The 52,768-nt window shown below is 69.2% G+C and carries 44 protein-coding genes; 30 read left to right on the top strand and 14 right to left on the bottom strand.

The genetic code is table 11. The features are described from left to right. Positions 1-283 precede the first annotated feature (283 nt). Genes P6166_RS15650 through P6166_RS15635 form a run of 4 tightly spaced genes read right to left on the bottom strand, consistent with a single transcriptional unit; the run spans position 284 to position 4,995 of the window. Positions 284-1,870 carry a DHA2 family efflux MFS transporter permease subunit gene (locus P6166_RS15650; protein ID WP_277765369.1) on the bottom strand — a complete coding sequence of 529 codons (1,587 nt, stop codon included), beginning with the start codon at positions 1,868-1,870 and terminating at the stop codon, positions 284-286. A 6-nt stretch (positions 1,871-1,876) separates the two neighbouring features. Then, a complete protein-coding gene (locus tag P6166_RS15645; protein WP_277765368.1) occupies positions 1,877-3,049 on the bottom strand; it encodes an efflux RND transporter periplasmic adaptor subunit in 1,173 nt (390 codons plus the stop codon). A gap of 12 nt (positions 3,050-3,061) precedes the next feature. Next, positions 3,062-4,573: an AdeC/AdeK/OprM family multidrug efflux complex outer membrane factor gene (locus P6166_RS15640; RefSeq protein WP_277765367.1), complete on the bottom strand. Its 1,512-nt coding sequence runs from the start codon at positions 4,571-4,573 to the stop codon at positions 3,062-3,064. After that, positions 4,570-4,995: a MarR family transcriptional regulator gene (locus P6166_RS15635; RefSeq protein ID WP_277765372.1), complete on the bottom strand. Its 426-nt coding sequence runs from the start codon at positions 4,993-4,995 to the stop codon at positions 4,570-4,572. The genes P6166_RS15640 and P6166_RS15635 overlap by 4 nt, the downstream gene beginning before the upstream one ends. Before the next feature lie 296 nt (positions 4,996-5,291). On the opposite strand from P6166_RS15635, the gene parC reads away from it, so the two are divergent. Further along, entirely contained in the window at positions 5,292-7,535 is a 2,244-nt protein-coding gene (parC, locus tag P6166_RS15630) for a DNA topoisomerase IV subunit A (protein WP_277765366.1), read from the top strand. Positions 7,536-7,613: 78 nt separating this feature from the next. On the opposite strand, the gene bfr is transcribed toward parC, so the two are convergent. Further along, complete coding sequence (gene bfr / locus P6166_RS15625) at positions 7,614-8,102, bottom strand: bacterioferritin (protein WP_130318014.1); 489 nt, start codon at positions 8,100-8,102, stop codon at positions 7,614-7,616. Between the two features lie 154 nt (positions 8,103-8,256). Between bfr and P6166_RS15620 the strand changes: the two genes are divergently transcribed. Next, entirely contained in the window at positions 8,257-10,629 is a 2,373-nt protein-coding gene (locus tag P6166_RS15620; protein ID WP_277765365.1) for a penicillin acylase family protein, read from the top strand. A 195-nt stretch (positions 10,630-10,824) separates the two neighbouring features. Here the strand turns inward: P6166_RS15620 and asnB are convergent, their stop codons facing one another. The 6 genes from asnB to map all read right to left on the bottom strand — a co-directional run bounded on the left by asnB (position 10,825) and on the right by map (position 18,733). Next, positions 10,825-12,519 carry an asparagine synthase B gene (gene asnB / locus P6166_RS15615; protein WP_277765364.1) on the bottom strand — a complete coding sequence of 565 codons (1,695 nt, stop codon included), beginning with the start codon at positions 12,517-12,519 and terminating at the stop codon, positions 10,825-10,827. 312 nt (positions 12,520-12,831) lie between these two features. Continuing rightward, positions 12,832-13,956: a succinyl-diaminopimelate desuccinylase gene (gene dapE / locus P6166_RS15610; RefSeq protein ID WP_277765363.1), complete on the bottom strand. Its 1,125-nt coding sequence runs from the start codon at positions 13,954-13,956 to the stop codon at positions 12,832-12,834. Between the two features lies 1 nt (position 13,957). Beyond that, positions 13,958-14,317 carry an arsenate reductase gene (locus P6166_RS15605; RefSeq protein ID WP_277765362.1) on the bottom strand — a complete coding sequence of 120 codons (360 nt, stop codon included), beginning with the start codon at positions 14,315-14,317 and terminating at the stop codon, positions 13,958-13,960. A 5-nt stretch (positions 14,318-14,322) separates the two neighbouring features. After that, entirely contained in the window at positions 14,323-15,327 is a 1,005-nt protein-coding gene (gene dapD, locus P6166_RS15600) for a 2,3,4,5-tetrahydropyridine-2,6-dicarboxylate N-succinyltransferase (RefSeq protein WP_130318009.1), read from the bottom strand. A 20-nt stretch (positions 15,328-15,347) separates the two neighbouring features. Further along, complete coding sequence (locus P6166_RS15595) at positions 15,348-17,960, bottom strand: [protein-PII] uridylyltransferase (RefSeq protein WP_277765361.1); 2,613 nt, start codon at positions 17,958-17,960, stop codon at positions 15,348-15,350. Next, positions 17,957-18,733, bottom strand: coding sequence for a type I methionyl aminopeptidase (gene map / locus P6166_RS15590; RefSeq protein WP_277765360.1), 777 nt, complete (start codon positions 18,731-18,733; stop codon positions 17,957-17,959). The genes P6166_RS15595 and map overlap by 4 nt, the downstream gene beginning before the upstream one ends. Before the next feature lie 244 nt (positions 18,734-18,977). Between map and P6166_RS15585 the strand changes: the two genes are divergently transcribed. The 24 genes from P6166_RS15585 to P6166_RS15470 all read left to right on the top strand — a co-directional run bounded on the left by P6166_RS15585 (position 18,978) and on the right by P6166_RS15470 (position 46,896). Further along, positions 18,978-19,502 carry a spore coat U domain-containing protein gene (locus tag P6166_RS15585; RefSeq protein WP_277765359.1) on the top strand — a complete coding sequence of 175 codons (525 nt, stop codon included), beginning with the start codon at positions 18,978-18,980 and terminating at the stop codon, positions 19,500-19,502. A gap of 47 nt (positions 19,503-19,549) precedes the next feature. Then, positions 19,550-20,248, top strand: a complete 699-nt coding sequence (locus tag P6166_RS15580) for a molecular chaperone (RefSeq protein ID WP_277765371.1) — start codon at positions 19,550-19,552, stop codon at positions 20,246-20,248. A gap of 13 nt (positions 20,249-20,261) precedes the next feature. Further along, a complete protein-coding gene (locus tag P6166_RS15575) occupies positions 20,262-22,637 on the top strand; it encodes a fimbria/pilus outer membrane usher protein (protein WP_277765358.1) in 2,376 nt (791 codons plus the stop codon). Beyond that, positions 22,634-23,650: a spore coat U domain-containing protein gene (locus tag P6166_RS15570; protein WP_277765357.1), complete on the top strand. Its 1,017-nt coding sequence runs from the start codon at positions 22,634-22,636 to the stop codon at positions 23,648-23,650. The genes P6166_RS15575 and P6166_RS15570 overlap by 4 nt, the downstream gene beginning before the upstream one ends. A gap of 103 nt (positions 23,651-23,753) precedes the next feature. Beyond that, complete coding sequence (locus P6166_RS15565) at positions 23,754-24,032, top strand: hypothetical protein (protein WP_277765356.1); 279 nt, start codon at positions 23,754-23,756, stop codon at positions 24,030-24,032. Positions 24,033-24,035: 3 nt separating this feature from the next. Beyond that, a complete protein-coding gene (locus P6166_RS15560; RefSeq protein ID WP_277765355.1) occupies positions 24,036-24,737 on the top strand; it encodes a fimbria/pilus periplasmic chaperone in 702 nt (233 codons plus the stop codon). A gap of 239 nt (positions 24,738-24,976) precedes the next feature. Further along, the gene (gene rpsB, locus P6166_RS15555) at positions 24,977-25,786 is read left to right on the top strand and encodes a 30S ribosomal protein S2 (protein WP_130318002.1); all 810 of its coding nucleotides are present in this window, start codon (positions 24,977-24,979) and stop codon (positions 25,784-25,786) included. A gap of 136 nt (positions 25,787-25,922) precedes the next feature. Continuing rightward, on the top strand, positions 25,923-26,801 hold the full coding sequence (gene tsf / locus P6166_RS15550) for a translation elongation factor Ts (protein ID WP_277765354.1): 879 nt from the start codon (positions 25,923-25,925) through the stop codon (positions 26,799-26,801). A 536-nt stretch (positions 26,802-27,337) separates the two neighbouring features. Next, positions 27,338-28,837 (top strand): GGDEF domain-containing protein, encoded by a 1,500-nt coding sequence (locus P6166_RS15545; RefSeq protein WP_277765353.1) that lies wholly within the window; start codon positions 27,338-27,340, stop codon positions 28,835-28,837. Between the two features lie 108 nt (positions 28,838-28,945). Further along, complete coding sequence (gene pyrH, locus P6166_RS15540; protein ID WP_277765352.1) at positions 28,946-29,668, top strand: UMP kinase; 723 nt, start codon at positions 28,946-28,948, stop codon at positions 29,666-29,668. 105 nt (positions 29,669-29,773) lie between these two features. After that, positions 29,774-30,331 carry a ribosome recycling factor gene (frr, locus tag P6166_RS15535; protein ID WP_277765351.1) on the top strand — a complete coding sequence of 186 codons (558 nt, stop codon included), beginning with the start codon at positions 29,774-29,776 and terminating at the stop codon, positions 30,329-30,331. A 33-nt stretch (positions 30,332-30,364) separates the two neighbouring features. Next, a complete protein-coding gene (uppS, locus tag P6166_RS15530; RefSeq protein WP_277765350.1) occupies positions 30,365-31,102 on the top strand; it encodes a polyprenyl diphosphate synthase in 738 nt (245 codons plus the stop codon). Beyond that, positions 31,099-31,923 carry a phosphatidate cytidylyltransferase gene (locus tag P6166_RS15525; protein WP_277765349.1) on the top strand — a complete coding sequence of 275 codons (825 nt, stop codon included), beginning with the start codon at positions 31,099-31,101 and terminating at the stop codon, positions 31,921-31,923. The genes uppS and P6166_RS15525 overlap by 4 nt, the downstream gene beginning before the upstream one ends. A 23-nt stretch (positions 31,924-31,946) precedes the next feature. Next, on the top strand, positions 31,947-33,140 hold the full coding sequence (locus P6166_RS15520) for a 1-deoxy-D-xylulose-5-phosphate reductoisomerase (protein ID WP_277765348.1): 1,194 nt from the start codon (positions 31,947-31,949) through the stop codon (positions 33,138-33,140). A gap of 26 nt (positions 33,141-33,166) precedes the next feature. Further along, on the top strand, positions 33,167-34,519 hold the full coding sequence (rseP, locus tag P6166_RS15515; RefSeq protein WP_277765347.1) for an RIP metalloprotease RseP: 1,353 nt from the start codon (positions 33,167-33,169) through the stop codon (positions 34,517-34,519). 96 nt (positions 34,520-34,615) lie between these two features. Further along, on the top strand, positions 34,616-37,036 hold the full coding sequence (gene bamA, locus P6166_RS15510) for an outer membrane protein assembly factor BamA (protein ID WP_277765346.1): 2,421 nt from the start codon (positions 34,616-34,618) through the stop codon (positions 37,034-37,036). A gap of 555 nt (positions 37,037-37,591) precedes the next feature. Beyond that, complete coding sequence (gene lpxD / locus P6166_RS15505; RefSeq protein WP_277765370.1) at positions 37,592-38,608, top strand: UDP-3-O-(3-hydroxymyristoyl)glucosamine N-acyltransferase; 1,017 nt, start codon at positions 37,592-37,594, stop codon at positions 38,606-38,608. After that, complete coding sequence (gene fabZ, locus P6166_RS15500; protein WP_277765345.1) at positions 38,605-39,066, top strand: 3-hydroxyacyl-ACP dehydratase FabZ; 462 nt, start codon at positions 38,605-38,607, stop codon at positions 39,064-39,066. Before lpxD ends, fabZ begins: the two co-directional genes overlap by 4 nt. 16 nt (positions 39,067-39,082) lie before the next feature. Then, positions 39,083-39,874, top strand: a complete 792-nt coding sequence (gene lpxA / locus P6166_RS15495; RefSeq protein ID WP_277765344.1) for an acyl-ACP--UDP-N-acetylglucosamine O-acyltransferase — start codon at positions 39,083-39,085, stop codon at positions 39,872-39,874. Next, entirely contained in the window at positions 39,871-41,118 is a 1,248-nt protein-coding gene (gene lpxB / locus P6166_RS15490; RefSeq protein WP_277765343.1) for a lipid-A-disaccharide synthase, read from the top strand. The genes lpxA and lpxB overlap by 4 nt, the downstream gene beginning before the upstream one ends. Beyond that, positions 41,115-41,792 (top strand): ribonuclease HII, encoded by a 678-nt coding sequence (locus tag P6166_RS15485; RefSeq protein WP_277765342.1) that lies wholly within the window; start codon positions 41,115-41,117, stop codon positions 41,790-41,792. Before lpxB ends, P6166_RS15485 begins: the two co-directional genes overlap by 4 nt. Positions 41,793-41,983: 191 nt before the next feature. Further along, positions 41,984-45,571, top strand: a complete 3,588-nt coding sequence (gene dnaE / locus P6166_RS15480) for a DNA polymerase III subunit alpha (RefSeq protein WP_277765341.1) — start codon at positions 41,984-41,986, stop codon at positions 45,569-45,571. Positions 45,572-45,656: 85 nt separating this feature from the next. Beyond that, complete coding sequence (locus tag P6166_RS15475) at positions 45,657-46,616, top strand: acetyl-CoA carboxylase carboxyltransferase subunit alpha (RefSeq protein WP_277765340.1); 960 nt, start codon at positions 45,657-45,659, stop codon at positions 46,614-46,616. A gap of 100 nt (positions 46,617-46,716) precedes the next feature. Continuing rightward, positions 46,717-46,896, top strand: coding sequence for a hypothetical protein (locus tag P6166_RS15470; protein WP_277765339.1), 180 nt, complete (start codon positions 46,717-46,719; stop codon positions 46,894-46,896). A gap of 3 nt (positions 46,897-46,899) precedes the next feature. Here P6166_RS15470 and P6166_RS15465 read toward each other — a convergent pair whose 3' ends face one another. Continuing rightward, a complete protein-coding gene (locus P6166_RS15465) occupies positions 46,900-47,349 on the bottom strand; it encodes a CopD family protein (RefSeq protein WP_277765338.1) in 450 nt (149 codons plus the stop codon). 87 nt (positions 47,350-47,436) lie between these two features. Here P6166_RS15465 and P6166_RS15460 point away from each other — a divergent pair, with 87 nt between their 5' ends. Together P6166_RS15460 and phaZ are read left to right on the top strand one after the other, a co-directional pair. Continuing rightward, positions 47,437-48,027, top strand: a complete 591-nt coding sequence (locus P6166_RS15460; RefSeq protein WP_277765337.1) for a class I SAM-dependent methyltransferase — start codon at positions 47,437-47,439, stop codon at positions 48,025-48,027. Positions 48,028-48,316: 289 nt separating this feature from the next. Then, positions 48,317-49,615: a polyhydroxyalkanoate depolymerase gene (gene phaZ / locus P6166_RS15455; RefSeq protein WP_277765336.1), complete on the top strand. Its 1,299-nt coding sequence runs from the start codon at positions 48,317-48,319 to the stop codon at positions 49,613-49,615. A 118-nt stretch (positions 49,616-49,733) separates the two neighbouring features. On the opposite strand, the gene P6166_RS15450 is transcribed toward phaZ, so the two are convergent. Together P6166_RS15450 and P6166_RS15445 are read right to left on the bottom strand one after the other, a co-directional pair. Further along, positions 49,734-50,645, bottom strand: coding sequence for a sensor domain-containing protein (locus P6166_RS15450; protein ID WP_277765335.1), 912 nt, complete (start codon positions 50,643-50,645; stop codon positions 49,734-49,736). Next, positions 50,642-51,007, bottom strand: a complete 366-nt coding sequence (locus P6166_RS15445) for a PadR family transcriptional regulator (RefSeq protein WP_277765334.1) — start codon at positions 51,005-51,007, stop codon at positions 50,642-50,644. The genes P6166_RS15450 and P6166_RS15445 overlap by 4 nt, the downstream gene beginning before the upstream one ends. A gap of 133 nt (positions 51,008-51,140) precedes the next feature. Between P6166_RS15445 and P6166_RS15440 the strand changes: the two genes are divergently transcribed. Both P6166_RS15440 and P6166_RS15435 read left to right on the top strand, forming a co-directional pair. Then, entirely contained in the window at positions 51,141-51,824 is a 684-nt protein-coding gene (locus tag P6166_RS15440; protein WP_277765333.1) for a DUF502 domain-containing protein, read from the top strand. Between the two features lie 2 nt (positions 51,825-51,826). Next, the gene (locus P6166_RS15435; protein WP_277765332.1) at positions 51,827-52,594 is read left to right on the top strand and encodes a queuosine precursor transporter; all 768 of its coding nucleotides are present in this window, start codon (positions 51,827-51,829) and stop codon (positions 52,592-52,594) included. Positions 52,595-52,768 lie beyond the last annotated feature (174 nt).

Genomic DNA, 52,768 nt, shown 5'->3' with positions numbered 1-52,768 from the left:
TTTCGGGACCGTAGGCGACATGGATGTCGCCTACGAGCCTCCATGGATGGATTCACGGCGTGTCCCGAAAGGGCCCCACCCCCGCTGGCCCCGCGCAGACCCGTGAGCGCCAACCGACATCAAAGCCCACGAATAAACCACGCGCAAAAAACCCACAGACCACGGAAAAAGAAAACCCCGCCTTTCGGCGGGGCTCCGGACAGGGCAGATGGGGAGGGAGATACCACCCGGTCCGGTAGAGGTGCGCCGCGGGCATCCAAACCCGCGACGCGATGTGGAGGGCTCAGTGACCGCCAGCGGCGGCAGCGCCACCCGCGCCGGCGCCGAACGGCGGCTTGGCCACCCACAACAACGCGATGATGCCCAGGAACGTCCAACCCAGCAGGTAGAAAATGTCGTTGAAGCCCATCTGCGAGGCCTGGTGGTTGATCATGTTGTTCAACACCGCCGCGCCCGACTGCAGGTCGCCATGCCCCGCCGCCAGTACCTGGTCGCGGATGCCGGGCTCGTAGATCGAAATGTGCTCGCTGATGTGCGCGTGGTGCTCGATCGTGCGCCGCGACCACAGGTAGGTCGTCAACGACGCGGCGAAACTGCCGCCCAGCGTGCGCAGGAACGTCGCCAGGCCCGAACCGGCCGCGATCTCGCGCCCGTCCAGGTCCGACAGCAATATCTGCAGCACCGGCATGAAGAACAACGCCACGCCGATGCCCATCACCAGCTGGATCATCGCCACATGGTAGAAATCCACCTGCAGGTTGAAGTTCGACCGGTAGAAACTGGTGAACGACATGAAGATGAAGGCGATGCTCGCCAGCACGCGCAAGTCGAAACGCAGCGCGTACTTGCCCACGAACGGCGTCAGGATCACCGGCAACACGCCGATCGGCGCCGTCGCCAGGCCTGCCCAGATCGCCGTGTAGCCCATGTCGCGTTGCAGCCACTGCGGAATCAGCAGGCTTACGCTGAAGAACGCCGCATACGCCACCACCAGCACCAGCGTGCCGGCGCGGAAGTTGCGGTGGCGGAACAGCCGCAGATCGACGATGGGATCCTTGTCGGTCAGCTCCCAGATCACGAACACCACCAGCGCCACCGCCGAGATGCAGGCCAGGGCGATGATCAGGTGCGAACTGAACCAGTCCTCGTCATTGCCCAGGTCCAGCACCAGCTGCAGGGCACCCACGCCGATCACCAGCAGGATCAGGCCCATGTAGTCCATCTTCGGCCGCTCGATCTGCTCGGGCCGATGCCTCAGCTGCGAACCAACGATGGAGCTGGCGATGATGCCCAGCGGCACGTTGATCAGGAAGATCCATTCCCAGCTGTAGTTGTCGGTGATCCAGCCACCGAGGATGGGGCCGGCGATCGGCGCCACCACCGTGATCATCGCCAGCAGCGCCAACGCCTGCCCGCGTTTCTCGCGTGGATAGATCGACACCAGCAGCGACTGGGTGATCGGGTACATCGGGCCGCACACGAAACCCTGCAGCGCGCGCGAGACTACCAGCATGCCCATGCTCTGCGCCAAACCGCACAGCAGCGAGGCGATGGTGAAGGCCAGCGTGGACCACACGAACAGCTTGGTCTCGCCGAAACGGCGCGACAACCAGCCGGTCAGCGGCAGTGCGATGGCCGTGCTCACCGCGAAGGACGTAATGACCCAGGTGGCCTGCTGCGAACTGGCACCGAGATTGCCGGCGATGGTCGGCAACGACACGTTGGCGATCGTGGTGTCGAGCACCTGCATGAACGAGGCCATCGCCAGGCCCACGGTGGTCAGCGCCACGCTCGGCGGGCGGAAGCCGGCCGCCGCGGGGGCGGCCGGTGCACCCGGTGCGCCGGGTGCGGCGGGAGCTTGCGCGGACATCGTCGTTTAGCCCTTGGCCGGCAGGTTGGCCTGGATGATGCGATGGATGTCGTCGTCGGCCTGCTGCAGCTGCTGGGCGTAGACGTTGGTGTCGTACACCGCACCCTTGGCGGTCTGCGTCGGCAGCACATTGCCCTTCTGGTCGTGCAGGTTGACCTCGACCTTCATCGACAGGCCGATGCGCAGCGGGTTCTCTTTCAGCTGCTGCGGGTCCACCGCGATGCGCACCGGCACGCGCTGCACGATCTTGATCCAGTTGCCGCTGGCGTTCTGCGCCGGCAGCAGCGAGAACGCGCTGCCGGTGCCCAGGCCCAGGCTCTCGATCTTGCCCTTGTACTTCACGCCACCGCCGTACAGGTCCGAACGCAGTTCCACTTCCTGGCCCAGGCGCATGTGCTTGAGCTGGGTTTCCTTGAAGTTGGCCTCCACCCAGGTCTGCTCCAGCGGCACCACCGCCATCAGCGCGGTGCCCGGCTGCACGCGCTGGCCGACCTGCACCGAGCGCCGCGCCACGTAGCCGGAGACCGGCGCCACGATCGCCGCGCGGGCATTGTTGAGGTAGGCCTGGCGCAGCTGCGCGGCGGCGGCCTGCACGTCCGGCTGGGTCGCCACGACGGTGTCGTCCACCAGCGCGCGGCTGGTCTCGAACTGCTCGCGCGAACCGCTCAACGCGGCCTCGGCGGTGGCCAGCTCGTCACGGGCGTGCGCCAGCTCTTCGCTGGAGATCGCGCCACTGGCGGCCAGGTCCTTGCGGCGGGCGAAGTCGGCGCGCACGCGGTCCAGGGCCACCTGGCGCGCATTGAGATCGGCCTGCGAGGCCTCCACGCTGCGGTACAGGCCGCGCACCTGGCGCACGGTGCGCGCGAGGTTGGCTTCGGCCTGCTGCAGGGCCACCTGCGTATCGGCCGGGTCCAGCTGCACCAGCAGCTGGCCGCGCTCCACGCGCATGCCGTCCTCGGCGCCGATGCTGACCACCGTGCCGCCGACCAGCGGGGTGATCTGCACCTGGTTGCCCTGCACGTACGCATCGTCGGTGTCTTCGAACCAGCGGCCGTAGAGGAAGTACCAGACCGTCACCGCGACGAGCAGCACGATCACGATCACCGCGAGGATGCGCAGCAGCTTGCCGCGCTTGCTACCCGCGGCGGGAGTGGGAGAAGTGGGGGTGGGCTGGCTCATGACGGGACTCGATCAGGAATTCGGATTGACGGAGGTGGGTTCGGCATTGGCGCTGTCGGCCGGCACGGCGGCCGGCTGCGGTGCGAAGCCGCCGCCGAGCGCCTGGCGCAGCTTCACCGAGGCCGTGATCTGTTCGGACTGCAGCGCGGTCAGGCGCTGCTGGGCGATCAGCAGCTGCTCCTCGACGCTGAGCACTTCCAGGAAACTGCCGATGCCGGCGCGGTAACGCTGCTGGGCCAGGTCATAGGCCGCACGCGCGGTCTTCAGCGCCTCGGCCTGCGACTGCGCACGCTGGTCGAGCGAGCGCACGGCGTTCACCTGGTCGGCGACTTCATGCAGCGCGCCGATGATCTTCTGGTTGTAGTCGGCCACCGCCAAATCGTAGGCGGCGTCCTTGTTGGAGAGGTTCGCGCGCAGCCGGCCGCCATCGAAGATCGGCAGGCTCAGTGCCGGCGCCAGCACGCCGAAAACCGATTCGCTCTTCAGCAGGTCGCCCACGTCGCTGGCCACCACGCCACCCAGCGCGGTGATGTTGAAGCTCGGGTAGAACTTCGTCTTGGCCGAACGCACGTCCTTGTCGGCCGCCTCCACGCGCCAGCGCGCGGCAACCACGTCGGGCCGATGGCCCAGCAGTTCGCTCGGCACCACGCTCGGCAGCTGCGCGAGCAAGGGGTCAGGCAGGTTCGGGCGCTGGATCTGCAGGCCGCGGTCCGGGCCCTGCCCGACCAGCGCGGCCAGCGCGTTTCGCGCTTCGTCGATCTGTTGCTGCGCCGACTGCGCCTGCTGCCGCGAGGTCGGTACGCGCGCTTCGGCCTGGCGCAACTGCAGGTCGCTGTCGATGCCGGCATTGCGGCGCTGGCGCGTCAGGTCGAGCGTCTTCTGCGCGCGGGCCAGCTCGTCGTTGGCCACGTCGAGCAGGCGCCAGGCATAGGCCAACTGGGTGTAGGTCTCGGCGATGGCCGCCGACAGGTTCAGGCGCGCGGCCTGGGCGTCGATCTCGGCGGCGTGCACGTTGTCCACCGCCGCTTCCCAGGCAGCGCGCTTGCCGCCCCACAGGTCCACGCCATAGCTGAAATCTAGAACGGCCTGGGCGCTGCCGGCGTAATGGCCGCCTATTTCGTCACCCACCATCGATTCGGGCAGCTGCAGGCCGGTGTAGCCACCGGACACCGACAGGCTCGGCTTGCGCTCGGCATCCACGCTGCCGGCCTGGGCCTGCGCCTGGCGCAGGCGCGCATCGGCCGCGGCCAGGCTGGGGCTGTTGCGCAGGCCCTCGTCGATGAGTGCGTCGAGCTGGGCGTCGCCGAAGGCCTTCCACCAATCGGCGGCGGGCCAGTCGGCCGGGCTCAGGCCGGCCTGGCCCAGGGCCTGCTCGGCATGCAGGCTGGCCGGATCGCGCGGGTGGTCCTGCGGCGCCAGGCCCCGGCTGCTGGCACAAGCGGCCAGCGCCAGCGTCAGCAGGCCGATCGCCAGCGGGCGCAGGGCGCGGCCGGAATTCGCAATGTCAGGGGAGATGGAGGTCATGGGGAATTGAGGGAGTCGCGTACACGGGTCATCAGGGAAATGAGCTGCTCGCGCTCATCGGGCGTCAGGTCGCGCAGGGCGTAGTCCATCGCGGCATCGCCGCGTTGCTTGAGCTGCACCCACATCTGCCGGCCTTCGTCGGTCATTACGATCTGCAACGCGCGGCGGTCCAGCGCATGCGGCTCGCGGCGCACGTAGCCGAGCGCTTCCAGCTTGTCGAGCAGGCGGGTCACCGCGCTGGGGGTCTGGTCCAGCGCCTGCGCCAGCTCGTTGGCGGTGCACGGCGAGTGGCTGGCGAGGATCTTCAGGCCCACGTAGTGGCTGAAACCAAAATCCGGCAGCGCACCTTTCATTTCGGCATCCAGCTGGCGCACCAGTCCGTCGCGGACCTGGCGCAGCAACAGGCCGAAGCTGGGCGGCATGGCGGGGTTGTCGGTGAGCGGCGGACACTTCATGGGGGCGTATTCTCTTCCAACTGGAATATTTGTCAACGCAAATATCTCGAATGGAATTAAATGCTGCGTTGCACTGGCGGGATGCCCGGAGCGGAAAGGCCCGAACCTGAATGGGCACCCCGCCCGGCCAGCCGTTCTGCCTGGCCAGACGCTGTCCCCCCCCGCGAGCCGCGTCCGGCTTGGCATCCCCGGCCGCATCCGGATAATCGACCGCCTCGCCAGCGGCCTCACGCCGCGGCGCCTTCCACAGGTACCACCCGCGAATGACCGACCTCACCCGCCCCACGTTCCATGGCTTCGAGCAGCTGCCGCTGCGTGAATACGCCGAGCGCGCCTACCTGGACTACTCCATGTACGTCGTGCTCGACCGCGCCCTGCCCTTCATCGGCGACGGCCTGAAGCCGGTGCAGCGCCGCATCGTCTATTCGATGAGCGAGCTGGGCCTGAACGCGGCCGCCAAGCCGAAGAAGTCCGCGCGCACCGTGGGCGACGTGATCGGCAAGTACCACCCGCACGGCGACAGCGCCTGCTACGAAGCGCTGGTGCTGATGGCCCAGCCGTTCTCCTACCGCTACCCGCTGATCGAGGGCCAGGGCAACTTCGGCTCGCCGGACGATCCCAAGTCGTTCGCGGCCATGCGCTACACCGAGTCCAAGCTCACCCCGATCGCCGAGGTGCTGCTGGGCGAACTGGGCCAAGGCACCGTGGACTGGGCCCCGAACTTCGACGGCACGCTGGAAGAGCCCTCGTGGATGCCGGCGCGGCTGCCGCACCTGCTGCTCAACGGCACCACCGGCATCGCGGTGGGCATGGCCACCGACGTGCCGCCGCACAACCTCAACGAGATCGTCAGCGCGCTGATCCGCCTGCTGGACGATCCGGATTGCACCGTCGCCGACCTGTGCGAACACGTGCGCGGCCCGGACTACCCGAGTACCGCCGAGATCATCACCCCGGCCGCCGACCTGCGCGCGATGTACGAGAGCGGCAACGGCAGCGTGCGCGCGCGCGCCACCTTCCAGAAGGAAGGCGCCAACATCGTCGTCACCGCGCTGCCGTACCAGGTCTCGCCTTCCAAGGTGATCGAGCAGATCGCCCAGCAGATGCGCGCCAAGAAGCTGCCGTGGCTGGAGGACATCCGCGACGAGTCCGACCACCAGAACCCGGTGCGCGTGGTGCTGGTGCCGCGCTCCAGCCGCGTGGACGCCGAGCAGCTGATGGGCCACCTGTTCGCCACCACGGACATGGAGCGCAGCTACCGCGTCAACCTCAACGTGATCGGGCTGGACGGCCGCCCGCAGGTCAAGAACCTCAAGCAGGTGCTGACCGAGTGGCTGACCTTCCGCAGCGATACGGTCACCCGCCGCCTCAACCACCGCCTGCAGAAGGTCGAGCGCCGCATGCACCTGCTGGAAGGCCTGCTGGTGGCCTTCCTCAACCTCGACGAGGTGATCCGCATCATCCGCACCGAGGACGAGCCCAAGCCGGTGCTGATGGCGCGCTTCGGGCTGTCGGAGGAGCAGACCGAGTACATCCTGGAAACCCGCCTGCGCCAGTTGGCGCGGCTGGAAGAGATGAAGATCCGCGGCGAGCAGGATGCGCTGGCCAAGGAGCGCGAGCAGATCCTGGCCGTGCTGGCCAGCAAAACCAAGCTGCGCAAGATGATCAAGGACGAGCTGACCGCCGATGCCAAGAAGTTCGGCGACGCGCGACGCGCGCCGCTGGTGGCGCGCCAGGCCGCGCAGGCGATCGACGAGACCGAACTGGTCGCCAGCGAGCCGATGACCGTCGTGCTGTCGGAGAAGGGCTGGATCCGCGCGGCCAAGGGCCACGAGGTCGATCCGGCCGGCATGTCCTACCGCGAAGGCGATGGCCTGCTGCAGGCGGTGCGCAGCCGCAGCACGCAGCAGGTCGCGTTCCTGGATACCGAAGGCCGCAGCTACTCGACCCTGGTGCATACGCTTCCCTCTGCGCGCGGCAACGGCGAACCGCTGACCGGCCGCTTCTCGCCGGCCGCCGGGGCCTCGTTCCAGGCGATGGCCACCGGCGAGAACGACAGCCGCTTCGTGCTGGCGTCCTCGCATGGCTATGGATTCGTCACCCGCTTCGAGAACCTCACCGGCCGCAACAAGGCCGGCAAGGCGATGCTCAACCTCACCCCGGGTTCGCAGGTGCTGCGCCCGGCGGCGGTGGCCAAGGTGGACACCGACCGCATCGTGGCGGTGACCAGCGCGGGCAACCTGCTGGCGATCCCGGCGGCGGACCTGCCCGAGCTGGACAAGGGCAAGGGCAACAAGATCATCGATATCCCCAAGGCCAAGCTCGCCACCGAGCGCGTGGTCGCGGTGGCGGCGGTGTCGCCGGGCCACACGCTGCTGGTACGCAGCGGGGCGCGCACGATGAACCTCTCGTTCAAGGACCTCGATGCCTACGTCGGCGCGCGCGCCACGCGCGGGCACCTGCTGCCGCGCGGCTGGCAAAAGGTCGACGGGCTGGACGTGGAGTAAGGCAAAAAGAAGGGCGCGCCGATGGCGCGCCCTTCTTCTTTCGGCCCCGCGGTAGGGGCCCTGCGCCTCGACCGAGCGTTATTCGGACACCGAACCGCTGCCGTCGATCTTGGAGGTCTGGTAAAGCTCAAGACCGATGCGCTTGATCAGGCCCAGCTGCTGCTCCAGCCACCACGCATGGTCTTCCTCGGTGTCGCGCAGCTGCTTGAGCAGCATGTCGCGGCTCACGTAGTCCTGGTGCTGCTCGCACAGCTTCATCGCCGCGGCGAGGTTGGCGCGCACTTCGTACTCCACCGCCAGGTCGCGTTCGAGCATTTCCACCACGGTCTTGCCCGGCTCGAACGGCAGCGGGCGCATGTCCGGGTCGCCCTCCAGGAAGAGAATGCGGCGCAGGATCGCGTCGGCGTGCTCGGTCTCCTCCTCCATCTCGTGGCCGATGCGCTCGTACAGCGCCTTCAGCCCCTGGTCCTCGTAGCGGCGGGAGTGCAGGAAATACTGGTCGCGTGCGGCCAGCTCGCCACGCAGCAGCTGCTTGAGGCATTCGACGACTTCGGGGTGGCCCTTCATGGCGGACTCCTGGGGGATTGCGATGCCGCGCATGGTGCCCGATCCGGCCGCGCCGCGTTCTAATCGGAATCAGTTTCATTGGGCACGGCGCCCGGCCGCCATACATCGCGCATCGCGCCGACATACAATCGGGCGGATCCAGGGGGAAACTCACATGCGCAAAACCGTCGGGCGCTGGCTGCTGCGTGCGGCCCTCCTTCTTCTCGTGCTGGTGCTGCTCGCCGCCCTGGCCGCGTGGTGGACGCTGCGCGGCAGCTTGGCCACGCTGGAAGGCGAACAATCCCTGCCCGGCCTGTCGGCCCCGGTGAAGATCGAACGCGATGCCGCCGGCGTGGTCACCATCGACGCCGCCAACGAAGCCGATGCCCTGCGCGCGCTCGGCTACGTGCACGCGCAGGAACGCTACTTCGAGATGGACCTGATGCGCCGCGTTTCGGCCGGCGAACTGTCCGCCTTGTTCGGCCCCGCCGCGCTGGACACCGACAAGCAGAACCGCGTGCATCGCCTGCGGGCGCGCGTGGATGCGCAGCTCGATGCATCGCTGGGCGCGCAGCGGGCCCTCCTGGAGGCCTATCGCGAGGGCGCCAATGCCGGCCTGGGCGCCCTGCGCGCGCGTCCCTGGCCTTACCTGCTGCTGCGCCAAACCCCACGCGAATGGGCGCTGGACGATTCGATCCTCGTCGGCCTGGCGATGTATGGCGACCTGCAGGACAACCGCAACCGCCGTGAGCTATCGCTCTCGCGCCTGCGCGAGGTGGTGCCGCCGGCGCTATATGCATTGATCGCACACGATGGCAGCAACTGGGACGCCCCGCTGCTGGGCGCACCGCACGGCGATGCCTCGCTGCCCGATGCCACCCAGCTGGACCTACGCACCGCCGCCGCGCCCGCCACCGCGACCGCCACCGCATGGGCTTCCGAACCCCAGGCCGACGTGGTCGGCAGCAACAACTTCGCCGTGGGCGGCGCGCTGACCGCCGACGGCCGCGCCATCGTCGCCGACGACATGCACCTGGGCCTGCGCGCGCCCAACATCTGGTTCCGCGCGCGACTGCGCTATCCCGATCCGCGCGCGCCGGGCGGCCGCGTGGATGTCTCCGGCTTCACCCTGCCCGGCATCCCCGCGGTGATCGTCGGCAGCAACGGGCATGTCGCCTGGGGCTTCACCAACAGCTACATCGACACGGCCGACTACGCGCGCCTGCCGGCCGCCGATGCCGCGCGCCTGCGCACGTTCGACGAGAAGATCGAAGTGGCCGGCGGCGCGCCGGTGGATTTCCCGGTGCGCGAAAGCGACTGGGGCCCGGTGCTGGAACAGCAGGCCGATGGCAGCCTGCTCACCCTGCGTTGGGCGGCCCAGCTGCCCGGCGCGGTGCGCCTGGACTTCATCGACATGGCGCGTGCCGGCGACCTCGACCAGGCGCTCGCCGTCGCCGACCGTTCCGGCATTCCCGCGCAGAACCTGATGCTGGCCGACCGCCACGGACGCATCGCCTGGCGCGTCATCGGCGCGCGCCCCGACCGTGGACCCGGCTGCCAGCCCGGCCGCATCGAAATCGACCCGATGGCCTCGGGCACACCTGCCCCATGCGCCCCGTGGCCGCTGCGCACGAACCAGGCGCCTGCGCTGATCGACCCCACCGACCACCGCCTGTGGACCGCCAACAACCGCATCGTGGACGACACCACCCTGGCGGTGGTCGGCAACGGCGGCTATGACCTGGGCGCCCGCGCGCGGCAGATCCGCGACGACCTCTATGCGCGCGAGCGTTTCAACGAACGCGACCTGCTCGCCATCCAGCTCGACGACCGCGCCCTGTTCCTGCAGCGCTGGTGGCCGCTGCTGCGGCAGGTGGTGGAGAACAGCGAAGATCCCTCGCTGCGCCGGCTGGAAGTGGCCTCGCGCCAATGGGATGGCCGCGCCTCGACCAGTTCGGTGAGCTATCGCGTCGTGCGTGCCTTCCGCGACCAGGTGCTGGACCGCATCCTCGCAGGCCTCACCGCCACCGCGCAGGCGAAACTCGGCGACGCCTACCTGCCGCCCCCGCGTGCGCAGCTGGAAGGCGTCGCATGGCCGATGTTGCGCCAGCGCCCGGCGAACCTGCTGCCGCCGCCGTTCGCCAGCTGGGACGCCCTGCTGGTGGACGCCGCGCGCCAGACCGAGCACGACCTGACCGCTGAATCCCCGAATCCGGCCGACTGGACCTGGGGCCAACGCAATACCACGGCGATCTGCCACCCCATCTCGCGCGCGCTTCCGGCGTTCGTGCGCCGCGCGCTGTGCATGCCGGCCGAGCCGCTGCCGGGCGACCGCGACATGCCCCGCGTGCAGGGCCCGGCGTTCGGTGCTTCGGAACGCATGGTGGTTTCACCGGGCCACGAAGACCAGGGCTACATCCACATGCCCGGCGGCCAGAGCGGTCATCCGCTCTCTCCGTTCTGGGGCTCGGCGCACGAGGACTGGGCGGAAGGAAAGCCGACGCCGTTCCTGCCGGGACCGGCCGCTTACGTGCTGACTTTGAAATAGCCCTCGCCGGCGGCCCCGCCTTCCCCTCCCCCCGCGACGCACGATCAAGCGTCCGGGCGGCAGGCCCTTTCGGGACCGTAGGCGACATGGATGTCGCCTACGAGCCTCCAGGGATGGATTCACGGCGTGTCCCGAAAGGGCCTGCCGCCCGGGCGCTGCGCGCTGGCGATGGAGAGGCCAGCGCACCGAAGCGATTCACCCCGCCAGCGCCTGCTCGTGCACGCCGGCCACCGCACGCCCGGAAGGGTCCGCCATCTTCGCGAAGCTCGCATCCCACGCGATCGCCGCTGGCGAGGAACACGCGATCGACTTGCCACCCGGCACCGTCTCCGCCGCCGCATGGCTGGGGAAAAACTGCTCGAAGATGTGGCGGTAGTAATACGCCTCCTTCGTCTGCGGCGGGTTGTGCGGGAACCGACGCTCGGCCGCCGCCAGCACCCGGTCGCTGATCTGCGCCTCGGCGTGCGCCTTCAGCCCGTCGATCCACCCATAGCCCACGCCATCGGAGAACTGCTCCTTCTGCCGCCACAGGATCGAATCCGGCAGATAGCCCGCGAACGCCTCGCGCAACACCGCCTTCTCGATGCGCCGCGAACCATCGGACCGCGTGCCCACCATCTTGTGCGCAGCATCCATCCGCATCGCCACTTCCAGGAACTCCACGTCCAGGAACGGCACGCGCGGCTCCACGCCCCACGCCATCATCGACTTGTTCGCGCGCAGGCAATCGTAGTTGTAGAGCGCATCCAGCTTGCGCACCAGTTCTTCGTGGAATTCGCGCGCGTTCGGCGCCTTGTGGAAGTAAAGATAGCCACCGAAGATCTCGTCGCTGCCCTCGCCCGACAGCACCATCTTCACTCCCATCGCCTTGATGCGCCGCGCCAGCAGGAACATCGGCGTCGAGGCACGGATGGTCGTCACGTCGTAGGTCTCGACATGGCGGATCACCTCCGGCAATGCATCCAATCCTTCCTCGAAGGTGTACTCGAAGCCGTGATGCACCGTGCCCAGCGATTCGGCCGCGATGGCCGCCGCGGCGAGGTCCGGCGAACCCTTAAGCCCGATCGCGAACGAGTGCAGCCGCGGCCACCAGGCCTCGACCTGGTCGTTCTCCTCCACGCGATGACGCGCATAGCGCGCAGCCACCGCCGCCACCAGCGAGGAATCCAGCCCACCGGAGAGCAGTACGCCGTAGGGCACGTCGGTCATCAGCTGCCGGTGCACCGCGCGCTCGAACGCCTCGCGCAGCGCCTGCGGCGACACCGATACGCCCTCCACCGCCGCATACTCGCGCCACGGGCGCTCGTAGTAACGCACCAGCTCGCCGTTCGCCGTGTCGAAGTAGTGCCCCGGCGGGAACTGCGCCACGTCGGCGCAATCCTCCACCAGCGCCTTCATCTCCGAGGCCACGCGCAGGCGCCCTTCGGCATCGTGCCCCCAATAGAGCGGGCACACGCCGATCGGGTCACGCGCGATCAGCGCCGCGCCGCGCGCCTTGTCCCACAGCGCGAAGGCGAAGATGCCGTTGAGGCGGTTGAGGAACGACGCCGGCGCGTCCTCGCGGTACAGCGCGTTGATCACCTCGCAATCCGAACCGGTCTGGAACGCATAGGGCTGCTTCAATGCCGCCTTCAGCTCGCGGTGGTTGTAGATCTCGCCGTTGACCGCCAGCGCCAGCGCGCTGTCCTCGGACAACAGCGGCTGCGAACCGCCAGCGGGATCGACGATGGCCAGGCGCTCGTGCACCAGGATCGCGCCCTCGCCCACGTGGACGCCGCTCCAGTCCGGGCCGCGGTGGCGCTGGCGCTGGGAGCGGTCCAGTGCCTGCCGGCGCAAGGCGCCGGCGTCGTCGCCGGTTTGCAGGTCGAAGATGCCGAAGATCGAACACATGATGGAAAGCTCCTGGGTTTTCGGGGAAACGGAACGGATTCCCTCGACCGGACACCGGGCATGGAACGTGCGGGCAACAAAAAACCCGCATCGGCCGATGCGGGTTTTCTGGTCGCTGGGCGTGTATTGCTTGCTTCGCCTAGTCGCAGACCCGCATCGGCCGCGCACGATTATTCGCGCGCAGGTGATTGCGGTTGTTGAAGTTGGCGACGAGGGCGGTCACGCGAAGCATGGAGCCGACGCTAACCGGTCCCCGGCGAGCGTGCAACCGTTTCGGGGGCAACGAATCGCCGGGGCCGTGGCCCGCCCCGGTCACAGCAGGCGTTCGACCAGCCGCTGGTAGAGGTCCGGCAAGGCCTCCAGGTCGGCGACCGCCACGTGCTCGTCCACCTGGTGGATGCTCGCGTTCACCGGGCCGACCTCGATGCACTGCGCCCCCAGCGGCGCGATGAAACGCGCATCGGACGTGCCGCCGCCCGTGCTCTCCTCCGGCGGCGCGCCGGCGAATTCGCCCAGCACCTGCCGTGCGACCTCGCGCAGCCGCCCCTCCGGCGTATAGAACGGCTCGCCGCTGCGGTGCCAGCGCAGGTCGAAGTCCAGCCCATGCCGATGCAGCAGCGCCTCGATCTCCGCTTCCAGCCGCGGCGCATCCCAATGCGGGTTGTAGCGCAGGTTGAAGGCGACCTGCAGCTCGCCGGGGATCACGTTGTTGGCCCCGGTGCCGGCGTGGACGTTGGACACCTGCAGGCTGGTCGGCGGGAAGCTTTCGTAGCCATCGTCCCAGTGCCGGGCGGTCAGCTCGGCCAGTGCGGGCGCGGCCAGGTGGATCGGGTTGCGTGCCTTGTGCGGGTACGCCACATGCCCCTGCACGCCCTTCACCGTCAAGGTGCCCGAGAGGCTGCCGCGCCGGCCCACGCGCAGCAGGTCGCCCAGCTTCGCGGTGGAGGACGGTTCGCCGGTGATGCACCAGTCGATGCGCTGCCCGCTTTCGGCGAACCGGCGCGCCACGTGGCGCACGCCGTCGATCGCATCGCCTTCTTCGTCGGACGTCAGCAACACGGCCAGCGTGCCGGCGTGATCGGGATGCGCGGCGACGTAGCGCTCGGCGGCCACGACGAACGCGGCCACGCTGCCCTTCATGTCGGCCGCGCCGCGCCCGTACAACACGCCGTCGCGGACCTGCGGCGCGAACGGGTCGCTCGCCCAGGCTTCGCGCGGGCCTGGCGGCACCACGTCAGTGTGGCCCAGCAGCACCAGCACCGGTGCCCCATGGCCGTGGGTGGCCCAGAGGTTGTCCACCTCGCCCAGGCGCAGGTGTTCGCAGCGAAAGCCCGCGGCCGACAGCCGCTGCGCGATCAACTGCTGGCAGCCGGCGTCTTCCGGCGTGACCGAAGGCCGGGCGATGAGGTCGCAAGTCAGCGCGAGGACGTCGGACATGTCAGGCGATGCCAAAGCGCTTCTTGAAACCGTTGTCGCTGAAACCTTGCGTCATCGTGCCGTCGTCGGTCACCACCACCGGGCGGCGCACCAGCTGCGGATGCTCGCGCAGCAGCAGCTTCCATTCCGCCTCGCTGCCGGGCGCCTTGCGGTTCTCCGGCAACTGCCGCCAGGTGGTGGAGGACTTGTTCACCAGCGCATCGAAACCGCCGGCCTGCCGCGCCCAGTCCACCAGCGTCTCCGGGCTCGGCTTGTGCTCGCGGTAATCGACGAACGTGTAGGCGACGCCGAAGCGGTCCAGCCACTTCGTCGCCTTCTTGCAGGTGTCGCAGTTCTTCAGGCCATGGATCGTGGCGCCCATCGCGCTCACTCGGCCAGGCCGCGCAGCAGGTCGTTGACGCTGGTCTTGGCGCGCGTCTTGGCATCGACCTGCTTGACGATCACCGCGCAGTACAGCGAATGCGAGCCGTCCTTGGACGGCAGCGAGCCGGACACCACCACGCTGTACGGCGGCACGTAGCCGTAGCTGATCTCGCCGGTGGCGCGGTTGTAGATGCGCGTGCTCTGGCCGATGAACACGCCCATGCCGATCACGCTGTGATGGCCGATCACCACGCCTTCGACCACTTCAGAACGCGCGCCGATGAAGCAGTGGTCCTCGATGATGGTCGGGCTGGCCTGCAGCGGCTCCAGCACGCCGCCGATGCCGGCACCGCCGGACAGGTGGCAATGCTTGCCGATCTGCGCGCACGAACCCACCGTGGCCCAGGTATCGACCATGGTGCCCTCGCCCACGTGCGCGCCGATGTTGGTGAAGCTCGGCATCAGCACCACGTCCTTGCCGAAGTAGCTGCCGCGGCGGGCGATGGCGCCCGGCACCACGCGCACGCCGGCCTTGCGGAACTTCGCCTCGTCATAGCCGGCGAAGCGCGATTCGACCTTGTCCCAGAACGGCGCCGGGCGCGCATCCACCACGCCCATGTCGTTGACGCGGAAGTACAGCAGCACCGCCTTCTTCAGCCATTCGTTGACCTTCCAGCCGCCATGGCCGTCCGGCTCGGCCACGCGGAACTCGCCACTCTCCAAGCCGTCGATGACACGGTTGACGATCGGCTTGGTGGAGCCTTCGATCTCGTCGAGGGTCAGCGCGGCGCGGCGCTCGAACGCGCTCTCGATGGTGAACTTCAGCTCCTCGTGGCCCGGCACCGGCGGCTTGTGCAGCGTGCGCTTGGGCGCGGCCACCTTCGCCGGCGCCGCCTTGGCGACCCCCGCCTTGGCCGGCGCGGCTTTCTTCGCCGGGGCCTTCACGGCAGGCGCCTGGGCAACAGGCGTCTTCTTGGCGGTCTTCTTAGGGGCGGGCTTGCTGGCCATGGAAAGGCGATCTCCGGAAGTTACTGGGGGTCGAGACAGGCAGACAGCGCCTCGCGCAGCCCCTCACGGGAGGCTTCGGGCAGCGGCTGGTCGTGCTCGTCGGTAATCTGGAACTGGTCCTCGGCGCGTTCGCCGAAGGTGGCGATGCGCGCATCGTGCACGCGCAAGTGCTGGCTGCGCAGCACCTGGGCGACATCGGCGAGCAGGCCGGGGCGATCCGGCGCGACCAGGCTCAGGCGCGTGCGGCGGCCGCCGGCGCTGTCGCTGAAGTCGATGCGCGGGGCGAAGCGGAAGTGCCGCAGCTGGCGCGGCACCACGCGCCGCGAAGGGCGCAGGCGTTGCAGGTCGCCGGCCAGCACCTCGCGCAAGGCGAAGGCCAGCGCTTCGGGGTCGCCATCGGCGTAGCTGTCGGCCGGCAGCACCTCGAAGGTGTCGAAGATGGCCGCGTTGGGGGCATCGAGCACGCGCGCGCGATGGATGCCGTAGCCCTTGCGGTCCAGCGTCATCACGATCGCGGCGAACAGGCCATCGCGGTCGGGCGAGTAGACGAACACTTCCAGCGCGTCGTTGTCCGGTGCGGCGCGGCGCGCCTTCACCAGGGTGTCGCCGATCTCCACTTCGGTCAGCGACGCGGCCTGCCAGGCCAGTTGCTCCGGGCGGAAGCGCAGGAAGCTCTCGTCCGGCATGCCGGCGAACTGGCGGTCGATGGTGGCATCGTCCAGGCCCTGCACGTTGAGCAGTGCGCGCGCGGATTCGCGTGCCTCGCGCAGGCGCTCCTCGCGCGGTAGCGGGTGCTCCAGGCCGTCGCGCAGCGCGCGGCGGGTGGCGAAATACAGGTCCGCCAGCAGGCGGTCCTTCCAGGCATTCCACAGCTTGGGGCTGGTACCGGCGATGTCTGCGCAGGTGAGCAGGTACAGGTAGTCCAGGCGCTCGCGGTTGCCGACCAGCGAGGCGAAGCGGTGGATCACCTCCGCATCGGAGATGTCCTGCTTCTGCGCGGTGACCGACATGCGCAGGTGCTGCTCCACCAGCCAGGCCACCAGCTCGGTGTCGCCATCGCTGAGCAGGTGCGCCTGGCAGAACACGCGCGCGTCTACCGCGCCGAGTTCGGAATGGTCGCCGCCACGGCCCTTGGCGATGTCATGGAACAGGCCGGCCAGCAGCAGCAGTTCGGGCTTGCGCAGGCGCGGCCACACTTCGTGCGCGATGGAGAAGCGCTCGTCGGCGCGGCCGCTGGCGAACAACGCGATATTCCGCAGCACCATCAGCGTGTGCTGGTCCACGGTGTAGACGTGGAACAGGTCGAACTGCATGCGCCCGGAGACCTGCGCGAAGGCGGGAATCCACTGCCCCAGCACGCCCAGCCGGGCCATGCGGCCGAGCGTTTCGACCGCGCGCGGCCCGCGCAGCAGGCCAAGGAAACGTTCGCGTGCCGCGGGGCTGGCATCTTCGTAGGACGGCAGGCGCGGCAGGTACTCGGCCAGCGCGCGCGCGGTGAGCGAATGCAGGCCGCGCACTTCGCGATGCGCCGCCCAGGTGGCGAACAAGGCGAACACCTGCATCACGTCGCGATGCGGCCAGCCGGCGTCGTCGGCGGCCAGGTAGCCGCGGCGCAGCGAGAAGCCCTCGCCCAGCGGCACCGGCACCGCTTCGCCGTCGAACTGTTCCTCGAAGCGCTGCAGCAGGCGGTCGCTGATCCGCCGCACCAGGCCGGCGCTGCGGTAGAAGCGCTGCATCATCTTTTCCACGCCCAGGCTTTCCGGGTCGTCGGCATAGCCCAGGCGTTGCGCCAGGGTCTTCTGGTAATCGAAGCGCAGGCGCTCCTCGGGGCGGTTGGCCACCAGGTGCAGGCCGTAGCGCAACCGCGCCAGCTCGCGCCGCTCGCGCCGCAGCGCGGCCGCTTCGTCCTGGCCCAGGTGGCCCAGGCCGACGAGCGCTTCGAGGTCATGCACGCCGAAGGCGCGCAGCGCCATCCAGCCCAGCGTGTGCAGGTCGCGCAGGCCGCCGGGGCCATCCTTCAGGTCCGGCTCCAGGTTGTCGGCGGTATCGCCGAAGCGCTGGTGACGCGCCTGCAGTTCCTCGCGCTTGGCGATGAAGAATTCGCGCGGCGGCCACAGCCGCGCCGGCGCGATGGCATCGGCCAGCGCGGCGCTGGCCTGGGCATCGGCGATCAGCGGGCGCGATTCGATCAGCGCTGTCATCACGGTCTGGTCCGCCGCCGCGGCGGTGCACTGCGCGGCCGAACGCACCGCGTGGCTCACCGGCAGCCCGGCATCCCACAGCAGCGCGAACAGACGCGCGATCGCCGACTCGTTCGCCTGCTGGGCATCGGGCTCGCCGAGCACCAGCACGTCGATGTCCGAACGCGGGAACAGCTCCCCGCGCCCGTAGCCGCCGACCGCGTGCAGCGAGAGGCCCGCGCCGGCCGGCACGCAGCGCCGCCAGGCGTCGCGGATCAGGTGGTCCACCGCGCGGGCGCGCAGCGCCACGAGGCGGTCGATGTCGTCGCCCTGGTCGAAGCGGCGGCTCAGCCGCGCATCGCCCTGGCTCAGCAGCTGCCGTGCCTGGGCCGCCCAATCCCCATCACCGGCGACGCCGGAATCCGGGACGGCGGCGGCCGGCAGCCCGCTCACGCGTGGCCGGGATCGTTGGGCGAGAGCGTCAACACGTCCACGCCGTCCTCGGTCACGGCGATCATGTGTTCCCACTGCGCCGAGAGCTTGCGGTCCTTGGTGACCACGGTCCAGCCGTCCGGCAGCACCTTGGTGTAGCGGGTGCCCTCGTTGATCATCGGCTCGATGGTGAAGGTCATGCCCGGCTTGAGCACCAGGCCGTCGCCCGGGCGCCCGTAGTGCAGCACCTGCGGTTCGTCGTGGTAGACCTTGCCGATGCCATGCCCGCAGTACTCGCGCACCACGCTGAAACGCTCGCCTTCGGCGTACTGCTGGATCGCGTGGCCCACGTCGCCCAGCGTGGCGCCCGGCTTCACCGCGCGGATGCCGCGCCACATCGCTTCCTTGGTGGTCTCCACCAGGCGCTTGGCCATCACCGAGGGCGTGCCGACGTAGTACATGCGGCTGGTGTCGCCGTGCCAGCCGTCCTTGATGACGGTGACGTCGATGTTGACGATGTCCCCGTCCTTGAGGACCTTGGCCTCGCTCGGGATGCCGTGGCAGATCACGTTGTTGACCGACGTGCACACCGTCTTGGGGAAGCCGCGGTAACCGACGTTGGCCGGGATCGCGCCCTGCACATGGATGATGTGGTCGTGGCAGATGCGGTCCAGCTCGGCGGTGGTGACACCGGGCTTCACGTGCGGGGTGATGATGTCGAGCACTTCGGCGGCGAGCCGGCCGGCCACCCGCATCAGCTCGATTTCCTGCGGGGTTTTGAGGTTCACGGTCATGGCCGCAATTATCGCCGATCCCGCCGCATTACTGAACGCGGCACATTTTCGGCAAGTAATGCGCGCTTTCGGCAAGAACCGGCCGCGTCCTTTGACGTGGCTCACATTTTCCTTGTCATTCAATCACTTAGATGAATTGACCATCACGCCCAGTGCACTTCCCGCGCCCTACAACCGGCGGGCAGCATCCCGATGTCCCACTACCGCACGGCGCCGCCGTGCCTTCCTGGCCACGGAGGTTTCCATGCGTATTCCCGCCGCAGCAGTGCTCGCCACCAGCCTGGTGGCCCTGTCCCCGGCCGTGCTGGCCGCCGATACCACGACCTTCAACGTGCGCATCGCCATCACCAAGGCCTGCACGATCACCGCCGCGGCGGCCACGGATGTCGACTTCGGCACCGTCAGCTCCACCGCCACGGGCAACACCGATGCCGCCGGCAGCGTCACGGCGCAGTGCACCGCGCTCACGCCCTACTCCATCGCGCTCAACGCCGGCCTCAACGCCGCCACCGCCAACGACGTGACCACCCGCCGCATGCGCAACACCGACACCACGGTGACCGGCAACAACTTCGTGCCCTACCAGCTGTACCAGGATTCGGCGCGCACCCAGGTGTGGGGCAGCACGACCGGCACCAACGTGGTCAGCGGCAGCGGCAACGGCGCCAACCAGACCTTCCCGGTGTTCGGCCGGGTCGCCAACCCGAGCCTGGCCAACGCCGCGGCAGGCAGTTACCAGGACACCGTGACCGCGACGATCACGTATTGAGCCGCTCCATGGCCGCGCGCAACCGCACGGCGTGGTGGCTGGCACTGATGGGCTGGGGGGTCGCGGGGGCGACCAGCGCCGCGAGTCTGCAACTGGCGCCGACATCCATCACCTTGCATGCCGGGCAGCAGGCCGATGGCCTGTGGCTGACCAACAGCGGCAGCGCGCCGATGCAGGTGCAGGCGCGCGTCTACCGCTGGACCCAGCGCGAGGGCCGCGACGAACTGCAGCCCACCGACGACCTGCTGGTCAGCCCGCCGATGCGCAGCCTGGCCGCCGGCGAAAAGCAGTTGCTGCGCGTGGTGCGCGCGGTGCCGCCGCCTGCCGCGCAGGAGGTGGGTTACCGGGTCATCGTGGATGAGCTGCCCGGGTTCGACCCCGCCAGGACCGGCACCCAGTTCGTGCTGCGCTATTCGGTGCCGATCTTCCTCACGCCGCCGAGCGAAGTCGGCGCCGAACCGGCCCCGCGCCTGCGCGCGCGGCTGTCGGCGGATGCGCAGGGCCAGGCGGTGCTGGAGCTGAGCAACGACGGCGATGGCCATGCGCAGATCGCCGATCTCGCGCTGGCCGGCGGCGGCGCGCCACGCACCGTGCAATCGGGGCTGGTCGGCTATGTCCTGTCTGGGCAGACCATGCGCTGGCCGCTCGGGCGGCCGTGGCGCGAATTGCAGGGCGCCACCCTGCTGGCGAGGATCAACGGTGAGCCGGCGCAACGCCCGCTGCCGCTGGCCGCAGCGCCGCGCTAGGGCGTTATGGCCGATGCTGCTCGCATCCGGCATCGCGCGCGCGCTCGCCGCGCCAGCCGGAAGCGGCGGGCCGGCGGCCGAAGGCGCCTTCGACGCCGCCGACCTGCCCGCGATGCTGCCCGTGCAGGCGCCGCAGACCCAGACCCTTTACCTGGAGGTGACGCTCAACGACCGCCCGCGCGGGTTGATGCAGATCGTCGAGCGCGAAGGCCGCCTGCAGGCGCGGGTCTCCACGCTGCGCGACATCGGCTTCGCCCTGCCCGGCCGCAGCCCGGACGACTGGCTGCCGCTGCAGCTGCTGGAAGGCGTGATCGTGCAGTACGACGCCGCGCAGCAGCGCCTGTCGCTCACCGCGCCCTGGTCGGCGCTGACGTTGCCGCCCACGCGGCTGGGCGAGGTCGAGCAGGCCGCGGCCTCCGCCAGCGCCTCGCCCGGGGTGCTGCTCAACTACGACCTCTACGCCCACCACGCCGGCGGCGACACCCAGGCCTCGTTGGGCACCGAACTGCGCGTCTTCGGCCTGGGCAACGGGGTGCTGCGCCACACGATGCTCAGCCAGGCCTATACCGACCCTGCGCCAGGCCATCGCTGGCGGCACGAAAACGTCCGCCTGGACACCACCTGGCAGTTCGACTTCCCCCACTCGGCGCTGAGCCTGCAACTGGGCGACTTCTATGCCGGCTTCCTCGATTGGAGCCGCACCGTGCGGTTGGGCGGCATCCAGATCGGCCGCAACTTCGCCTTGCAGCCCTATCGCGTGCTCACGCCGACCCCGACCTTCCTCGGCGAGGCCACGGTGCCTTCCAATGTCGAGCTCTACGTGGAGGGCCTGCGCCAGTACAGCGGCGAAGTGCCGGCCGGCCCGTTCCAGCTGGCCAGCCAGCCGGGCATCAACGGCGCGGGCAACGCGCAGCTCGTGGTGACCGATGCGTTCGGCCGCGTGCGCACCCTGGATTTCGCGCTCTACGGCACCCCCCAGCTGCTGGCCAAGGGCCTGACGGACTGGTCGCTGGGCGTGGGCCGGATGCGCGCCGACTACGGCCTGCGCTCCTTCGCCTACGACCAGGCCACCGTGGCCAGCGCCAGCCTGCGCCGCGGCGTGAGCGACCAGATGACGCTGGAAGCCCACGCCGAGGGCGGCGGCGGCGTGGGCAATGCGGGCGTGGGGGGCGCCTGGCTGCTCGGCTTGCGCGGTGGCGTGGCGAGCGCCTCGTACGCCCGCAGCCGCTACCGCGGCCTGCGCGGCGGCCAGTACGGCTTGGACTACGAGTGGAACAACCGCGTGTTCAACGTGAACCTGGGCACGCTGCGCACCCACGGCGACTACCGCGACCTCGGCGCGCTGCAAGGCAGCCTGCCGGCCACCGCCAGCGACCACGCGGTGCTGGGGGTGAACCTGCCGCGCGTGGGCGCGCTGAGCGTGGGTTACGTCGCGCTGGCCTATCCGCAGGCGCGCGATGCGCGCTACGTCAGCGCGTTCTGGTCGCGCAACTTCGCGCGCAGTTGGTCGGCGAGCCTGTCGCTGAGCCAGAACCTGGACGACGACAACGATCGCAGCGCCTATCTCACGCTGGCCACCACGCTGGGTGCCGAGCGCCAGCTCAACCTCGCCGCGCAGCGCAACGGCGACCGCCAGGCACTGGTGGCCGACCTGTCGCGCCCGCTGCCCGGCGACGGCGACGCGGGCGCGTTCGGCTGGCGCGTGCAGGCCAGCGCGGGCGACGACGGCGGTGGCGGGCTGGCCGAGATCGGCTGGCTCAACGACGCCGGCCGCTACGCCGCCGGCGCGGCGCGGCAAGGCGGCGATACCTACGCCTATGCCAGCGCGAGCGGCAGCCTGGTGTGGATGGGCCCGCACGTGTTCGCCGCGCGCGACATCCAGGATGCGTTCGCCGTGGTCGATACCGGCGGCTATCCGAACGTGCCCGTGCGGCTGGAAAACCGGCTGGTCGGGGTGACCGACGAACACGGCGTGCTGCTGGTGACCCCGCTGCGCTCGTGGCAACGCAACCGGCTCTCGATCGATACGCTCGGGCTGCCGGCCAACGTGCGCGTGGCCCGCGTGGAGGATGAAGTGACCCCGCGCCAGCAGGCCGGCGTGCGGGTGGATTTCCGCGTCGAGCCGGTTCGCGCGGCGTTGCTGACCCTGCACGACGCGCAAGGCCAGCCCCTGCCGCTGGGAAGCCGGGTGCGCCAGGTTGGCGCCGAGGATCGCGGGGTGATCGTCGGCTACGACGGCCAGGCCTACCTGGATACGCTGCAGCCGCACAACGTGCTGCGGGTGGACGGGCCGCAGGGCCGCTGCCGCGTCGCGTTCGACTATCCAACCGACACGGTCAGCGAGATGCCGCGGATCGGCCCGCTGCGCTGCCTGCCGGAGGCGCCGTGAGTCGCGGCCTGTGGCTCGCGCTGGCCGCGTGCGCGCTGTGGTGCGGCATCGTCGGCGCGGCCCGCGCGGACACCACGTGCACCGTGCAGCCTTCCACGCTGGCGTTCGGCCCGGTCACCGCCACGGCCACGCGCGATGCCACCACCACGTTCAACGTGACCTGCAATACCGCGGGCCTGAGCGTGCTGGGCACCGCCCGCGTGCGGCTGTGCCTGAGCATCGGCGATGGCAGTGGCGGCGTGGGCCAGTACCTGCCGCGCCGGCTGAGCAGCGGCAGCAACACCTTGCAGTACCAGATTTATCGCGACAGCGCGCGCACGCAGGTGTGGGGCGCCACCGGCAACGCCACCGTGCCCAACCCGCTGGTGGTGGACCTCGCCTATTCGGTGCCGGTGCTCGGCGGCGCGCTGACCCAGCAAGTCACCTTGTACGGACGCGTACCGAGCGGGCAGTCGCTGACGGTGGGCAGCTACGCCAGCAACTTCAGCGGCGCGGCCACCACCCTCCAGTACGCCTACAACGAGAGCATCATCGGCAACACCACCGTGCCCAGCACCTGCACCACCGCCATCACCGGCGCCAAGACCGCCAGCAATGCCTTCCCTTTCAGCGTCACCGCCAGCGTGGCGCCGCAATGCAGCACGTATGTCACCAGCGACCTGGACTTCGGCACCGTGACCGCGCCCGCCATCGCCGGCAACCTGGACCGCACCACCACCCTCGGGCTGACCTGCACCAACCAGACGGCCTGGAACATCGGCCTGGACAATGGCGCCAACGCCAGCAGCAGCACGCGGCGGATGCGGCTGGGCAGCACCGGCAGCTACGTCAGCTACGAGCTGTACCGCGACAGCGCGCGCACGCAGCGCTGGGGCACGACGATCGGCACCGACACCCAGGCCGGCACCGGTACCGGCAGCGCGCAGACGGTCACGGTGTATGGCCGGGTGCCGCCGCAACAGCCAGCCGCCGGCAGCTACACCGATACGGTGACGGTGACGATCACCTACTGAGCGGATGAATCGCCGGCGGCCGGTTCAGGCGCCGCCGGTGCATGGCTGAAGAAGCGGCGTGCGGCGCCGATAACGACTGCGGCTTCCCTGATTCCTCCCTCGCATGAAATCCTTTCTGTGGATGGTGCCGGGCCTGCTCGCGCTGAGCGCGCCCGCCTTCGCCGCCGACACCCGCTCGCTGCACGTGCGACTGCGCGTGGTGGACGCCTGCGCGCTGGCGCCGACGGCCACCGCCGGCCCCGCGCCCGCCCGCTGCGGCGATGGCTTGCCGGTGGCGCGCGATCATGCGTCGAGCCCGGCATCGGCCCGGCTGCGCGCCCTCACCCCGCCCTCGCCCCAGCAGGATGCGAACGAGGCCGAGTTCACCACCTACACCTTCTGAGCCATGCGCCGCCTGGCCTGGTTGCTGCTGGCGCTGCTGCCCGCCCCTGGCCGGGCCGAGGGCCTGCGCGTGAGCCCCATCACGGTGGACCTGCCCGCCGAGGCGCCACAGGCGCTGGTGCGGCTCGCCAACGAGGGTGGCGCGCCATGGCCCGCCGAAGCACGACTGTATGTATGGGAGCAGCAGGACGACGCCGACCGGTTGGTGCCGGCCACCGACCTGGCGGTGAGCCCGGCACGCTTCGAGGTCGCCGCCGCCGGCGAACAGCTCCTGCGCGTGGTGCGGCTGGGCTCGCCCCCGGCCCAGGCGGAACGGGCCTACCGGCTGGTGATCGAACAGCGCCGGGGCGACGCGGCGCCCGCCACCGGGCTGCTGCGCTACTCCGCGCCCGTGTTCGTCCTCCCACGCGAGGCGCTGCCCTCGCGACCGGCGCTGCTCGCCGAGGTCCTCGCCGGCCGGGACGGGCCCCACCTGCGCATCCACAACCCGGGGCCGCTGCACGCCCGGCTGGCCGACCTGGCCTTCGTCGGTGCCGACGGGCGCCGCGAGCCGCTGTACGCCGACCTGGCCGGCTACATCCTGCCCGGGCAGGCACGCAGCTGGGCATTGCCTGCGCGGGTGGACGGCTATGCGGGTGGCCGCTTCCTGGCCCGGCTGAACGCGCTGGACGAGACCGAGCTGCCGGCCGCCGCCGCGGCCCCCTGAGCCCGCCGATTTGCCCCGGCCGGGCCGGGCCGGTATCATTCGCCGGTTCGCCCGCCCGGGCGCGCCGTCCACGACGCACGTCAGCGCCGAATCCACACCTGCCGCCACCATCCGTGCCGGGGTGCCCCGCGAGGGGTTCGACACGGAGACGACAGGGAAGCCCAACCCCGGAACCTTTACCGCCCCAACGGCGGGCCGCACCTCCTTTTCGCGGCCGGTTCCCCATCAGGAGTAATGCAATGCCCCAGGTCACCATGCGCCAGATGCTCGAAGCCGGCGTCCACTTCGGCCACCAGACCCGTTACTGGAACCCGAAGATGGCCCCGTATATCTTCGGCGCCCGCGGCAAGATCCACATCATCAACCTCGAGAAGACCGTTCCGCTGTTCAACGACGCGATGAACTTCATCTCGAGCGTCGCGCAGAAGCGCGGCACCATCCTGTTCCTGGGCACCAAGCGCAGCGCGCGCGATTCCATCAAGGAAGAAGCCGAGCGTTGCGGCATGCCGTTCATGACCCAGCGCTGGCTGGGCGGCACGCTGACCAACTTCCGCACCGTGAAGCAGTCGGTCGCGCGCCTGAAGGAACTGGAGTCGGCCGAGACCGACGGCACCTTCGACAAGCTGGTCAAGCACGAAGTGCTGGGCCTGCGCCGCGAGCGCGACAAGCTGGAAGCCTCGCTGGGCGGCATCAAGGAAATGAACCGCCTGCCGGACGCGCTGTTCGTCATCGACATCGGCCATGAAGACATCGCCATCAAGGAAGCCAAGAAGCTCGGCATCCCGGTGATCGCGGTGGTCGACACCAACTACGACCCGGCCCTGGTCGACTACGCCATCCCGGGCAACGACGACGCCATCCGCGCCGTGCAGCTGTACGCCCGCGCCGCCGCCGACGCCGTGCTGGAAGGCAAGGCTGCCGCGCCGAACTCGGCCTCCGTCCGCGAGGAAGAGTTCGCCGAAGCCGGCAACGAGGAGGCCAAGTCGGCCCGCCGCGCGCCGGCCAAGAAGGCTGCGCCGAAGAAGGCTGACGAAGCCGCTGCCGAGTAATCGGACTGCCACCTCGCCGCGCCACCCTGGCGCGGCGACGGCCCGCGATGGCGCAGGCCATCGCCCGGGGCTCCAGGCCCCATCCCATTCCCAAGGCGGGCTACGGCCCGCCGCAAGCAATCATCGAGGTCATACCGTGGAAATCACTGCTTCCCTGGTCAAGGAACTGCGCGAGCGCACCGGCGCCGGCATGATGGAGTGCAAGAAGGCGCTCACCGAGAACGCCGGCAACATCGATGCGGCCGCCGAGTGGCTGCGCAAGTCGGGCCTGGCCAAGGCCGACAAGAAGGCTGACCGCGTGACCGCCGAAGGCCGCGTGGCCGCCGCGCAGGCCGGCGGCAAGGCCGTGCTGGTCGAGATCAACTCCGAGACCGACTTCGTCGCCAAGGACAGCAACTTCATCGCCTTCACCGACGCCGTGGCCCAGGCCGCGCTGAGCTCGGGCGCCGCCGATGCCGAGGCGCTGAAGAGCGCCAAGCTGCCGTCGGGCGAGACCGTCGAGGAAGCCCGTGCCGCCGCGATCGCCAAGCTGGGCGAGAACATGCAGATCCGCCGCCTGGCCCGCATCGACAGCGCCAACACCGTGGCCGCCTACGTGCACGGCGGCCGCATCGGCGTGCTGGTCGAAGTGGCCGGTGGCGACGAGGAGCTGGCCCGCGGCCTGGCGATGCACATCGCCGCGATGAACCCGCCGCACAACAAGGCGTCCGACGTGCCGGCCGAGTTCGTGGCCAAGGAAAAGGAAATCGAGCTGGCCAAGATGTCCGAGAAGGACAAGGCCAAGCCGGCCGAAATCCTGGAGAAGATCATCTCGGGCAAGATCAACAAGATCGTCAACGAGGTCACGCTGTACGGCCAGCCGTACGTGCTGGACAGCGACAAGACCGTCGAGCAGGTGGTCAAGGCCGCCGGCGCCGATGTGGTCGGCTTCCAGCGCCTGGTGGTCGGCGAAGGCATCGAGAAGGTGGTCGAGGATTACGCCGCCGAAGTGATGAAGCAGGCCGGTCTGGCCTGAGTCTGATCTGGGTTTCCCGCCTTGTGGGCGGGTGATCCGGGCAAGGAGCCGCGGGGGTTTTCCCCTGCGGCTTTTTTTTGGGGGATGGTGGGGTGGCGGCCTGGCGGCCGCTTTTTTTTCTTGCCTTCTGCCTGGGGGTGGCGGCCTTGCGATGTTGATCGGCTCGCATGAATCCGCTCGGGGCCTGCGGGGGCCATGCCGTTTCGGGACACGCCGTGAATCCATCCATGGAGGCTCGTAGGCGACATCCATGTCGCCTACGGTCCCGAAACGGCATGGCCCCCGCAGACCCTCAGGTCTCCCTCGAACGGACGACAGGCTCCCTCGGATGCGCGCCATCGCCGTGGGATCGGCTTCCGCGGCGGCTGGAAATGACGCGAGTGGTTTAGAAGGAGAAGAATTGGGGGTGGCCCTTCAGCCAGGCCGGCTTCAACCCGCAACTTTTCCGGTGCCCGGCCGCTAATACCCTACGAGCCCACCACCTAAAAGTGTGATGGCCGTGTATTCTTCGCCTTAACAGCACCAAAATCCCACGCATGCGTCCCGAACTCGAGGCTACCCTCGCCCACTGTCGAAACCTGCCCTCGCCGCCCGGCATCGCGCTGCGTGTGATCGAGCTGGCGCAGGACCCGGAAGTGGACATGGCCACCACCGCCGACGTGATCGCGATGGACATGGCGCTCAGCGCGCGCATGCTGCGCATCGCCAACTCGCCGCTGTATGCGAGCCGCCGCCGCATCGACAACCTGGGCCAGGCGCTGACGATGCTCGGGCTCAATGCGACGCTGAGCCTGGCGCTGGGCTTTTCGATGGTGCAAGGGCTGCGCCGCGGTTTCGGCAATACGCAGCTGCACGAGCACATCTGGCGCCGCAGCGTGGTCAGCTCGCTGGCCGCGCGCGTGCTGGGCCAGGCGCGCGGCCTGCGCAAGCCCGAGGAGCTGATGCTCGCCGGGCTGCTGCAGGACATCGGCGTGCTGGCCTTGCTGCAGGCCGTGCCGGAGCGCTACCAGGCCTTGTTGGACGAGGGTCCGCACGAACCGCAGGCGCTGCTGGAGGCCGAGCGGGCCGCGTTCGGGGGCGACCATGCCGAGATCGGGGCCTGGGTCGCGCGGCAGTGGCACCTGCCCGAATACCTGTGCGCGGCAATCGAACGCAGCGAGGCCGCGCCCGACGGCCGCGAGCCGTTCGCGGCGTGCGTGGCGCTGTCGCATTGCGTTTCGGAAATCTGGCTCGGCGAAGATCCGGAGTCGGCGCGCGAAGTGGCACAGCAGCGCGTGCAGGCGGCATTGCAGCTGGACCGCGAGCGCTTCGAGAAGGTGCTTGAACGCATCGGCGAGATGCTGCCGGAGATCGGCGCGCTGTTCGACGTGCGCATCCCGCAGCCGGAACTGATCGAATCGATCATCGACCAGGCCCGCGAGCTGTCCACGCTGCGCAACCTGCGCGAGTTGCAGGAAATGGCCGACGCGCGCCGCCAGGCCGACGAATCCGAACACCGCGCGCGCCACCTGGCCGAACAGGCCAGCCGCGACGCGCTCACCGGCGTGTACAACCGCCACCAGCTCGGTTCGACGCTGGAGCACGAATTCGACCTGGCGATCCGCCACGGCTGGCCGCTGTCGGTGGCCTTCATCGACCTGGACGACTTCAAGCGGGTCAACGACGTGCACGGCCACTTGGTCGGCGACGAAGTGCTGCGCACGTTCGCGCAGTCGCTGCAGCGCCTGCTGCGCACCAGCGATACCGTCGCGCGCTTCGGCGGCGAGGAATTCCTCGTCATCCTGCCCAATACCGGCGCCGAGGCGGCGCTGTCGGTCGTGCAGCGCGTGCTGGCCGAAACCGTGCGCGTGCCGATGGCGCAACTGGAAAGCGGCCCGCTGCACATCACCTTCTCCGCGGGGCTGGCCACGCAGGGCGACGGCAAGCTGTTCGACAACGTCGATGCGCTGCTCAAGGCGGCCGACAACGTGCTCTACCGCTCCAAGCATCGGGGCCGCAACCGGGTGACGGTTTACGCCGAGCCGGCCGCGGGCTGAGCACCCGGGGCGATTAACGGAACTGTTACAGCGTCATGAACCGCAACGCGGTCCTACGCCGTTTCCGCTAGAATCGCCGGCGTTTGCCCGCCACCCACGGAGTCCCCCATGTCCGAACTTGCCTATCGCCGCATCCTGCTCAAGCTTTCCGGGGAGGCGCTGATGGGAGGAGAGGACTACGGCATCGACCCGAAGATCATCAACCGCCTGGCGCGCGAAGTCATCGAGGCGCAGCAGGCCGGCGCCGAGGTGGCGCTGGTCATCGGCGGCGGCAACATCTTCCGCGGCGCGGGCCTGGCGGCCGGCGGCATGGACCGGGTCACCGGCGACCAGATGGGCATGCTGGCCACGGTCATCAACGCGCTGGCGATGCAGGACGCGCTGGAAAAGCTCGGCGCCAAGGTGCGCGTGATGAGCGCGATCAAGATCAACGACGTGTGCGAGGACTTCATCCGCCGCCGCGCCATCCGCCACCTGGAGAAGGGCCGCATCGCGATCTTCGCGGCCGGCACCGGCAACCCGTTCTTCACCACCGACTCGGGCGCGGCATTGCGCGCGATCGAGATCGGCGCGGACCTGTTGCTCAAGGCAACCAAGGTCGACGGCGTCTACGACAAGGACCCGAAGAAGCACGCCGACGCGGTGAAGTACGACGCGCTGACCTACGACGAGGTCATCGGCCAGGGCCTGGAGGTCATGGATACGGCGGCCTTCGCGCTCGCGCGCGACAGCGACCTGCCGCTGCGCATCTTCGACATGGGCCAGCCCGGCGTGCTGCTGCGCATCCTGCGCGGCGAGAGCATCGGCACGCTGGTGCGCGGACGCGGCTGAACCGCTCCGCCCGCGCGGGAGCCCGCGCCGTCCCGCCGCCGGCCCGTCGGGGCGGCGGCGCTTCCGATATAATCGGCCGATTCAGAAGCACCAGGATGCCCGGCGATGATCAACGAGATCAAACAAGACGCACAGAACCGCATGGCCAAGAGCATTGAAGCCTTGCGCCATACGCTCATCAAGGTCCGCACCGGACGCGCCTCGCCCGCACTGGTCGAGCACCTGAAGGTCAACTACTACGGCTCGGACATGCCGCTGAGCCAGGTCGCCACGGTCAACGTGTCCGACGCCCGCTCGCTGGTCATCACCCCGTGGGAGAAGCAGATGGTCGGCGCGGTGGAGAAGGCGATCCTCGCCTCCGACCTGGGCCTGACCCCGAACACCGCCGGCACCACCATCCGCCTCAACCTGCCCGCCCTGACCGAGGAGCGCCGCAAGGAGCTCACCAAGGTCGTGCACAGCGAGGGCGAGGACGCCAAGGTCGCCATCCGCAACATCCGCCGCGACGCCAACCAGCAGGTCAAGGACCTGTTGAAGGACAAGGCCGTCACCGAGGACGACGTGCGCCGCGCCGAGGAAGACGTGCAGAAGATCACCGACAAGGCGATCAAGGACGTCGATGAAGTGGTCAAGGCCAAGGAACAGGAACTGATGGCCGTCTGACGCATGTCGTCGACGGCTCCGCCGGATCCTGACATGTCCCTGCCCCGCCATCTGGCCATCATCATGGATGGCAACGGCCGTTGGGCCCAGCGCCGACGCCGCCCGCGCGTCATCGGCCATCGCGCCGGCGCGCGCGCGGTCAACCGCACCATCGATTTCTGCCTGGAAAAGGGCATCGGCGTGCTGACCCTGTTCGCGTTCTCCAGCGAGAACTGGGGCCGCCCGCAGGAAGAAGTCGACGCGTTGATGAAGCTGTTCCTGCACGCGCTCGACCGCGAGGTCGAGGAGCTGCAGCGGCGCGGCGTGCAGGTGCGCTTCCTGGGCGACCGCAGCCGCTTCGCGCCGGCCATCGTCGAGCGCATGCAGTCGGCCGAGGACAGGACCGCCGGCAACGACCGCCTCGTGCTGGCCATCGCCGCCAGCTACGGCGGCCGCCAGGACATCGCCCAGGCCGCGCGCGAACTCGCGCGCGAGGTCGCCGCGGGCCGCCTGGCACCGGACCAGATCGACGAAGCACTGCTGGGCAGCCGCGTCGCCCTGGCCGACCTGCCGCCGCCGGACCTGTTCATCCGCACCGGCGGCGACACCCGCATCAGCAACTTCCTGCTGTGGCAGCTCGCTTATACCGAGCTGTGGTTCACCGAGACGCTGTGGCCGGAATTCGACGCCAGCGTCCTGCAGCAGGCCTTGGACGAATATGCCCAGCGCGAGCGCCGCTTCGGCCTCACCAGCGCGCAGATCGCCGCCCGGACCGAGACCACGCCCGCATGACCAAGACCCGCGTCATCGCCGCTTTGATCATGGCGCCGGTCGCCATCTGCGCGATCCTCTTCCTGCCCACGCCCTGGCTCGCCGCCGCCGGCGCGCTGGTGTTCCTGACCGGCCTGTGGGAGTGGCTCAAGCTCTCCGGGGTGGACGACACCTTGCCGCGCACCGTGCTGCTGGTGCTGAACCTGCTGCTCATGGTGCTGCTGGTGTGGGCCTCGGCCTACTCGCTGGTGCTGTTCCAGCTTGCCAGCCTGGTCGGTGCGGCCTGGTGGCTGGCGGCGCTGCTGTGGCTGCGTTTCTTCGGCTTCGGCGCCGACCACGGCGGCTACGCGCGCGCGCTCAAGCTCGCCGCCGGCACGCTGGCTATCGTGCCGGCGTGGGCCGCGCTGGTGCTCATCCACGCCGAGAAGCCATCGGGCCATTACTGGCTGCTGACGGCGCTGATGATCGTGTGGGCAGCCGACTCGGGCGCCTATTTCGCCGGCCGCCATTTCGGCAAGCACAAGCTGGCCCCGCGGATCAGCCCGAACAAGACCATCGAAGGGCTCCTCGGCGGGTTGCTCGCCGGCCTGGCCGTGGCCGCCGCCTTCGGCACGCTGGCCGGCGCCACGCTGGCGCAGATGCCGGCGCTGCTCGGCGTGGCCGCGGTCACCGTGCTGGCCTCGGTGCTCGGCGACCTGTTCGAGAGCCTGCTCAAGCGCCAGGCCGGCGCCAAGGACTCGGGCAACCTCATCCCGGGCCACGGCGGCGTGCTGGACCGCATCGACGGCGTGCTGGCCGCGCTGCCGGTGTTCGTGCTCGGCAAGGAAATGCTGGGTCTCTGACGCCCTTCGCCGACACCGCTGACATGTCCCCGGCTAACGCCCCCCGCCAGGTCGCCGTCTTCGGCGCCACCGGTTCCATCGGTGCCTCCGCGCTGGACGTGATCGCGCGCCACCCGCAGCAGCTGCGTGCCCGCGTGCTGGCCGCCGGCAGCAACGTGGACGCGCTCGTCGCGCTGTGCGTGCGCCATCGCCCGGACGATGCGGTGATCGCCGATCCGGCCTGCCACGCCGCGCTGCGCGATGGCCTGCGCGCGGCGGGCCTGGCCACGCGCGCGCATGCCGGCGCGCAGGCATTGGAGGCATTCGCCGCCGCGCCGGAATGCGACACGGTGGTGGCCGCGATTGTCGGTGCCGCTGGCCTGCCCTCCACGCTGGCGGCCGCCCGCGCCGGCAAGCGCCTGCTGCTGGCCAACAAGGAATCGCTGGTGCTGGCCGGCGAACTGCTGATGCGCCATGCGCAGGCGGCCGGCGCGGAAATCATCCCGATCGACAGCGAACACAGCGCGATCTTCCAGTGCCTGCGCTCGTGCGACGCCAGCCGCGGGGTGCGCCGGGTCATCCTCACCGCCTCCGGCGGCCCGTTCCGTGGCCGCACGCGCGCCGAACTGGCCGACGTCACCCCGGCCCAGGCCGTGGCGCACCCGAAGTGGTCGATGGGGCCGAAGATTTCGGTCGATTCGGCCACCTTGATGAACAAGGGGCTGGAAGTGATCGAGGCCCACCACCTGTTCGGGCTGGCGGCCGACCGCATCGGCGTGTGGGTGCACCCGCAGAGCCTGGTGCATTCGCTGGTGGAGTTCGTCGACGGCTCCACGCTGGCGCAGATGGGCCTGCCGGACATGCGCACCACCCTGGCGGTGGGCCTGGCCTGGCCCGAGCGCGTGGAATCCGGCGTGGCCGGGCTGGACCTGCTGCAGCAGGGCCGGCTGGATTTCGAGGCGCCGGACCTGGAAGCGTTCCCGTGCCTGGCACTGGCCTGGGAGGCCATGCGCGCCGGCGGCACCGCCCCGGCCATCCTCAACGCGGCCAACGAAGTCGCCGTGGCGGCGTTTCTTGCCGGAAAGATCGGCTTTCTTGCCATTCCGGCACTGGTTCAGCACGCATTGTCTACGCTGCCGTCCACGAATGCGGATACGCTTGAGGCCCTGCTCGCGGCCGATGCCGACGCCCGTCGAATCACCGCAGCCGCCCTGACCCGTCCTACCGCACATGCCTGAGTTCTCCCTGCCACCGCGCTGCTTCCATGGCTGATTTCCTCGGCTCCGTCTGGTGGATGATCGTCAGCCTCGGCGTGCTGGTGACCTTCCACGAATTCGGCCACTTCTGGGTGGCGCGGCGTTGCGGCGTGAAAGTGCTGCGGTTCTCCGTGGGTTTCGGCCGCCCGCTGTGGACGCGCCGCGACCGCCACGGCACCGAGTTCGTGATCGCCCTGCTGCCGCTGGGCGGCTACGTGCGCATGCTCGACGAGCGCGAGGGCAACGTGCACCCGGCCGAGCGCACCCACGCCTTCAACAACAAGCCGGTGCTGCAGCGCATCGCCATCGTGGCCGCCGGCCCGGTCGCCAACGTCATCCTGTGCCTGGCCCTGCTGTGGGCGATGCTGCTGATCGGCCGGGCGGACTATTCGGCCACGCTCGGCCCGGCCCAGGGCATGGCCGCCAGCGCCGGCCTGCACGCCGGCGACCGCATCACCGGCGTGGACGGGCGCACCGTGCAGAGCGCCAGCGACGCCAGCGTGGCGCTGATCCTCGCCGCGATGGACCGGCGCGACGCCCACCTGGACGTACTTGGCCCGGAAGGCGACGAACGCCGCGTCACCCTGCCCCTGGGCCAGCTGGCGCCGGGCTTCGCCGAGCAGCGCGTGCCCGAGCTGGCCGGCCTGAGCTGGAGCTTCCAGCAGCGTCCGGCGGTCATCGCCGAGATCGCGCCGGGCACCCCGGCCGACGGCGTGCTGCAGCCCGGCGACCGCATCCTGGCGGTGGACGGGCAGGCCGTGACATCGGGCGAGCAGGTCGAGCCGCTGGTCGCCGCCCTCGGCCGCCGCGGCGGTGCGGGCATGGTCGAAGTCCAGCGCGGCGAAGACCGCCTGGCGCTGGAACTGGCCCCGCGCCAGGATGCCTCGGCCCCGGGCGGCTGGCGCATTGGCGTGGCCCTGGCCGGCGGTGGCGCGCCGGCCTACGACATGCGCGTCCAGTACGGCCCGCTGGCGGCGGTGCCGGCGGCGATCCGCGAGGCCGGCAACATGACTGCCAACACTCTGGGCGTGCTGAAGCGGCTGGTCACCGGCCATGCCTCGCTGCAGGTCATTTCCGGGCCGGTGGGCATCGCCCGCGCGGCCAACGACTCGGCCAAGCGCGGGGTCGACTGGTTCCTGTATTTCCTCGCCACCCTGTCGCTGGGCCTGGCGATCCTCAACTTCCTGCCCATCCCGATCTTGGACGGCGGACACCTGCTGTATTACCTTATCGAGTTGGTCAAGGGCAGCCCGCTCAGCGACCGCGTCATGATCGCCGGCCAGTACGTGGGCCTGGCGCTCCTGGCCGGGCTGATGGGATTGGCGTTCTACAACGACATCCTGGGCCCGCTCCCACGATGACGGCCAGCAGAAAGACCGGCTCCTGTGAACTTATCCGCGCTGTCGTCGTCATACGCCGGCACCCCTGCAAAACGAACCCGCTCAACCGGATGTGACATGACGAGATTTCCCACTCGCCGCCTGCTTGCTCTTGCCCTTGCCACCGGCCTGGGCGTCCCGGCCCTCGCCTCGGCGGCCGAACCGTTCGTCGCCAGCGATATCCGTGTGGACGGCCTGCAGCGCATCTCCTCCGGCACCGTCTTCACCTACCTGCCGGTGAACCGCGGCGATACGGTCGACGATGCCAAGGTGGGCGATGCGATCCGCGCGCTGTACCGCACCGGCTTCTTCGAGGACGTGCAGCTCGACCGCCAGGGCAGCATCCTGGTGGTGACCGTCAAGGAGCGCCCGGCGATCAACAAGCTCACCGTGACCGGCAACAAGGACATCAAGTCCGAGGAGCTGCTCAAGGGCCTGAGCGACATCGGCCTGAGCGAGGGCGGCACGTTCGACCGCCTGAGCCTGGACCGCGTGACCCAGGAGCTGACCCGCCAGTACAACAACCGCGGCAAGTACAACGTGGAGATCACCCCGACGGTGAGCCCGCTGGACCGCAACCGCGTGGACGTGGCCATCGCGATCAAGGAAGGCAAGGCCGCCAAGATCCGCCACGTGAACCTGGTGGGCACGGAGAAGTTCGAGAACGAGGACATCCTGGCCGGCTGGGAGTCCAAGGAGCACAACTGGGCCTCGTGGTACCGCCGCGATGACCAGTACTCGAAGGAAAAGATGTCCGGCGACCTGGAGAAGCTCAACTCCTGGTACCTGGACCGCGGTTACGTGGACTTCAGCATCGACTCCACCCAGGTGTCGATCAGCCCCGACAAGCGCGACATGTTCGTGACCGCCGGCGTGACCGAGGGCGAGCAGTACAAGATCTCCGACATCAAGGTGACCGGCGACACCGTGCTGCCGCAGGAGGAGATCGAGAAGTACGTGATCCCCAAGTCCGGCGACACGTTCTCGCGCGCGCTGCTGGAATTCAGCGCCGACGCGATCACCAACACGCTCAGCAACATCGGCTACGCCTTCGCCAAGGTCAACCCGATCCCGACCCCGAACCGCGAGGACCGCACCGTTGCGGTGAACCTGCAGGTCGTGCCGGGCCCGCGCGTGACCGTGCGCCGCATCCTGTTCAAGGGCAACAGCCGCACCTCCGACGAGGTCTTGCGCCGCGAGATGCGCCAGTTCGAGAACAGCTGGTACTCGCAGGCCGCCATCGACCGCTCCAAGATCCGCCTGCAGCGCCTGGGCTACTTCGAATCGGTGGACGTCGAAACGCCGGCGGTGCCGGGTAGCAGCGACCAGGTGGACGTGGTCTACAACGTCAAGGAAACCACCTCGGGCAGCTTCGTCTTCGGCCTGGGCTACTCGCAGAGCTACGGCGTGACCACCTCGGTGCAGTTGTCGCAGAACAACTTCCTGGGCGGCGGCAACCGGGTGTCGGTCGAGGCGTCGCGCAGCAGCTACCTGCAGCGTTATGGCTTCAGCTACACCAACCCGTTCTTCACCGACGACGGCGTGTCGCTGGGCTACAACCTGTCCTGGCGCGAACTGGACTACTCCGACTACAACACCGCGCAGTACAACAGCACCAACGGTGCCGCGCAGATGATCTTCGGCGTGCCGATCACCGAGAACGACACCGTCTCGCTGATGTTCGGCATCGACAGCAACCAGATCACCACCTACAACGGGTTCACCCCGCAGTCGATCGTCGACTACATCGACGCGATGGGCACGCGCACCTTCCACGCCTGGCGCACCGAGCTGGGCTGGGCACGCGACACCCGCAACGACTACTTCATGCCCACCCGCGGCATGTACCAGCGCGTGGGCCTGGAAACCACGCTCCCGGGCTCCACCGCCGAGTACTACAAGCTCAACTACCAGATCTCCAAGTACTGGCCGATCATCCCCTCGCTGGTGATCAACACCCGGCTGGAGCTGGGCTACGGCGACAGCTATGGCAGCGACAAGAGCCGCGACATCTGCGGCGTGGACCAGCAGCTGGACACCGGCGCGACGGTCTTCGTGCCGCAGGACTGCAACGGCAGCAACCTCAAGCGCCACGTGGTGGCCTCGGGCCTGCCGTTCTACGAGAACTTCTACGCCGGCGGCACGAACTCGGTGCGCGGCTTCGAGGACAACACGCTGGGCCCGCGTTCGGAAGCCACCACCTCGTATCCGAAGGGCCAGCCGCTGGGCGGCTCGGTGAAGACGGTCGGCTCGATCGAAGCCTACTTCCCGAAGCTGTTCGACAGCCCGTCCGCGCGCCTGTCGGCGTTCGTGGACTTCGGCAACGTGTTCAACGGCACCGACGAGTTCAAGGCCAACGACCTGCGCGTGTCCACCGGTGTGGCCCTGCTGTGGCGCGCCCCGGTCGGCCCCATCTCGATCAGCTACGCGATCCCGCTGAAGAAGGAAGACGGCGACGAAATCGAGCGCCTGCAGTTCACCTTTGGTGGGCCGTTCTGACGAACTGCCCGCGGCCACGCCCGCGGAGGGGGCGTGGGCTGCCCAACGTTCGCTGCGCGAACGCCGGGGCCCCTCGCGTCTGCCTTGCCTATCCCCCGCGGCTTCGCCGCGCCCCCCCCTTAACAAAGGGGGGCTCCGCTCCAGATGGAATCAAGCCGCGCCCGTCGCGGCTTTTTGCTTTTTCTACCCGCACCCACGCTTCCCCGGCACATGCATGCTTTTTCAGCCGCACGCCGCGATGTATCGGGCGCCCGGGGCCATGCCCTGGCGGGGGCGTGGGGCGACATGGATGTCGCCCTACGAGCCCCGCATGGATGCGGTTCTTGGCGTCCCCCGCCAGGGCATGGCCCCCGGGCGCCGCGCGATGGCAACAGCACAGCCGCTTCCACAGCCAACTGCACAAGTGCCAGCCTAAGCGGTCGCGGCTGAAGCCGCTCCTACAGTTATCCCAACGCCCGCTTATGCCAGTGCCCGGTTATCCCACCGCCGGACACCCCATACCAGCCCGCATCGCCCCGCCCCACGCCGCGAGCGGCTAAACTTCGCCCCGTGAACATGCCCACCTATACCGCCCAACAGATCGCCGAGCGCTTCGGCCTGCAGCTGCACGGCGCCGGCGACACCGTCATCCAGGGCGTCGCCACCCTCGCCCACGCCGGCCCCGGCCAGCTCAGCTTCCTCGCCAACCCGCGCTACCGCATCCAGCTCGCCGACAGCCGCGCCGCGGTGGTGGTGATGCGCGCCGACGACGTCGAGGCCGCGCCCGGCGCCGCCCTCGTCGCCAAGGACCCGTACACCGCGTTCGCCAAGATCTCGGCCCTGTTCGAAGTGGCCCCGGTGCGCGAGCCCGGCATCCACCCGCTCGCCGTGATCGACCCCACCGCCCACGTCGCCGCGAATGCCCACATCGGCCCCTTCGTCAGCATCGGCGCGCGCAGCGTCGTCGGCGAAGGCTGCGTCATCGGCGCCGGCTCGATCATCGGCGAGGACTGCGTCGTCGGCGACGGCTGCACCCTCATCGCCCGCGTCACCCTCGTCACCCGCGTGCGCCTGGGCAAGCGCGTGCAAATCCATCCCGGTGCCGTGATCGGCGCCGACGGCTTCGGCCTGGCGATGGACGCCGGCCACTGGATCAAGGTGCCGCAGCTCGGCGGCGTGGTCATCGGCGATGATTGCGAAATCGGCGCCAATACCTGCATCGACCGCGGCGCGCTCGAGGACACCGTCCTGGAAGAGGACGTGCGCGTGGACAACCTCGTGCAGATCGCCCACAACTGCTACATCGGCGCGCACAGCGCGATCGCCGGCTGCACCGGCATCGCCGGCAGCGCCAAGATCGGCCGCTACTGCCTGCTCGGCGGCCACGTCGGCGTCGTCGGCCACCTGGAGATCTGCGACAAGGTCGTGATCACCGGCAAGTCGGTGGTGCGCAACTCCATCCACGAGCCGGGCGAGTATTCGTCCGGCACCCCTTTGACCGATACCCGCACGTGGCGCAAGAACGCCGCGCGCTTCAAGCAGCTCGACGCCCTCGCCCGTCGCGTCGCCGCTGTGAGCAAGGAGAACGAATGAACGACGAGACCCTGCAGCTGCCGATCGACGTCACCCAGATCCAGGAGCTGATCCCGCACCGCTACCCGTTCCTGCTGGTGGACAAGGTGCTCGAGCTGGACGTCGAGGCCAAGCGCATCGTCGCGCAGAAGAATGTCAGCATCAACGAGCCCTACTTCCAGGGCCATTTCCCGGGCCGGCCGATCATGCCGGGCGTGCTGATCATCGAGGCGCTGGCCCAGGCCGGCGGCGTGATGACCCAGCTCAGCCTGGGCCGCGACGCGCAGTCCAAGCTGTTCTACATGGTCAAGGTGGAGAACGCGCGCTTCAGCAAGCAGGTCGTCCCCGGCGACGTGCTGATGCTCGAAGTGCAGATGAAGCGCCTGATCCGCAACATGGGCTGGTACTACGGCGAGGCCAAGGTCAACGGCGAGATCGTCGCCTGCGCCGAGGTCATGTGCGCCGGTGCCAAGGGCTGAGGCCAGCGGAGGAACGATGAGCGACAGCGCCCCCCTGATCCACCCCACCGCGGTGATCGACCCGTCCGCCCGCCTGGCGGCCGGCGTGCGCGTCGGCGCCTTCACTTTCATCGGCGCGGACGTGGAAATCGGCGAGAACACCGAGGTCGGCCCGCACTGCTCGATCCACGGCCCGACCCGCATCGGCCGCGACAACCGCTTCATCGGCCATGTCGCCGTCGGCGGCGAGCCGCAGGACAAGAAGTTCGGCGGCGAGCGCACCGAACTGGTGATCGGCGACCGCAACGTGTTCCGCGAATTCGTCACCCTCAACCGCGGCACCGGGGGCGGCGGCGGCGTGACCACCATCGGCCACGACAACTGGATGCTTGCCTACACCCACGTGGCGCATGACTGCCACGTCGGCAACCACTGCGTGTTCTCCAACAACACCACGCTGGCCGGCCATGTCACCGTGGGCGACTACGTGATCATCAGCGGCTTCGCCGGCGCCCACCAGTTCTGCCGCATCGGCGCGCACGCCTTCCTGGGCATGGGCGCACTGACCAACGGCGACGTGCCGCCGTTCACCATGGTGGGCAGCGATTCGCTCGGCCGCCCGCGCGGCATCAACAGCGAAGGCCTCAAGCGCCGCGGCTTCGACGCCGAGCGCATCGCGGCGATCAAGCGCGCCTACCGCACGCTGTACGTCGCCGGCCTGCCGCTGGCCGAGGCCAAGGTGCAGCTCGCCGAACAGGCCGAGCAGAGCCCGGACGTGAAGGACATGCTGGACTTCATCGAACACGCGGAGCGTCCGCTACTGCGATGAGCGTTACCCATCCGGCCCCGGCCGCGCCCGTCTCCGCCGCGCGCATCCCCGCCCTCGCGACGCCCCCGGCCCGCCCGCCGCGCATCGCGCTGGTGGCGGGCGAGACGTCCGGCGACCTGCTAGGCGCCGGGCTGATCACCCAGCTGCGCGAGCGCTTTCCCGATGCGCAGTTCGCCGGCATCGGCGGCGATGCGATGCGCAACGCCGGGTGCGAGACCTGGTTCGACGCCAGCGAGCTGTCGTTGATGGGCCTGGTCGAGGTGCTGCGCCACCTGCCGCGGCTGCTCAAGTTGCGCCGCGAACTGCGCGAGCGCCTGCTGGCCTGGGAACCGGACGTGTTCATCGGCATCGACGCGCCGGATTTCAACCTCGGCGTGGAGAAGTGGCTCAAGCAGCGCGGCGTGCGTACCGTCCACTACGTCAGCCCCTCGGTGTGGGCGTGGAAGGAAAAGCGCGCCGAGAAGATCGGCGCCAGTGCGGACATGGTGCTGTGCCTGTTCCCGATGGAGCCGCCGATCTACGCCCGCCACGGCGTGGACGCGCGTTTCGTCGGGCACCCGATGGCCGACGACATCGACTACCAGGTCGACCGCGACGCCGCGCGCGCCGCGCTCGGCATTTCCTCCTCTTCGCCCGTGCTGGCGGTGCTGCCCGGCAGCCGCCTGGGCGAGGTGAATCGCCTGGCCGAAACCTTCTTCGAGGCCGCCTGGCAGGTATCCGAACAGGTACCGGGCCTGCAGGTGCTGGTGCCGGCCGCCAACGCCGCGGTCAAGCCCGTGCTGGCCGAGCACCTCTCGCGGTCGGCGCTGCCGATGCTGCGCTCGCACCTGCTCGACGGGCGCGCGCGGCTGGCGATGATCGCCGCCGACGTGGTGCTGCTGGCCTCCGGCACCGCCACGCTGGAGGCCATGCTGGTGAAGCGGCCGATGGTAGTGGGCTACAAGGTCGCCCCGCTCACCGCGCGCATCGTGGAGATGCTGGGCTTGCTCAAGGTGCGCCGCTTCGCGCTGCCCAACATCCTGGCCGGCGAGGACCTGGCGCCGGAACTCATCCAGCAGGACTGCACGCCCGAGCGCGTCGCCGCCGCGGTGACGGACTGGTTCCGCGCGCCACAGAAGGTCGCCGCGTTGCAGCCGAAGTACCTGAAGCTGCATGCCGAACTGCGGCGCGATGCCTCCGCGCGCGCCGCCGAGGCAGTGGCCGAATTGCTCGGGCGTCGCCCGGCCAGCGGCACGCCGGCATGAAGCGCGGCACGCCCGATCCCTCCGCCGGCGCGTTGTTCGTCGTCGCGCCCGCGGCGGCCATCGCCCCGCGCATCGCCGGCGTGGACGAGGCCGGCCGCGGTCCGCTCGCCGGCCCGGTGGCGGTGGCCGCGGTGGTGTTCGACCCGGCGCGCCCGCGCATCAACGGCCTGGACGATTCCAAGCAGCTCACCGCCGAGCGCCGCGAAGTGCTCTACGCGCGCATCGTCGAGCGCGCGCTGGCCTGGCACGTGGTGCTGATGACTTCCGAGGAGGTCGACGCCCTCAACATCTTCCAGGCCACCATGCTCGGCATGCGCCGCGCGGTGGAAGGCGTGGCGCACGTGGCCGGCCATGCCCGCATCGACGGCAACCGCCTGCCCAAGGGCCTGCCGTGCAGCGCCGAAGCGCTGGTGGGGGGCGACGCGCGCGACCGCGCGATCATGGCCGCCTCGATCGTCGCCAAGGTCACCCGCGACCGTTACATGGTGCAGTTGCACCAGCAGCACCCGCAGTACGGCTTCGACCAGCACAAGGGCTACAGCACGCCGATGCACCTGGCCGCGCTGCGCCAGCACGGCCCCTGCCCGGAACACCGGCGCAGCTTCTCGCCGGTGCGCCAGGCGCTGGGGCTGGCCGTCGCCGAACCGCCGCCGGAAGCCGCGCTGCTGCTCTGACGCGCCGCGCCCGCGTGGCGCACGACGGCGGCGGCGCTTCGGCCGGCGGCGCTTCTGCCTGGCCACGCGTCGGCGCGTCTCATGGCGGCAGACACTGGAGGCCCCGGCCCGCGCCCCGCGTCGGTGCCCTGTCAAGCCTTGCCCCCCTCCCCCCCGGGGGCTAACCTTCCCGATCACTGCAGTGATCCGGCATGACCACCTCCCGCTTCGTCCATCTCCACGTCCACACCGAGTTCTCGCTGGCGGATTCCACGATCCGCGTGCCCGAGAAGCCGGAGCAGGCCGACCCGGCCAAGGCCAAGCGCGCCAACCTGCTCAGCCGCGCGGTGGAGCTGGGGCTGCCCGCGCTGGCGGTCACCGACCTCAACAACCTGTTCGCGCTGGTCAAGTTCTACAAGGCCGCCGAAGCGGTCGGCATCAAGCCCATCGCCGGCGCCGACGTGATGATCGCCACGCCCGACCAGGCGCCGTGGAAGCTCACCCTGCTGTGCCGCGACCGCGACGGCTACCTGAGCCTGTCCCGCCTGCTCACGCGTGCGTGGATGGAAGGCCATCGCCCCGAGGGCGGCGTGGCCGTGCGCCCGGAATGGCTGGCCGAGCACCACCACAACCTGTTCGCATTGGCCGGGCGCGACAGCCTGGCCGGCCGCCTGTTCGGCGAACATCGCCATGACCTCGCCGAGCAGCAGCTGGCCGACTGGCAACGCGTATTCGGCGACGGCCTGCACCTGGAACTGACGCGCACCGGGCGCGAGGGCGAGGAAGCGTTCAACCAGTTCGCCCTGCAGGCCGCCGGCCAGCGCGGGCTGCCGGTGATCGCCAGCAACGACGTGCGCTTCCTGCACGCCACCGATTTCCCCGCGCACGAAGCGCGCGTATGCATCGCCTCCGGCCGCGTGCTCGACGACCCGCGCCGCCCGCGCGATTACAGCGACCAGCAATACCTGAAATCGCAGGAAGAGATGTCGGCGCTGTTCGCCGACGTTCCCGACGCCATCGACAACACGCTGGCGCTGGCGCAGCGCTGCAACATCGAGATGCGCCTGGGCACCTACTTCCTGCCCGCCTACCCGGTGCCCGAGGACGAGACCCTCGACAGCTGGATCCGCAGCACCGCGCGGCGCGGCCTGGAAGCGCGCCTGGAAAAGAACCCGCTGGCCGAGGGCAAGACCCGCCAGGACTACTTCGACCGCCTGGAATTCGAGCTGGACACCATCATCAAGATGGGCTTCCCCGGCTACTTCCTGATCGTGGCCGACTTCATCCAGTGGGGCAAGGACAACGGCATCCCGGTCGGCCCGGGCCGTGGTTCCGGCGCCGGTTCGCTGGTGGCCTGGGCGCTGAACATCACCGACCTGGACCCGATCCCGTACAACCTGCTGTTCGAGCGCTTCCTCAACCCCGAACGCGTGTCGATGCCCGACTTCGACATCGACTTCTGCATGGACCGCCGCGACGAGGTCATCGACTACGTCGCGCGCAAGTACGGCCGCGAGCGCGTCAGCCAGATCATCACCTACGGCACCATGGCCGCCAAGGCGGTGGTGCGCGATGCCGGCCGCGTGCTGGGCTTCCCGTATGGCCTGGTCGACGGCGTGGCCAAGCTGATTCCCAACATCCTCGGCGTGACGCTGAAGGACGCGATGGGCGAAGGCAAGGACTCGGAGATGGCCTCGCCGGAGCTGATCCAGCGCTACCAGGCCGAGGACGACGTGCGCGACCTGATGGACCTGGCGCGCCAGCTCGAGGACCTCACCCGCAACGCCGGCAAGCATGCCGGCGGCGTGGTGATCGCGCCCGAGCCGCTGGCCGAGTTCTGCCCGCTGTTCGCCGAACACGACGAGGACGGCCGCGGCAAGAACCCGGTCACCCAGTTCGACAAGAACGACGTGGAAGAAGTCGGCCTGGTGAAGTTCGACTTCCTCGGCCTGCGCACGCTGACGATCATCGACTGGGCGGTGAAGGCGATCAACGCGCGGCACGCGCGCGCCGGCATCGAGCCGATCGACATCGCCGCGCTGCCGCTGGACGACGCACCGACCTACAAGGACATCTTCGCCTCGGGCAACACCGGCGCGGTGTTCCAGTTCGAATCCTCGGGCATGCGCCGCCTGCTGAAGGACGCCAAGCCCGACCGTTTCGAAGACCTCATCGCGCTGGTGTCGCTGTACCGCCCCGGCCCGATGGACCTGATCCCCAGCTTCGTGGACCGCAAGCACGGGCGCGAGGAAATCGAATACCCCGACCCGCGCACCGAGACCATCCTGAAAGACACCTACGGCATCATGGTGTACCAGGAGCAGGTCATGCAGATGGCGCAGATCGTCGGCGGTTACTCGCTGGGCGGCGCCGACCTGCTGCGCCGCGCGATGGGCAAGAAGGTGCCGGCCGAGATGGCCAAGCACCGCGAGATCTTCCGCGAGGGCGCGGCCAAGGACGGCGTGGGCGAAGCCAAGGCCGACGCCATCTTCGACCTGATGGAGAAGTTCGCCGGCTACGGCTTCAACAAGTCGCACGCCGCCGCCTACGCGCTGGTGAGCTACCAGACCGCATGGCTCAAGCGCCACTACCCGGCCGAGTTCATGGCCGCCACGCTGTCCTCGGACATGGACAACACCGACAAGGTGGTGGGCTTCCTGGACGAGGTGCGCAACCTCGGCCTGACGGTGCTGCCGCCGCGCGTGAACGAATCGGCGTACATGTTCGAGGCCGCGAGTGCCGACACCATCCAGTACGGCATCGGCGCGATCAAGGGCGTGGGCCGCGGCGCGTGCGAGGCGATCGTGGAGGAGCGCGAGCGCAACGGGCGCTACGAGACGCTGCTGGATTTCTGCACGCGCGTGGATTCCTCCAAGCTCAACCGGCGCACGCTGGAAGCGATGATCAACGCCGGCGCGCTCGACGGCCTGGGCCGCAACCGCGCCTCGCTGATGCTGCAGCTCCCGGAAGTGCTCAAGGCCACCGACCAGATGGCGCGCGAGAAGGCGTCGGGCCAGAACTCGCTGTTCGGCGGGCCCGACCCCGCCGCCCCGGCGATGCGGCTGGAACTGCCCGAATCCAAGGAATGGCCGCTCGGCCAGCTGCTCACCGGCGAGCGCGACACGCTCGGCTTCTACCTCAGCGGCCACCCGTTCGACCCGTACCGCGACGAGGTCAGGGAACTGGTGGGCTGCGACCTCGGCGCGCTGGACCGCATCTGGTCCTCGCAGTCCTCCGGCCGCGGCGGTGGCGATGGCGGCGAGAAGCGCTGGCGCCCGGAAGTGAGCGCGATCCTCGCCGGCCAGGTGGTCGGCGTGCGCCGCAAGGGCGACAGCCAGGTGTTCGTGCAACTGGAAGATGGCCGCGGCCGCGTGGAATGCAGCGCGTTCTCCGACGGCCTGGCCGAATTCGGCCACCTGCTCACGCGCGACCGCATCCTGATCGTGAAGGGCGGCCTGCGCGAGGATGAGTTCAATGGCGGCTATGCGCTGCGCATCCGCCAGGTGTGGGATTACGAACAGGTCTGCGCCGAGCACGCGCGCCACCTGGCGCTGCGCCTGGACCTGCGCGACCGCCAGGCCCTCGCGCGCGTGGATGGCCTGCTCGCCGCGCACCGGCCCGGACGCACGCCGATCCGCTTCGACCTGCTGGTGGGCTCCCCGCAGGGCACCGTGGCCGGCATGCTCGACCTCAACGGCAGCCAGGGCGTGCGCATCGCCCCGCAACTGCTCGACGGCCTGCGCGCCGACCCGGCCGTGCGTACCGTCAAGGTCAAGTACAACCCGCCTTGGGCGCAGTGAGCGCCGCCCGCCACCCGGACGCCTGCGTACGGGTGGATCGCGCCCCTTCGGCTACACTTCCTTCCTTTCGTCCGACCGGCTTCCCATGAATCCGAACTACCTCGACTTCGAGCAACCCATCGCCGATCTGGAAGCCAAGATCCAGGAGCTGCGCAACGCCAGCACCGGCCCGGCCGTCAACGTGGATGCCGAGGTGAAGGCCCTGCGCGACAAGCTGCGCATCCGCACCGCGCAGATCTTCCGCGACCTGTCCGCCTGGCAGGTCTCGCAGCTGGCGCGCCATCCGCAGCGGCCGTACACGCTCGATTACATCCGCATCTTCTGCGACGAGTTCCAGGAGCTGGCCGGCGACCGCGCCTATGCCGACGACAAGGCCATCGTCGGCGGCCTGGCCCGCATCGACGGCCGCCCGGTGGTCATCATCGGCCACCAGAAGGGTCGCGATACCAAGACCAAGGTCGCGCGCAACTTCGGCATGCCGCGCCCGGAGGGCTACCGCAAGGCGCTGCGCCTGATGAAGCTGGCCGAGCGCTTCCGCCTGCCGCTGCTGACCTTCATCGACACCCCCGGCGCCTACCCGGGCATCGGCGCCGAAGAGCGTGGCCAGTCCGAGGCGATCGCGCGCAACCTGCTGGAAATGGCCGAGCTGAAGATCCCGGTGATCTGCACGGTGATCGGCGAAGGCGGCTCGGGCGGCGCGCTGGCCATCGGCGTGGGCGACCGCACGCTGATGCTCGAATACGGCACCTATTCGGTGATCTCGCCGGAAGGCTGCGCCTCGATCCTGTGGAAGGACGCCGGCAAGGCGAAGGACGCCGCCGAGCAGCTCGGCCTGACCGCCCCGCGCCTGAAGGCGCTGGGGCTGGTGGACAAGGTGATCCGCGAGCCGATCGGCGGCGCGCACCGCAACCCGAACCAGATGGGCAAGCGGCTGAAGGCCGTGCTGCTCAACGAGCTCGACGCGCTGGAGAAGATCCCGGTCGACACCCTGCTGCAGCAGCGCTACGAGCGGCTGCGCGGTTACGGCGCCTACGAGGCGGCGTAAGGCATCGCACGGCGGCGCACGGCGGCGATGCCGGCGCCCGGATGCGGGGCGCCGGCCACCGCGCTAGGATGGCCGCGGCTCCCGCAAAGGAATGACCCGCATGGACCTGCCGTGGTGGGTAGGGCCGACCGCCCTGTTCGTGATCCCGCTGATCGTCGCGCTGCTGGTGAACCTGTTCGTCCGCCACCGGCGCGGCATCGCCTCCAATGCGGTGCTGGCCTGGTTCGTGATCGTCTGCTGGGTCACCGCGGTGACGTGGATCCTCCGGCAGGTGCGCTGAGCCTTAGAACGGCTTGGCGAGCACCAGCCAGATCACGCCGACCAGCAACAGCACCGGCACCTCGTTGAACAGGCGCAGCGCCCGCGAGGAAGGCAGCGCGCGCCCCTGGTCCACGCCCTTGAGCCAGCGGCCGGCCACGATGTAGTGAGCCAGGATCAGCACCACCACGCCGAGCTTGGCGTGCAGCCACTTGCCGCCGCCGACCATCGTCGGGAAATCGGGAATGAAGCGGTAGCCCAGCCACAGGATCGCGCCGAGCACGATCGCCAGGCCGAACATGTTGTGGCCGAACTTGTACAACCGGCGCCCCATCAACACGAGCCGTGCGCGTACCGCCGCATCGTTGCCCGCCTCGGCGAGGTTGACCAGGATGCGCGGCAGGTAGAACACGCAGGCCATCCACGCGATGACGAACAGCAGGTGGAAGGTCTTGATCCACAGGTACAGGGTCATTGGGCTGGCTCCACCGCTCGCGTAGGATGGGCGGCATTCTCCCCGATCCCACGCCGCCCCGCACAGCCGGGTGCGCCCGGAGCCCGCATGTCCAAGCAATACGACCAGGCCTATTTCCAGCGCTGGTACCGCCAGGAAGGCCTGCACGATGCCGCGCGCCTGCGACGCAAGGTCGCACTGGCCGTCGCGTTGGCCGAGCACTACCTCGAACGCCCGATCCGCAGCGTGCTCGACATCGGCTGCGGCGAAGGCGCCTGGCGCGCCCCGCTGCAACAGTTGCGCCCGCGCGTGCAGTACCTGGGGTTCGATCCCAGCGAATACGCCGTGCGCCGTTACGGCCGCAGCCGCAATATCCACCTCGCGCGCTTCGGCGATTTCGCCTGGTTGCGCCCCTGCGCCCCGGTGGACCTGCTCGTGTGCAGCGACGTGCTGCACTACCTGCCCACCCGCGAACTGCGCGCCGGCCTGCCGGGCCTGGCCGAACTGTGCGGTGGCGTCGCATTCCTGGAAACCTTCGCCAAGGAAGACGAATTCGAAGGCGACCACGAGGATTTCCAATCGCGCCCCGCCCGCTGGTACCGCCAGCAGCTGGAAGGCGTCGGCTTCACCGCGCTGGGCTCGCACGGCTGGCTTTCGCCAGCCTTCGCCGGCCACGCCTCGGCGCTGGAAACCCCCTAACGACAGCCCGATAGCCCACGCTTCGCCCTTCGACCCGCGACGTGGAAGGTTGGAGGGCGTCCGGGGGCATGCCCTGACGGGGGCGTAGGGCGACAGGACGTCGCCCTACGAGCGCGAGTCCATGGATGGACGTTTTCGGCGTCCCCCGTCAGGGCATGCCCCCGGGCGCCGCGCGACCCACTCCCCGCCCGAGGCCTTACGCGGAACAACCCCCCGCCCCATTAAGGTGCATATAGCCCCAATTAGGGTATGCTGCACAGCAGCAACCATCACGTTGTCAAGGGCGAGAATGCTTTATCAACTGCATGAGCTGACCCGCAATCTGTTGGCGCCGTGGGTCCACCAGGCGCGCGCGAACGTCAAGATGTTCTCCGATCCGGACTCGCTGTGGGCGTCCCTGCCCGGCGCTGAGCGCCTGGCCGCCGGCAACGAGCTCTTCCACCGCCTCGGCAAGGCCTACGAGAAGCCCGCCTGGAACCTCGACGACGTCGAAGTGGACGGCCACTCGCTGCCCATCATCGAGCGCGAAGTCCTCGCCAAGCCGTTCTGCCGCCTGCTGCGCTTCAAGCGCTTCAGCGACCGCCCCGAGCTGCTGGCCAGCATGAAGCAGCAGCCGACCGTGCTGGTCGTCGCCCCGCTCTCCGGCCACCACGCCACCCTGCTGCGCGACACCGTGCGCACCCTGCTGCGCAACCACAAGGTGTATGTCACCGACTGGGTCGACGCGCGCATGGTGCCGCTGTCCGAAGGCGACTTCGGCCTGGACGACTACATCGACTACATCCGTGACTTCATCCGCCACATCGGCGCCGAAGAGCTGCACGTGATGAGCGTGTGCCAGCCGACCGTGCCCGTGCTGGCCGCCGTTTCGCTGATGGCGGCCGATGGCGAGAAGACCCCGCGCTCGCTGGTCATGATGGGCGGCCCGATCGACGCGCGCCGCAGCCCCACCGCGGTGAACAACCTCGCCACGCAGAACCCGCTGTCGTGGTTCGAGAACAACGTCATCCACACCGTGCCGTTCCCATACCCGGGGCACGGCCGCCAGGTCTATCCGGGTTTCCTGCAGCACGCCGGCTTCCTGTCGATGAACCCCAGCCGCCACGTCATGTCGCACTGGGATTTCTATACCGACCTGGTCAAGGGCGACCTGCAGGACGCCGAATCGCACCGCCGCTTCTACGACGAGTACAACGCCGTGCTCGACATGCCGGCCAAGTACTACCTGGACACCATCCACACCGTGTTCCAGGAGTTCCTGCTGCCGCGCGGCGAGTGGAAGGTGCGCGGCCAGCGCGTGGAGCCCGCGGCGATCGGCGAGACCGCGCTGCTGAGCATCGAAGGCGAGTTGGACGACATCGCCGGCCTCGGCCAGACCGAAGCGGCGCAGCAGCTGTGTACCGGCATCGAGCCAGCGCATCGCCGCCACCTCGTCGTCGAGGGCGCGGGCCATTACGGCATCTTCAGCGGCCGCCGCTGGCGCGACGTGGTGTACCCGCAGGTGCGCGACTTCATCGCCCGCTACGCCGCCGAACCGGTGCGCAAGGCCCCAGCGGCGACGATCACCCCGCTGCGGCGCCGCAAGTAAGCGCGCCGCCGGTACCCCGCCCCGCCGCCTTCGTAGGAGCGGCTTCAGCCGCGACCGCAGCAGGCGCAAACAAAAAGGCCGCCCCAAGGGCGGCCTTTTTTTCATCCAGCGTCTCCAGTCAATCCGCCCGCACCAGCAAGTGCTTGGCTATCAACCCGTGCACGTGCCCAATGCCCCGCGCCAGGTGCAGCGTGGCGAACAGCATCACCACGCCCACCGCGCAGACCAGCGGCAATGCCCAGGCCGCATCGCTGACCAGGTTCCAGGGCCCGACGTTGATGTCGAACGCATGGTCGAAGATCACGCCCAGCGGCGACAACACCAGGCCCAGCGACAGGCTCAACAGCGTGGTGAACAGCACCGAGTACACGATGCCCAGCGGCAGCATCAGCAGGAAGTACAGCATGGTGGTCCACGTGCGCGCGTCGCTGAACATCGCGCCGATCCGTGCGATCCAGCCCTCCTGGTGGCTGACATAGGTCGGCCTGCGCGGCATGCGCACACCCAGCAGCACTTCCACGATGCGGCCCTCCACCAGCGAAAGCACGCGCACCGAGCCGAGGAACAGCACCAGCAGCGGGACGCCGATGATCAGGATCAGCAGGCCGAGCGAGAGCGCGGTGCCGGTGACCACCCAGCTGAAGTAGAAACTGCCCGTCGCCACGGCCAGCAGCAGGTAGAACAGGGCGCCGTAGGTGCGCGGGTCGGCGGCCACGCCGAAGAAGCGGCCCACCCACGAACGGCGCTTGGGCGGCACCGGCGGGCGCAGCGCGCGGCTCACCGTCACCTCGGTCTCGCGGTAGATGTCGGCCACTTCCTCCGGCGCGCCGTAGCTGCCGGCGACATCGGCGATGACCTCCGCCTCGCTGCGGCCGGGCTGGGCGGCCATCTCCGCGCGCAGGTATTCCTCCGCGTCGTAGAGGGCGTCCTGGATCATCGCCGGATCGGCGCCGGCCAGGGCCTGGCGCAGTTGCGCCAGGTATTCGGGAATCGTCGCCGGCAATGGCCGGGCGGTGGTTTCAGTGTTCATGCGGTACTCCCCTCCAGCACGGAATCGACGGAATCTCGGGTGGCCCGCCAAGCGGCGGTCCACTGCGCCAGGCAATCGCGCCCGGCCTCGGTGATGCGGTAATAGCGGCGCGGCGGCCCGGACATCGACGGTTCGACCTCGCTCTGCAGCAGGCCGGCGCCTTCCAGGTTGCGCAGCACCGGGTACAGCGCGCTCTGCTTGCCGGCCAGCACGCCATCGCCGATGCGCTCCAGCCGCTTGGCGATGAGGTAGCCGTACAGCGGCTCGCTGGCCTGCGCCAGGACGGCGAGCAAGGCCAGGGACACGGTGCCGGCGCTGAGCTCCTTCTGGAACTTGCGCAATTGGGCGTCGATGTCGCTCATGGCCACCTCCCGCTAGGTTGGAGGCCATGCTATTGCGAAGTTCGGTATACCGAATGTGCCGGTAGTCACCCCGGCCACCGGCGGGCCCATACCGGCGCGTTTGCCGACCTGAATGCCTACAATGGCGCGCACTATGTCCCCCGCCGACGCTGCTTCCCCCTCCCCCCGCCCCTCCCTGCAACGCATTTTCCTGACCGGCCTGCTCACGCTGCTGCCGGTGTGGTTGACCTGGGTGGTCGTCAAGTTCGTGTTCTCGCTGCTCTCGGGCATCAGCGCGCCGTGGGTGACGCCGCTGTCCGAGCAGATCGCCAGTTCCTTCCCGGGCTACCTGGACTGGATCCAGGCGGTGTGGGTGCAGAACACCATCGCGTTGATCGCCACGGTGCTGGTGATCCTCTTCGTCGGCGTGCTCAGCCGGCGGGTAATCGGCCAGCAGCTGTTGCGTTGGTTCGAGGCGGTGATGCGCCGCATCCCGCTGGCGAGCGTGGTCTACGACAGCGCGCGCAAGCTGCTGGACATCCTGCAGACGCAGCCGGGCAGCACGCAGCGCGTGGTGTTGATCGACTTCCCGCATCGCGACATGAAATCCGTCGGCCTGGTGACGCGGGTGATCCGCGAGCACGGCACGGGCCGCGAGCTGGCGGCGGTGTACGTGCCGACGACGCCCAACCCCACGTCCGGCTACCTGGAGATCGTGCCGGTGGAACTGCTCACGCCGACCGACTGGACGGTGGACCAGGCGATGAGCTTCATCATCTCTGGCGGCGCCGTATCGCCGGACACCGTACCCTTCACCCGCACCGCCGACCGCGCGTGACGATGCCCCGGCTGCTCGAGGATCGCGCCGTTCGCCTGTTCATCGGGCTGGCGGCGTTCTTCTGCGTCAATGCGGCGCTGGCGGAGTTCATCGGGGTGAAGATCTTCGCCCTGGAGGACACGCTCGGCATTGCGCCGTTGAACTGGAACCTGTTCGGGCAGACGGGCTCGCTGAGCTTCACCGCCGGCACGTTGTTGTGGCCGATCGTGTTCATCATGACCGACACGATCAACGAATTCTTCGGCAGCCGGGGTGTGCGTTTCATTTCCTGGCTGGCGGTGGGGTTGATCGGCTACGGCTTCGTGTTCGCGTTCGCGGCGATCAAGCTGGCGCCGGCCGGCTGGTGGGTGACGGCGGCGCAGTCGCAGGGCGTGCCGGATTACCAGGCGGCGTTTTCGGCGATCTTCGGCCAGGGGTTGTGGACCATCGGCGGTTCGCTGGTGGCGTTCCTGGTCGGGCAGTTGATCGACGTGGCGGTGTTCCATCGCATCCGCCGGGCGACCGGCGAAAAGCACGTGTGGCTGCGCGCGACGGGCTCCACGGCGGTATCGCAGCTGGTGGACAGCTTCGTGGTGATCTACGTGGCGTTCGTGATCGGGCCGCAGCATTGGCCGCTGTCGCTGTTTCTCGCGGTGAGCACGGTCAACTACGTCTACAAGATGGGCTTTGCGATCGCGCTGATCCCGCTGCTGTATCTGATGCGGCGGTGGATTACGCGGTATCTCGGTGCGGAGCGGGCCGAGGAATTGCGATTGCAGGCGGCTGGATAAAGGGTTTTTTTGATTGGGCGGCCGTTGGCCGCCCTTTTTGGTTTTTCGCGCGGGTTTTCGGGGGTGTTGGCCTTCGATGTGGGTCGGCTGTTTGGTTTTTGTGCACGGCCTGCGGGGGCTGGGCCCTTTCGGGACACGCCGTGAACCCATCCATGGGGGCTCGTAGGCGACATC

This window comes from Stenotrophomonas sp. HITSZ_GD, assembly GCF_029543105.1.
Taxonomy (GTDB): domain Bacteria; phylum Pseudomonadota; class Gammaproteobacteria; order Xanthomonadales; family Xanthomonadaceae; genus Stenotrophomonas_A.
The sequence above is the reverse complement of the archived record's forward strand: the minus strand, read 5'-3'. Positions and strand labels throughout refer to the sequence as shown.

Coding starts and splice junctions, on each gene's coding strand:
- P6166_RS15650 (WP_277765369.1), bottom strand. CDS start 1,870: ATGTCCGCGCAAGCTCCCGCCGCACCCGGCGCACCGGGTGCACCGGCC.
- P6166_RS15645 (WP_277765368.1), bottom strand. CDS start 3,049: ATGAGCCAGCCCACCCCCACTTCTCCCACTCCCGCCGCGGGTAGCAAG.
- P6166_RS15640 (WP_277765367.1), bottom strand. CDS start 4,573: ATGACCTCCATCTCCCCTGACATTGCGAATTCCGGCCGCGCCCTGCGC.
- P6166_RS15635 (WP_277765372.1), bottom strand. CDS start 4,995: ATGCCGCCCAGCTTCGGCCTGTTGCTGCGCCAGGTCCGCGACGGACTG.
- parC (WP_277765366.1), top strand. CDS start 5,292: ATGACCGACCTCACCCGCCCCACGTTCCATGGCTTCGAGCAGCTGCCG.
- bfr (WP_130318014.1), bottom strand. CDS start 8,102: ATGAAGGGCCACCCCGAAGTCGTCGAATGCCTCAAGCAGCTGCTGCGT.
- P6166_RS15620 (WP_277765365.1), top strand. CDS start 8,257: ATGCGCAAAACCGTCGGGCGCTGGCTGCTGCGTGCGGCCCTCCTTCTT.
- asnB (WP_277765364.1), bottom strand. CDS start 12,519: ATGTGTTCGATCTTCGGCATCTTCGACCTGCAAACCGGCGACGACGCC.
- dapE (WP_277765363.1), bottom strand. CDS start 13,956: ATGTCCGACGTCCTCGCGCTGACTTGCGACCTCATCGCCCGGCCTTCG.
- P6166_RS15605 (WP_277765362.1), bottom strand. CDS start 14,317: ATGGGCGCCACGATCCATGGCCTGAAGAACTGCGACACCTGCAAGAAG.
- dapD (WP_130318009.1), bottom strand. CDS start 15,327: ATGGCCAGCAAGCCCGCCCCTAAGAAGACCGCCAAGAAGACGCCTGTT.
- map (WP_277765360.1), bottom strand. CDS start 18,733: ATGACCGTGAACCTCAAAACCCCGCAGGAAATCGAGCTGATGCGGGTG.
- P6166_RS15585 (WP_277765359.1), top strand. CDS start 18,978: ATGCGTATTCCCGCCGCAGCAGTGCTCGCCACCAGCCTGGTGGCCCTG.
- P6166_RS15580 (WP_277765371.1), top strand. CDS start 19,550: ATGGGCTGGGGGGTCGCGGGGGCGACCAGCGCCGCGAGTCTGCAACTG.
- P6166_RS15575 (WP_277765358.1), top strand. CDS start 20,262: ATGCTGCTCGCATCCGGCATCGCGCGCGCGCTCGCCGCGCCAGCCGGA.
- P6166_RS15565 (WP_277765356.1), top strand. CDS start 23,754: ATGAAATCCTTTCTGTGGATGGTGCCGGGCCTGCTCGCGCTGAGCGCG.
- P6166_RS15560 (WP_277765355.1), top strand. CDS start 24,036: ATGCGCCGCCTGGCCTGGTTGCTGCTGGCGCTGCTGCCCGCCCCTGGC.
- rpsB (WP_130318002.1), top strand. CDS start 24,977: ATGCCCCAGGTCACCATGCGCCAGATGCTCGAAGCCGGCGTCCACTTC.
- P6166_RS15545 (WP_277765353.1), top strand. CDS start 27,338: ATGCGTCCCGAACTCGAGGCTACCCTCGCCCACTGTCGAAACCTGCCC.
- pyrH (WP_277765352.1), top strand. CDS start 28,946: ATGTCCGAACTTGCCTATCGCCGCATCCTGCTCAAGCTTTCCGGGGAG.
- frr (WP_277765351.1), top strand. CDS start 29,774: ATGATCAACGAGATCAAACAAGACGCACAGAACCGCATGGCCAAGAGC.
- uppS (WP_277765350.1), top strand. CDS start 30,365: ATGTCCCTGCCCCGCCATCTGGCCATCATCATGGATGGCAACGGCCGT.
- P6166_RS15525 (WP_277765349.1), top strand. CDS start 31,099: ATGACCAAGACCCGCGTCATCGCCGCTTTGATCATGGCGCCGGTCGCC.
- P6166_RS15520 (WP_277765348.1), top strand. CDS start 31,947: ATGTCCCCGGCTAACGCCCCCCGCCAGGTCGCCGTCTTCGGCGCCACC.
- rseP (WP_277765347.1), top strand. CDS start 33,167: ATGGCTGATTTCCTCGGCTCCGTCTGGTGGATGATCGTCAGCCTCGGC.
- bamA (WP_277765346.1), top strand. CDS start 34,616: ATGACGAGATTTCCCACTCGCCGCCTGCTTGCTCTTGCCCTTGCCACC.
- lpxD (WP_277765370.1), top strand. CDS start 37,592: ATGCCCACCTATACCGCCCAACAGATCGCCGAGCGCTTCGGCCTGCAG.
- fabZ (WP_277765345.1), top strand. CDS start 38,605: ATGAACGACGAGACCCTGCAGCTGCCGATCGACGTCACCCAGATCCAG.
- lpxA (WP_277765344.1), top strand. CDS start 39,083: ATGAGCGACAGCGCCCCCCTGATCCACCCCACCGCGGTGATCGACCCG.
- lpxB (WP_277765343.1), top strand. CDS start 39,871: ATGAGCGTTACCCATCCGGCCCCGGCCGCGCCCGTCTCCGCCGCGCGC.
- P6166_RS15485 (WP_277765342.1), top strand. CDS start 41,115: ATGAAGCGCGGCACGCCCGATCCCTCCGCCGGCGCGTTGTTCGTCGTC.
- dnaE (WP_277765341.1), top strand. CDS start 41,984: ATGACCACCTCCCGCTTCGTCCATCTCCACGTCCACACCGAGTTCTCG.
- P6166_RS15475 (WP_277765340.1), top strand. CDS start 45,657: ATGAATCCGAACTACCTCGACTTCGAGCAACCCATCGCCGATCTGGAA.
- P6166_RS15470 (WP_277765339.1), top strand. CDS start 46,717: ATGGACCTGCCGTGGTGGGTAGGGCCGACCGCCCTGTTCGTGATCCCG.
- P6166_RS15465 (WP_277765338.1), bottom strand. CDS start 47,349: ATGACCCTGTACCTGTGGATCAAGACCTTCCACCTGCTGTTCGTCATC.
- P6166_RS15460 (WP_277765337.1), top strand. CDS start 47,437: ATGTCCAAGCAATACGACCAGGCCTATTTCCAGCGCTGGTACCGCCAG.
- phaZ (WP_277765336.1), top strand. CDS start 48,317: ATGCTTTATCAACTGCATGAGCTGACCCGCAATCTGTTGGCGCCGTGG.
- P6166_RS15450 (WP_277765335.1), bottom strand. CDS start 50,645: ATGAACACTGAAACCACCGCCCGGCCATTGCCGGCGACGATTCCCGAA.
- P6166_RS15445 (WP_277765334.1), bottom strand. CDS start 51,007: ATGAGCGACATCGACGCCCAATTGCGCAAGTTCCAGAAGGAGCTCAGC.
- P6166_RS15440 (WP_277765333.1), top strand. CDS start 51,141: ATGTCCCCCGCCGACGCTGCTTCCCCCTCCCCCCGCCCCTCCCTGCAA.
- P6166_RS15435 (WP_277765332.1), top strand. CDS start 51,827: ATGCCCCGGCTGCTCGAGGATCGCGCCGTTCGCCTGTTCATCGGGCTG.